General features: G+C 72.2%; 50 protein-coding genes. 33 read left to right on the top strand and 17 right to left on the bottom strand.

Annotation, left to right across the window (positions count from 1 at the left end):
- Window positions 1–90 precede the first annotated feature (90 nt).
- Window positions 91–3,234, bottom strand: a complete 3,144-nt coding sequence (gene ileS, locus AC3EQ1_RS25535) for an isoleucine--tRNA ligase (RefSeq protein WP_432096675.1) — start codon at window positions 3,232–3,234, stop codon at window positions 91–93.
- A 596-nt stretch (window positions 3,235–3,830) separates the two neighbouring features.
- On the opposite strand from ileS, the gene AC3EQ1_RS25530 reads away from it, so the two are divergent.
- The 6 genes from AC3EQ1_RS25530 to AC3EQ1_RS25505 all read left to right on the top strand — a co-directional run bounded on the left by AC3EQ1_RS25530 (window position 3,831) and on the right by AC3EQ1_RS25505 (window position 9,513).
- Window positions 3,831–4,886, top strand: a complete 1,056-nt coding sequence (locus tag AC3EQ1_RS25530; protein WP_432096674.1) for a TraR/DksA family transcriptional regulator — start codon at window positions 3,831–3,833, stop codon at window positions 4,884–4,886.
- Between the two features lie 89 nt (window positions 4,887–4,975).
- On the top strand, window positions 4,976–5,542 hold the full coding sequence (gene lspA / locus AC3EQ1_RS25525; protein ID WP_432096673.1) for a signal peptidase II: 567 nt from the start codon (window positions 4,976–4,978) through the stop codon (window positions 5,540–5,542).
- 95 nt (window positions 5,543–5,637) lie between these two features.
- A complete protein-coding gene (locus AC3EQ1_RS25520; protein ID WP_351512862.1) occupies window positions 5,638–6,579 on the top strand; it encodes an RluA family pseudouridine synthase in 942 nt (313 codons plus the stop codon).
- Complete coding sequence (locus AC3EQ1_RS25515) at window positions 6,576–7,058, top strand: GNAT family N-acetyltransferase (protein ID WP_432096672.1); 483 nt, start codon at window positions 6,576–6,578, stop codon at window positions 7,056–7,058. Before AC3EQ1_RS25520 ends, AC3EQ1_RS25515 begins: the two co-directional genes overlap by 4 nt.
- 72 nt (window positions 7,059–7,130) lie before the next feature.
- Entirely contained in the window at window positions 7,131–8,729 is a 1,599-nt protein-coding gene (locus tag AC3EQ1_RS25510; protein WP_432096671.1) for a Na+/H+ antiporter, read from the top strand.
- A gap of 37 nt (window positions 8,730–8,766) precedes the next feature.
- On the top strand, window positions 8,767–9,513 hold the full coding sequence (locus AC3EQ1_RS25505; RefSeq protein ID WP_432096670.1) for an SDR family NAD(P)-dependent oxidoreductase: 747 nt from the start codon (window positions 8,767–8,769) through the stop codon (window positions 9,511–9,513).
- Here AC3EQ1_RS25505 and AC3EQ1_RS25500 read toward each other — a convergent pair.
- Entirely contained in the window at window positions 9,485–10,606 is a 1,122-nt protein-coding gene (locus AC3EQ1_RS25500) for a mechanosensitive ion channel family protein (RefSeq protein WP_432096678.1), read from the bottom strand. The two genes, AC3EQ1_RS25505 and AC3EQ1_RS25500, sit on opposite strands and share 29 nt — an antisense overlap.
- A 102-nt stretch (window positions 10,607–10,708) precedes the next feature.
- Here AC3EQ1_RS25500 and AC3EQ1_RS25495 point away from each other — a divergent pair, with 102 nt between their 5' ends.
- Entirely contained in the window at window positions 10,709–11,290 is a 582-nt protein-coding gene (locus tag AC3EQ1_RS25495; RefSeq protein WP_432096669.1) for a dienelactone hydrolase family protein, read from the top strand.
- Window positions 11,291–11,401: 111 nt separating this feature from the next.
- Here the strand turns inward: AC3EQ1_RS25495 and AC3EQ1_RS25490 are convergent, their stop codons facing one another.
- The 6 genes from AC3EQ1_RS25490 to AC3EQ1_RS25465 all read right to left on the bottom strand — a co-directional run bounded on the left by AC3EQ1_RS25490 (window position 11,402) and on the right by AC3EQ1_RS25465 (window position 18,602).
- On the bottom strand, window positions 11,402–12,421 hold the full coding sequence (locus AC3EQ1_RS25490; protein ID WP_432096668.1) for a zinc metalloprotease: 1,020 nt from the start codon (window positions 12,419–12,421) through the stop codon (window positions 11,402–11,404).
- Window positions 12,422–12,709: 288 nt separating this feature from the next.
- Window positions 12,710–14,350 (bottom strand): alkaline phosphatase D family protein, encoded by a 1,641-nt coding sequence (locus AC3EQ1_RS25485; RefSeq protein WP_432096667.1) that lies wholly within the window; start codon window positions 14,348–14,350, stop codon window positions 12,710–12,712.
- 340 nt (window positions 14,351–14,690) lie between these two features.
- Window positions 14,691–15,539 carry a thioredoxin domain-containing protein gene (locus AC3EQ1_RS25480; protein ID WP_432096666.1) on the bottom strand — a complete coding sequence of 283 codons (849 nt, stop codon included), beginning with the start codon at window positions 15,537–15,539 and terminating at the stop codon, window positions 14,691–14,693.
- A 59-nt stretch (window positions 15,540–15,598) separates the two neighbouring features.
- Complete coding sequence (locus AC3EQ1_RS25475; protein ID WP_432096665.1) at window positions 15,599–16,282, bottom strand: hypothetical protein; 684 nt, start codon at window positions 16,280–16,282, stop codon at window positions 15,599–15,601.
- 277 nt (window positions 16,283–16,559) lie between these two features.
- Entirely contained in the window at window positions 16,560–16,934 is a 375-nt protein-coding gene (locus AC3EQ1_RS25470; RefSeq protein ID WP_432096664.1) for a hypothetical protein, read from the bottom strand.
- 336 nt (window positions 16,935–17,270) lie between these two features.
- On the bottom strand, window positions 17,271–18,602 hold the full coding sequence (locus AC3EQ1_RS25465) for a DUF2252 domain-containing protein (protein ID WP_432096663.1): 1,332 nt from the start codon (window positions 18,600–18,602) through the stop codon (window positions 17,271–17,273).
- Window positions 18,603–18,825: 223 nt separating this feature from the next.
- Between AC3EQ1_RS25465 and dnaE the strand changes: the two genes are divergently transcribed.
- Window positions 18,826–22,368 (top strand): DNA polymerase III subunit alpha, encoded by a 3,543-nt coding sequence (dnaE, locus tag AC3EQ1_RS25460; protein WP_432096662.1) that lies wholly within the window; start codon window positions 18,826–18,828, stop codon window positions 22,366–22,368.
- Window positions 22,369–22,642: 274 nt separating this feature from the next.
- On the opposite strand, the gene AC3EQ1_RS25455 is transcribed toward dnaE, so the two are convergent.
- Window positions 22,643–22,813: a hypothetical protein gene (locus AC3EQ1_RS25455; protein ID WP_432096661.1), complete on the bottom strand. Its 171-nt coding sequence runs from the start codon at window positions 22,811–22,813 to the stop codon at window positions 22,643–22,645.
- Between the two features lie 327 nt (window positions 22,814–23,140).
- On the opposite strand from AC3EQ1_RS25455, the gene AC3EQ1_RS25450 reads away from it, so the two are divergent.
- The 4 genes from AC3EQ1_RS25450 to AC3EQ1_RS25435 all read left to right on the top strand — a co-directional run bounded on the left by AC3EQ1_RS25450 (window position 23,141) and on the right by AC3EQ1_RS25435 (window position 27,047).
- On the top strand, window positions 23,141–24,391 hold the full coding sequence (locus AC3EQ1_RS25450) for an NYN domain-containing protein (protein WP_432096660.1): 1,251 nt from the start codon (window positions 23,141–23,143) through the stop codon (window positions 24,389–24,391).
- Between the two features lie 70 nt (window positions 24,392–24,461).
- Window positions 24,462–25,496 carry an ABC transporter ATP-binding protein gene (locus tag AC3EQ1_RS25445; RefSeq protein ID WP_432096659.1) on the top strand — a complete coding sequence of 345 codons (1,035 nt, stop codon included), beginning with the start codon at window positions 24,462–24,464 and terminating at the stop codon, window positions 25,494–25,496.
- 55 nt (window positions 25,497–25,551) lie between these two features.
- Complete coding sequence (locus AC3EQ1_RS25440) at window positions 25,552–26,379, top strand: ABC transporter permease (protein WP_432096658.1); 828 nt, start codon at window positions 25,552–25,554, stop codon at window positions 26,377–26,379.
- 59 nt (window positions 26,380–26,438) lie between these two features.
- Window positions 26,439–27,047, top strand: a complete 609-nt coding sequence (locus AC3EQ1_RS25435; protein ID WP_432096657.1) for a hypothetical protein — start codon at window positions 26,439–26,441, stop codon at window positions 27,045–27,047.
- A gap of 296 nt (window positions 27,048–27,343) precedes the next feature.
- On the opposite strand, the gene ybaK is transcribed toward AC3EQ1_RS25435, so the two are convergent.
- The 4 genes from ybaK to AC3EQ1_RS25415 form a co-directional block, all read right to left on the bottom strand.
- Window positions 27,344–27,841 (bottom strand): Cys-tRNA(Pro) deacylase, encoded by a 498-nt coding sequence (ybaK, locus tag AC3EQ1_RS25430; protein WP_432096656.1) that lies wholly within the window; start codon window positions 27,839–27,841, stop codon window positions 27,344–27,346.
- Window positions 27,842–28,022: 181 nt separating this feature from the next.
- Window positions 28,023–28,763, bottom strand: coding sequence for an LON peptidase substrate-binding domain-containing protein (locus AC3EQ1_RS25425; protein WP_432096655.1), 741 nt, complete (start codon window positions 28,761–28,763; stop codon window positions 28,023–28,025).
- 176 nt (window positions 28,764–28,939) lie between these two features.
- On the bottom strand, window positions 28,940–30,298 hold the full coding sequence (locus AC3EQ1_RS25420) for a hypothetical protein (protein ID WP_432096654.1): 1,359 nt from the start codon (window positions 30,296–30,298) through the stop codon (window positions 28,940–28,942).
- A 273-nt stretch (window positions 30,299–30,571) separates the two neighbouring features.
- The gene (locus AC3EQ1_RS25415; protein ID WP_432096653.1) at window positions 30,572–32,173 is read right to left on the bottom strand and encodes an oxidoreductase; all 1,602 of its coding nucleotides are present in this window, start codon (window positions 32,171–32,173) and stop codon (window positions 30,572–30,574) included.
- Window positions 32,174–32,366: 193 nt separating this feature from the next.
- Here AC3EQ1_RS25415 and hisD point away from each other — a divergent pair, with 193 nt between their 5' ends.
- The 8 genes from hisD (at window position 32,367) to hisF (ending at window position 38,248) form a co-directional block, all read left to right on the top strand.
- Entirely contained in the window at window positions 32,367–33,728 is a 1,362-nt protein-coding gene (gene hisD / locus AC3EQ1_RS25410; RefSeq protein WP_432096677.1) for a histidinol dehydrogenase, read from the top strand.
- A complete protein-coding gene (locus tag AC3EQ1_RS25405) occupies window positions 33,725–34,843 on the top strand; it encodes a histidinol-phosphate transaminase (RefSeq protein WP_432096652.1) in 1,119 nt (372 codons plus the stop codon). The genes hisD and AC3EQ1_RS25405 overlap by 4 nt, the downstream gene beginning before the upstream one ends.
- Window positions 34,840–35,433 (top strand): imidazoleglycerol-phosphate dehydratase HisB, encoded by a 594-nt coding sequence (hisB, locus tag AC3EQ1_RS25400; protein ID WP_351512823.1) that lies wholly within the window; start codon window positions 34,840–34,842, stop codon window positions 35,431–35,433. The genes AC3EQ1_RS25405 and hisB overlap by 4 nt, the downstream gene beginning before the upstream one ends.
- A complete protein-coding gene (locus tag AC3EQ1_RS25395) occupies window positions 35,430–35,597 on the top strand; it encodes a hypothetical protein (RefSeq protein ID WP_351512821.1) in 168 nt (55 codons plus the stop codon). Before hisB ends, AC3EQ1_RS25395 begins: the two co-directional genes overlap by 4 nt.
- On the top strand, window positions 35,594–36,238 hold the full coding sequence (gene hisH / locus AC3EQ1_RS25390) for an imidazole glycerol phosphate synthase subunit HisH (RefSeq protein ID WP_432096651.1): 645 nt from the start codon (window positions 35,594–35,596) through the stop codon (window positions 36,236–36,238). The genes AC3EQ1_RS25395 and hisH overlap by 4 nt, the downstream gene beginning before the upstream one ends.
- A 113-nt stretch (window positions 36,239–36,351) precedes the next feature.
- Entirely contained in the window at window positions 36,352–37,083 is a 732-nt protein-coding gene (gene priA / locus AC3EQ1_RS25385; RefSeq protein ID WP_432096650.1) for a bifunctional 1-(5-phosphoribosyl)-5-((5-phosphoribosylamino)methylideneamino)imidazole-4-carboxamide isomerase/phosphoribosylanthranilate isomerase PriA, read from the top strand.
- Complete coding sequence (locus AC3EQ1_RS25380; RefSeq protein WP_432096649.1) at window positions 37,080–37,481, top strand: RidA family protein; 402 nt, start codon at window positions 37,080–37,082, stop codon at window positions 37,479–37,481. The genes priA and AC3EQ1_RS25380 overlap by 4 nt, the downstream gene beginning before the upstream one ends.
- Complete coding sequence (hisF, locus tag AC3EQ1_RS25375) at window positions 37,478–38,248, top strand: imidazole glycerol phosphate synthase subunit HisF (RefSeq protein WP_432096648.1); 771 nt, start codon at window positions 37,478–37,480, stop codon at window positions 38,246–38,248. Before AC3EQ1_RS25380 ends, hisF begins: the two co-directional genes overlap by 4 nt.
- A 137-nt stretch (window positions 38,249–38,385) precedes the next feature.
- Here the strand turns inward: hisF and AC3EQ1_RS25370 are convergent, their stop codons facing one another.
- From AC3EQ1_RS25370 to AC3EQ1_RS25355, 4 genes are all read right to left on the bottom strand, one after another.
- Window positions 38,386–38,862 carry a hypothetical protein gene (locus AC3EQ1_RS25370; protein WP_432096647.1) on the bottom strand — a complete coding sequence of 159 codons (477 nt, stop codon included), beginning with the start codon at window positions 38,860–38,862 and terminating at the stop codon, window positions 38,386–38,388.
- A 73-nt stretch (window positions 38,863–38,935) separates the two neighbouring features.
- A complete protein-coding gene (locus tag AC3EQ1_RS25365; RefSeq protein ID WP_432096646.1) occupies window positions 38,936–39,445 on the bottom strand; it encodes an NUDIX domain-containing protein in 510 nt (169 codons plus the stop codon).
- A gap of 254 nt (window positions 39,446–39,699) precedes the next feature.
- Window positions 39,700–40,338 carry a TIGR03085 family metal-binding protein gene (locus AC3EQ1_RS25360; RefSeq protein ID WP_432096645.1) on the bottom strand — a complete coding sequence of 213 codons (639 nt, stop codon included), beginning with the start codon at window positions 40,336–40,338 and terminating at the stop codon, window positions 39,700–39,702.
- A gap of 97 nt (window positions 40,339–40,435) precedes the next feature.
- Entirely contained in the window at window positions 40,436–41,311 is an 876-nt protein-coding gene (locus tag AC3EQ1_RS25355) for a hypothetical protein (RefSeq protein ID WP_432096644.1), read from the bottom strand.
- A 344-nt stretch (window positions 41,312–41,655) separates the two neighbouring features.
- Here AC3EQ1_RS25355 and hisI point away from each other — a divergent pair, with 344 nt between their 5' ends.
- From hisI to gltB, 13 genes are all read left to right on the top strand, one after another.
- On the top strand, window positions 41,656–42,027 hold the full coding sequence (gene hisI, locus AC3EQ1_RS25350; RefSeq protein WP_432096643.1) for a phosphoribosyl-AMP cyclohydrolase: 372 nt from the start codon (window positions 41,656–41,658) through the stop codon (window positions 42,025–42,027).
- Between the two features lie 80 nt (window positions 42,028–42,107).
- On the top strand, window positions 42,108–43,649 hold the full coding sequence (locus AC3EQ1_RS25345) for an anthranilate synthase component I (protein WP_432096642.1): 1,542 nt from the start codon (window positions 42,108–42,110) through the stop codon (window positions 43,647–43,649).
- Between the two features lie 124 nt (window positions 43,650–43,773).
- On the top strand, window positions 43,774–44,448 hold the full coding sequence (locus tag AC3EQ1_RS25340) for a TIGR02234 family membrane protein (RefSeq protein WP_432096641.1): 675 nt from the start codon (window positions 43,774–43,776) through the stop codon (window positions 44,446–44,448).
- A 511-nt stretch (window positions 44,449–44,959) separates the two neighbouring features.
- Window positions 44,960–45,196, top strand: coding sequence for an HGxxPAAW family protein (locus AC3EQ1_RS25335; RefSeq protein WP_432096640.1), 237 nt, complete (start codon window positions 44,960–44,962; stop codon window positions 45,194–45,196).
- A 301-nt stretch (window positions 45,197–45,497) separates the two neighbouring features.
- Window positions 45,498–45,965 carry a DUF2752 domain-containing protein gene (locus AC3EQ1_RS25330; RefSeq protein WP_432096676.1) on the top strand — a complete coding sequence of 156 codons (468 nt, stop codon included), beginning with the start codon at window positions 45,498–45,500 and terminating at the stop codon, window positions 45,963–45,965.
- A gap of 190 nt (window positions 45,966–46,155) precedes the next feature.
- Window positions 46,156–46,965: an indole-3-glycerol phosphate synthase TrpC gene (gene trpC / locus AC3EQ1_RS25325; protein ID WP_432096639.1), complete on the top strand. Its 810-nt coding sequence runs from the start codon at window positions 46,156–46,158 to the stop codon at window positions 46,963–46,965.
- Between the two features lie 7 nt (window positions 46,966–46,972).
- Entirely contained in the window at window positions 46,973–47,125 is a 153-nt protein-coding gene (trpM, locus tag AC3EQ1_RS25320; protein ID WP_432096638.1) for a tryptophan biosynthesis modulator TrpM, read from the top strand.
- A gap of 500 nt (window positions 47,126–47,625) precedes the next feature.
- The gene (gene trpB, locus AC3EQ1_RS25315; protein ID WP_432096637.1) at window positions 47,626–48,891 is read left to right on the top strand and encodes a tryptophan synthase subunit beta; all 1,266 of its coding nucleotides are present in this window, start codon (window positions 47,626–47,628) and stop codon (window positions 48,889–48,891) included.
- Window positions 48,891–49,706: a tryptophan synthase subunit alpha gene (gene trpA, locus AC3EQ1_RS25310; RefSeq protein WP_432096636.1), complete on the top strand. Its 816-nt coding sequence runs from the start codon at window positions 48,891–48,893 to the stop codon at window positions 49,704–49,706. The genes trpB and trpA overlap by 1 nt, the downstream gene beginning before the upstream one ends.
- Window positions 49,707–49,775: 69 nt before the next feature.
- Window positions 49,776–50,570 (top strand): DsbA family protein, encoded by a 795-nt coding sequence (locus AC3EQ1_RS25305; RefSeq protein WP_432096635.1) that lies wholly within the window; start codon window positions 49,776–49,778, stop codon window positions 50,568–50,570.
- Between the two features lie 82 nt (window positions 50,571–50,652).
- Window positions 50,653–51,708 carry a prolipoprotein diacylglyceryl transferase gene (gene lgt, locus AC3EQ1_RS25300; RefSeq protein ID WP_432096634.1) on the top strand — a complete coding sequence of 352 codons (1,056 nt, stop codon included), beginning with the start codon at window positions 50,653–50,655 and terminating at the stop codon, window positions 51,706–51,708.
- A 243-nt stretch (window positions 51,709–51,951) separates the two neighbouring features.
- Window positions 51,952–52,683 (top strand): VIT1/CCC1 transporter family protein, encoded by a 732-nt coding sequence (locus tag AC3EQ1_RS25295; RefSeq protein WP_432096633.1) that lies wholly within the window; start codon window positions 51,952–51,954, stop codon window positions 52,681–52,683.
- A gap of 314 nt (window positions 52,684–52,997) precedes the next feature.
- The coding region (gene gltB, locus AC3EQ1_RS25290; protein WP_432096632.1) for a glutamate synthase large subunit at window positions 52,998–57,405 on the top strand (4,408 nt) is incomplete at its 3' end.

Genomic DNA, 57,405 nt, shown 5'->3' with positions numbered 1-57,405 from the left:
CCGCGTGGTGCGTTGCTGTGGGGTGAGGGGGATGTTGGGGGTGGGTACGGCGAAGGCCCCGCCGGGGGCGGGGCCTTCGGGGTGGGTGGGTCAGGAGTGCTTGCGGAGGCGGAAGGTGAGGCCGAGGGGCTCGTCCGTGAAGGGGTCGCCGTAGGTGTCGTCGGCCTCGCCCGGGGCGAAGTCCGTGGCCAGTACCTCGTCGGAGATCAGCGACCGGTGGTCGGTGAGGGCCTGGCGGACCTCGTCGTCCGCCGTCTCCCAGCGCAGGGCGATGCGGTCCGCGACGTCCAGGCCGCTGTTCTTGCGGGCCTCCTGGATCAGCCGGATCGCGTCGCGGGCCAGGCCCGCGCGGCGCAGTTCCGGGGTGATCTCCAGGTCGAGGGCGACGGTCGCGCCCGAGTCCGAGGCCACCGACCAGCCCTCGCGCGGGGTCTCGGTGATGATGACCTCCTCCGGGGAGAGGGACACCGTTTCGCCGTCGACCTCGACCGAGGCGGTGCCCTCGCGGAGGGCGACCGAGAGGGCGGCGGCGTCCGCGCCGGCGATGGCCTTGGCGACGGGCTGGGTGCCCTTGCCGAAGCGCTTGCCGAGGGCACGGAAGTTGGCCTTGGCGGTGGTGTCCACCAGGGAGCCGCCGACCTCGGAGAGCGCCGCCAGGCCGCTGACGTTGAGCTCCTCGGCGATCTGGGCGCGGAGTTCGGCGTCCAGGGCCTCGAAGCCCGACGCGGCGACGAGGGCGCGGGAGAGCGGCTGGCGGGTCTTCACACCCGACTCGGCACGCGTCGCACGCCCCAGCTCCACCAGGCGGCGCACCAGCACCATGTGCGAGGAGAGCGCCGGGTCGATCAGCGAGGTGTCCGCCGTCGGCCAGGTCGTGAGGTGGACGGAGTCGGGGGCGTCCGGGGTCACCGGGACGACCAGGTCCTGCCAGACGCGTTCGGTGATGAACGGCACCATCGGGGCCATCAGGCGGGTGATCGTCTCGATCGACTCGTGCAGCGTGCGGAGCGCGGCCGCGTCGCCCTGCCAGAAGCGGCGGCGGGACCGGCGCACGTACCAGTTCGACAGGTCGTCGACGAAGGCCGAGAGCAGCTTGCCCGCGCGCTGGGTGTCGTAGGACTCCAGGGCCTGGGTGACCTGCTCGGTGAGGGTGTTGAGCTCGCTCAGCAGCCAGCGGTCGAGCAGCGGACGGTCCGCGGGGGCCGGGTCCGCGGCGGACGGGGCCCAGCCGGAGGTGCGGGCGTACAGGGCCTGGAAGGCGACGGTGTTCCAGTAGGTGAGCAGCGTCTTGCGCACGACCTCCTGGATGGTGCCGTGGCCCACCCGGCGGGCGGCCCACGGGGAGCCGCCGGCCGCCATGAACCAGCGGACCGCGTCGGCGCCGTGCTCGTCCATCAGCGGGATCGGCTGGAGGATGTTGCCCAGGTGCTTGGACATCTTCCGGCCGTCCTCGGCGAGGATGTGGCCCAGGCAGACCACGTTCTCGTAGGACGACTTGTCGAAGACCAGGGTGCCGACCGCCATCAGCGTGTAGAACCAGCCGCGGGTCTGGTCGATGGCCTCGGAGATGAACTGCGCCGGGTACCGCTTCTCGAAGATCTCCTTGTTGCGGTACGGGTAGCCCCACTGCGCGAAGGGCATCGAGCCCGAGTCGTACCAGGCGTCGATGACCTCCGGGACCCGGGTCGCCTCCAGCGCGCAGCCGTCGGCGGAGCAGGTGAAGGTGATCTCGTCGATGTACGGACGGTGCGGGTCGAGCTCCGACTGGTCCGTGCCGGTGAGCTCGGAGAGCTCGGTGAGGGAGCCGACGCAGGTGAGGTGGTTCTCCTCGCAGCGCCAGATGGGCAGCGGGGTGCCCCAGTAGCGGTTCCGGGACAGCGCCCAGTCGATGTTGTTGTTGAGCCAGTCGCCGAACCGGCCGTGCTTCACGGCCTCCGGGTGCCAGTTGGTGCGCTCGTTCTCGCGCAGCAGGGCGTCCTTGACGGCCGTGGTGCGGATGTACCAGGACGGCTGGGCGTAGTAGAGCAGCGCGGTGTGGCAGCGCCAGCAGTGCGGGTAGCTGTGCTCGTACGGCAGGTGCCGGAAGAGCAGGCCGCGCTCGTCGAGGTCCTTGACCAGCGCTTCGTCGGCCTTCTTGAAGAACCGGCCGCCGACCAGCGGCACGCTCTCCTCGAAGGTGCCGTCCGGGAGGACCGGGTTGACCACCGGGAGGCCGTAGGAGCGGCAGACCTTGAGGTCGTCCTCACCGAAGGCGGGGGACTGGTGGACCAGGCCGGTGCCGTCGTCGGTGGTGACGTAGTCGGCGTTGACGACGAAGTGCGCGTTCTCGATCTCGACCAGGGCGAACGGGCGCTCGTAGGACCAGCGCTCCATCTCGGCGCCGGTGAAGCGCTGCCCGGTGGCCTCCCAGCCTTCGCCGAGGGCCTTCTCCAGCAGCGGCTCCGCGACGACCAGCTTCTCCTCGCCGTTCGTGGCGACGACGTAGGTCACCTCGGGGTGCGCGGCGACGGCGGTGTTGGAGACCAGGGTCCACGGGGTGGTCGTCCAGACCAGCAGTGCCGCCTCGCCCGCCAGCGGGCCCGAGGTGAGGGGGAAGCGGACGTAGACGGACGGGTCGACGACCGTCTCGTAGCCCTGCGCCAGCTCGTGGTCGGACAGGCCGGTGCCGCAGCGCGGGCACCAGGGGGCGACGCGGTGGTCCTGGACCAGCAGGCCCTTGCCGAAGATCTCCTTCAGCGACCACCAGACGCTCTCCACGTACTGCGGGTCCATGGTGCGGTAGGCGTCGTCCAGGTCGACCCAGTAGCCCATGCGCGTGGTGAGCTCGGCGAAGGCGTCGGTGTGCCGGGTCACCGACTCGCGGCACTTGGCGTTGAAGGCGGCGATGCCGTACGCCTCGATGTCCTTCTTGCCGTTGAAGCCGAGCTCCTTCTCCACGGCGAGCTCCACGGGCAGGCCGTGGCAGTCCCAGCCGGCCTTGCGGCCCACGTGGTAGCCCTGCATGGTGCGGAACCGGGGGAAGACGTCCTTGAAGACGCGGGCCTCGATGTGGTGGGCGCCGGGCATGCCGTTGGCGGTCGGCGGGCCCTCGTAGAACACCCACTCCGGGCGGCCCTCGGACTGTTCGAGGCTGCGGGCGAAGACCTTGTTCTCGCGCCAGAGGTCGAGCACGGCGTGCTCGAGGGCGGGCAGGTCGACCTGGGCGGGTACCTGGCGGTACTGCGGCGTCGTCATCGGGGGGTCTCTTCCTCCGGCGGACATGTCGGTTCCGTCGGAGGGACGAGAGCCCGGGGCTCCCGCGGTACCACCCTCCTTGGCCGTGGGCGGTGCCCCCGGCCCCCTCATTGGGACCGCGATGCCGGGTCTACTCGCTCCGCTGGGGAGCTTTCTTCCGGCGGCTCGGGGGTGATCTTCACGTCGCGCAGGCCCCCGGGCTCGCACCGTCCCCGGGTCGCTCATGGCTGCGTACGGCGCTACTCGTCCCCTTCCACGCCTTTCGCTGCGCCCAGTGTACGGGGAGTCGTCGACCGGGGCCGCCCCGTTTTCGGCCCGCCCGGGCCCGGCCGGGTGCGGGTGCGGTGTGACCCGGACGGCTCAGCGGGGACGCCGGTGCCTGCCGGGGCGGAGCGGGTGCGCGGGGCGGCGGGCGATTACCGGGCCGGGAGCGGGGCACAACGGTTGCAGGTCCGCCCTGTCCGCGCGGTTCGGCAGGTGCCGGGCCTCCCGAGGGCCCCGACCGGCGGCGTGCCCCGTTGCCGCGGGTCCGGAGTCGATTTATCGTCCCAGCACGATTCGCGTGCGAAATCACAGAATGTGAAGGGGCCGCGGCCATGGTGGCGAAGAAGACCGCCGTGAAGAAGACGGCGTCCGCCAGATCCGCCGGCGGTGCGTCCCGAAATTCACCGCCGAAGAAGAGCACCGTGAAGAAGTCCACCGTCCAGAAGACCGTGACGCCGCCGCAGGACGGGAAACCGGCCGCGGCGAAGAAGCGCACGGCCGGCTCGGTGAAACCGGCGCCGGACGAGAAGGCCCCGGCTCGGAAGGCCGCGGCCCGGAAGACGGCTGCCGGGAAGGCCGCGTCCGGCACGGCACCGGCGAGCAAGGCACCGGCGAGCAAGGCGGCGGCGGGCAGGACGGCCGGCAAGGCCGCGGCGGGCAAGCCCCCGGCCCGGAAGGCGCCGGCGAAAAAGGCGGCCACGGAAAAGGCCGCGGCGAAGAAGCCGGCGGCGAAGAAGTCGACGGCCGTAAAGACCGCCGCGGAGAAGGCCCCCGCGGCCCGCACGAGCCGGGCCACGAAGGCCGTACCGGCGAAGAAGGCCGGAAAGGCGGCGACCGCCGCCCGGAAACCCGCTGACACGACGGGAGCCAGGACGGTGGTTGCGAAGAAGGCACGGGGCGGGGCTTCGTCCGCCAAGTCCGCCAAGAAGGTCCCGGCCGCCGCGGCTGCCGCGGCGACGGCCGTGTCCCCGGCCCGCGCCGGAGCCGCCGGGCCCGGCGAGCTGCCGGTCCGGCCGGAGGAGGAGCCCTGGTCCGAGGAGGAGGTCGCGGAGGCCCGCGCCGAGCTCCAGAACGAGGCCCTTCGCCTCGGTGCCGAGATCATCGCTTCCGAGGAGGCGATCACCGGCCTGATGCGCGACTCCGGGGACGGCGCGGGCGACGACCAGGCCGACACCGGCACGAAGAACATCACCCGGGAACACGAGCTGGCTCTCGCCGCCAACGCCCGGGAGATGCTGGAGCAGACCGAGCGGGCCCTGGAACGCCTCGACGCGGGGACCTACGGGCTCTGCGAGTCCTGCGGGAACCCCATCGGCAAGGCGCGGATGCAGGCGTTCCCCCGCGCCACGCTCTGTGTCGAGTGCAAGCAGAAGCAGGAGCGCCACTGAACCGTCCGCGGGGGTGTGCCGTACTCTCGTCCTCAGCTCTACTCGGGCGGGGGACGTACCCCCGCACGGACAGATACTGAGGGACATACGTGGCAGAGGCGGAGCGGATCATCGGTACTCCAGGTTCCCAGGAGCCGGCGCCGGAGCAGGCCGAGGAGTCCGCACCCAGGGGGAAGCGGCGGATCGCGGTGCTGCTGGCGGTCGCCGCGACCGCCTACGCCCTGGATCTGTTCAGCAAGATGCTGGTGGTCGCGAAGCTGGAGCACCACGCGCCGGTGGAGATCGCGGGCGATCTGCTGCGGCTCGTGGCGATCCGCAACCCGGGTGCCGCCTTCGGTATCGGCCAGGCCCTCACCATCGTCTTCACCCTCATCGCGGCGACGGTGATCGTGGTGATCGCCCGGATCGCCCGGAAGCTGTACAGCGCCCCCTGGGCCATCGCGCTCGGCCTGCTGCTCGGCGGCGCCCTCGGGAACCTCACGGACCGGATCTTCCGGTCCCCGGGCTTCCTCCAGGGCGCTGTGGTGGACTTCATCGCGCCCGCGCACTTCGCGGTCTTCAACCTCGCCGACTCCGCGATCGTCTGCGGCGGGGCCCTGATCGTGATCCTCTCCTTCCGCGGCCTGGACCCGGACGGCACGGTCCACAAGGACTGACCAATCGGTTCACAAGGACTGACCGACGGTCCACGAGGACTGAGCAGGAGGACGGGCGTACGAACCGTCTCCGCCGGTCCGGCATACTCGTCCGGGTGAGTACCCTTCCCGAGATCCGCACGCTGCCCGTACCCGACGGCCTGGAGGGCGAGCGCGTCGACGCCGCGATCGCCCGGATGTTCGGCTTCTCCCGGACCAAGGCCGCCGAGCTCGCCGCCTCCGGGAAGGTCCAGATCGACGGCAGCCCGGCCGGCAAGTCCGACCGGGTGAGCGGTGGCGCCTGGCTGGAGGTGGAGCTGCCGCAGGCCGCCCCGCCGGTGCAGATCGTGGCCGAGCCCGTCGAGGGCATGGAGATCGTCCACGACGACGACGACATCGTCGTGATCATGAAGCCGGTCGGCGTCGCCGCCCACCCCAGCCCCGGCTGGACCGGCACGACCGTCATCGGCGGACTGGCCGCTGCCGGCTACCGGATCTCCACCTCCGGCGCGGCCGAGCGCCAGGGCATCGTGCACCGCCTCGACGTGGGCACCTCCGGGCTGATGGTCGTCGCCAAGTCCGAGCGTGCCTACAGCCTGCTCAAGCAGCAGTTCCGCGAGCGCACGGTCGACAAGCGCTACCAGGCCCTCGTCCAGGGCCACCCCGACCCGCTGAGCGGCACCATCGACGCCCCCATCGGCCGGCACCCGAACCACGACTACAAGTGGGCCGTCACCGCCGACGGCAAGCCGAGCGTCACCCACTACGACCTCATCGAGGCGTTCCGCGCCGCCAGCCTGCTCGACATCAAGCTGGAGACCGGCCGCACCCACCAGATCCGGGTGCACATGGCCGCCCACCGGCACCCCTGCGTCGGCGACCTCACCTACGGCGCGGACCCCACCCTCGCCAAGCGGCTGAAGCTCACCCGCCAGTGGCTGCACGCGGTCCGGCTCGGCTTCGAGCACCCCGCCGACGGGCGCTGGGTCGAGTTCGAGAGCGACTACCCCGAGGACCTGCGCAACGCCCTGGAGACCGTCCGCGCGGAGAGCGGATGACCTCGCCGCGCCCCTATGTGATCCGCGTCGCGGGCGAGGCCGACCGCGAGCGCTGCTTCGCCGTGCGCCGGGAGGTCTTCGTCCGCGAGCAGGGGGTCCCCGAGGAGGTGGAGCTGGACGCGTACGACGCGGACGCCGTCCATCTGCTCGCCGAGGGCCCCGACGGTCCGCTGGGCACCGCGCGCGTGCTGCACGGCCCGGCGGTGGACCGGAAGTACGGCGCCTCGGGTGTCGACGGGTCGGCCACCGCCGCCCTCGGCCGGCTCGCCGTGCGCGGCGCCGCCCGGGGCACGGGACTGGGCGCGGCGCTGGTCCGGGCCGTGGAGGAGCAGGCCCGGCTGCTCGGGCTCGGCGGCGTCCACCTGGAGGCCCAGACCTCCGCACTCGCCTTCTACGAGAAGCTCGGCTACACCGCCCACGGGCCGGTGTTCGACGAGGGCAGCGGCATACCCCACCAGGCGATGCACAAGCTGCTCTGACGACCCGATGGTGCAGGTCGTGGCAGGCTGGAGGCTCTGCCCGGCCGCCCGAACGACTGGAGCGACACCACCGTGGACCAGCTGGCCCTGCTGTTCGCCCTGCTGCTCGGGGCCGTGGTCACGGTGCCGCTCGGCGACCGGCTGGGGCTGCCGTCGCCGGTGCTGATGACGCTGGGCGGGATCGTCCTCGCCCTGCTGCCGTTCGTGCCGAACGTCGACATTCCGCCCGAGTTCATCCTGCCGCTCGTCCTGCCGCCGCTGCTCTACGCCTCGGTGCAGCGCACCTCCTGGCGACAGTTCACGGCCAACAAGCGGGCGATCTTCCTGCTCGCGGTGGCCCTGGTGTTCGTCACCACCGCGGCGGTCGCCGCGGTCGCGCAGGCCGTCGTCCCCGGGCTGCCGCTGGCCGCCGCCGTCGTGCTGGGCGCGCTGGTCGCCCCGCCCGACCCGATCGCGGCGACCGCCGTCGCCGGTTCGCTCGGGCTGCCCCGGCGCATGGTGTCGATCCTGGAGGGCGAGGGGCTGTTCAACGACGTCACCGCGATCGTGATCTACCACGCGGCGCTGGCGGCGGCCGTCGGCGGCAGCTTCTCGGCGCCGCGGGCCGCCGGCTCGCTGGTGCTCTCCGCGGTCGTGGCGGTGGCGGTCGGCCTCGCGCTGGGCTGGGTCGCCAACCACCTGATCGGGCTGCTCGGCGACGCGACCCTGCAGATCGGGCTCAGCCTGCTGGTGCCGTTCGTCTCCTACGTCCTGGCCGAGGAGCTCCACGGGTCCGGGGTGCTGGCCGTGCTCACCACCGCGCTGTTCCTCGCCGAGCGCACCGCCGACGCCGACGACGTCCTGGGACGGCTGGCCGGCAACACCTTCTGGGGCGTCGTCGACACCCTGGTCACCGGTGTCGCCTTCGGACTCATCGGCCTGGAGCTGCACAACCTGTTCGGTACCGCCTCCGGCCGCTGGGGCCAGCTGCTGGGTGCCAGCGCCGTCGTCGTCGGCGTCGTGGTGGGCGTCCGGCTGCTCTGGCTGCTGCCCGCCGCCTGGCTGGCCCGCCGGATGCACCGCCGCCGGGACATCGCCGAGGACATCCCGCTGACCTGGCGGGAGACCGTCGTCATGTGGTGGGCCGGGATGCGTGGGGTCGCCTCGGTCGCCCTGGCGCTCGCCATCCCGCTGACCGTCGACGGCGGCGCCCCGTTCCCCGCCCGCGAGGAGATCCTCTTCATCGCGTTCGCCGTGGTCATGGCCACCCTGGTGCTGCAGGGGCTGACCCTGCCGTGGCTGGTCAGACGGCTCGGTGTGCGGGCCGACACCGACGCCGAACGCGAGCACGAGCGCGTCCTCGCGCTGCGCGTCGCCAAGGCCGCCAAACGCCGGCTCCGGGAGATCGAGCAGGTGGAGGAGCTGCCGGAGGAGCTGTCCGAGCTGCTGCTGCGCCGGGCCCACGAGATCGGGGTGCGCATCTCCCCGGACATCATCGACGACGAGCGGCGGGAGACCCAGGAGAAGCGGATCGCGCGCGTCCGGCGGGTGCAGCGGATCCAGGCGGAGATGCTGTCCGCGGCCCGCCACGAGGTGCTGGCGGCGCGCAGCGAGCCGGGGGCGGACCCCGAGGTGGTGGACCGGGTGCTGCACGAACTCGATGTCCGCAGTCTCCGGGGGACGCCGCCGTAGACTGCGATTCGATCTTCCGAAGGAGGGGGCCGGTCGCATGGCGCGCACGGTGGTGATCAGCGGGGGCGGTACGGGCATCGGGCTGGCCACGGCGAGAGCGTTCGCCCGGGACGGCGACCGGGTGGTGCTGCTCGGGCGGCGGGCCGAGGTCCTCGAACAGGCCGCGGCCGCGGTGCCCGGTGCGGTCGCCCGCGCCGTGGACCTGACCGACCCGGGACAGACGCAGGAGGCGGCGCGGTTCATCTGCGAGCGCTTCGGCGCCGTGGACGTCCTGGTCAACAACGCGGGCGGGAACGGCGGCCTGGAGCCGCCGCCGGACACCGCCGATCCGCTGGCCGCCGTCGCCCACGACTGGACCGTCAACTTCCGGCTGAACGTGCACACCGCGGTGCTGCTGACCGAGGCGCTCCGCGACCACCTGGCCTCGCCGGGCGGGCGGGTGCTGTTCCTGAGCTCCATCGCCGCGCTCCGCGGCTCGGGCTCCCACCCCTACGCCTCCGCCAAGGCGGCCCTGCACCCGTACGCCCAGGCCCTCGCCCGGTCGCTGGGGCCGCGCGGCGTCACGGTGAACCTGGTCGCCCCCGGCTATGTCGAGGAGACGGGCTTCTTCGGCGGGGCCCTGCCCGACGAGCGGCACGACGCGCTGGTCGCCGAGACGCTCACCGGACGGGCCGGAACCCCCGGGGACGTGGCGGAGACGCTGCACTGGCTCGCCTCGGCGGCGGCCGGCCACATCACCGCCCAGGTGATTCAGGTCAACGGCGGCGCCGAGCGCGGCCGTTAGGGCCGGGGGACTCGAACAGCACGTCGTCCTGGGGTTCGCCGTCCCGAGGGGCGTCCTGGGGCGGCAGCACCGCCGGGGCGGTCGAGACCCGCGGCAGCGCGTACGGGTGCTCGTCCCGCAGCCAGGCGATCATCCGCTCCCGGACCTCGCAGCGCACCGTCCACAGCGAATCCGCGTCCCGCGCGGTGACCAGCGCCCGGACCTCCATCGTGGTCGGGCCGGTGTCGGTGACCACGAGCGTCCAGTCCCGCCCGTCCCAGGCCGGGCAGTCCTGCACGATCTCGTGCGCCTTCTCCCGCATGGCCTCCACCGGAGCGGTGTGGTCGAGCTGGAAGAAGACCGTGCCGGTCATCTGCGGCCCGCCGCGCGACCAGTTCTCGAACGGCTGGCTCGTGAAGTACGACACCGGCATGGTGATCCGGCGCTCGTCCCAGGTCTTCACGGTCAGGAAGGTCAGCGTGATCTCCTCGACCGTTCCCCACTCGTCGTCCACCACGACCGTGTCGCCTATCCGCACCATGTCGCCGAAGGCGATCTGCAGCCCGGCGAAGAGATTGCCCAGCGTGGACTGCGCGGCGATACCGGCGACGATGCCCAGCAGACCGGCCGACGCCAGCATCGAGGTCCCGACCGCACGCATCTCGGGGAAGGTCAGCAGCATCGCGGCCGCCGCCACCACACCGACGATCGCGGTGACCACCCGCTGGATCAGCGTGACCTGGGTGCGCACCCGGCGCACCCGGGCGGGGTCGCGGGTCGCCGTGGCGTAGCGGGAGTAGGTGGACTCCACGATCGCGGTGGCGATCCGTATCACCAGCCAGGCCGTCGCTCCGATCAGCACCAGGGTGAGCAGCTGCCCGATCGCGGCGGTGTGGTCCCGGGCCAGGTGGGCCTGGTCGTACGAACCGCGCAGCAGCGCCGCGCAGAGCACGAACTGGAAGGGGATGCGGCAACGGCGCAGCAGACCCCACAGCGGGGTCTCGGGGTGGCGGGCGTCGCTCCGGCGCAGGCCTTGGTCGACGAGCCAGCCGATCACCAGGGTGATCGCGATTGAGCCGCCGATCACGAGCAGCGGACGCAGCACGTCCTCCATGGACACCTCAGCTCCTTTCAACGCTTACGGCAGTCCGCGTACCCACGACCGTAGCTGGCACGATGTGAGAAGTGCGATACACCGAGAGCTAAGGGAAACCAGGTGCCGTCCTCCTCGACGATTGTTCTGTTCCACTCGGCCCATGGCCTGCGTCCGGCCGTCGGGGCGGCTGCCGACCGGCTCCGCGCCGCCGGGCACGAGGTCCATGTGCCCGACCTCTACGACGGGCGCACGGCCGACACGGTCGAGGAAGGCATGGCGATCAAGGACGAGATCGGCCAGGAGGAGCTGCTGCGGCGCGCCGTCACCGCCGTGGCGCCGCTCTCCGACCGCGGGCTGGTCTACGCGGGCTTCTCGCTCGGCGGCTCCATCGCCCAGAATCTCGCCCTGGCCGACGAGAAGGCCCGCGGCCTGCTGCTCCTGCACGGCACCTCCGACCTCGCCGACGACGCCGCGACCGACGAGCTGCCGGTCCAGCTGCACGTCGCCGACCCCGACCCGTTCGAGCCGCAGGACTGGCTGAACGCCTGGTACCTGCGGATGCGGCGGGCCGGGGCGGACGTGGAGGTCTACCGCTACCCGGGTGCCGGGCACATCTTCACCGATCCCGAGCTGCCGGACTACGACGCCGAGGCGGCGGAGTCGCTCTGGCCGGTGGCGCTGGCCTTCCTGGCGGAGCTCTGACCCGGAGCCCCGGGCGATACGGGCCGCCCCCGGCGGGCCGGCACGCGGAACGCCCCGCCGCACTGGGGGTGCGACGGGGCGTTCCCGGCTGCGTGCCGCGCGGGCGCTGGATCAGCTGGCGCGGTAGGCGTACCAGGACTGGGTCATCCGCTCGACCTGACCCGGGGTGAAGAGGGTCATGCACGAGTCGTACGTGTAGTCCATGAAGTTGCGGATCGGGTCGAGGCCCTCCGCGGCACAGGTGTCACGGCCGACCGGGCACGCGAACGCCGGGCTCGCCTCGGGGGCGGTGTCGGCGACGTAGTCGTTCGGCTCCGAGCAGCCGTCCTGGAAGGTGTGGTACAGGCCCATCCAGTGACCGACCTCGTGGGTGGCGGTGTCGCCCTCGTTGTAGTCCGCGGCCGAGCCGCCGGGCAGCGACTCGTCCAGGACGACGACGCCGTCCATCTTCGGGTCGTCCGGGTACCACTCGGGGAAGGTGGCCCAGCCGAGCAGACCGCCGCCGAGGCCCGCGGTGTAGATGTTGAGCGCGCTGGAGCCGCCCTTGCGGAGCTTGGTCTTCATGTCACGCTCGGCGGAGCCGTCCGGCTCCATGCCGTTGTACCACTCGGCGCTCTGGGTGTAGTCGGTCTTGACCAGCTTGAACTTGAACTGGCTGCCGGTGTTGCCGTCGCCCTTGCCGGCGAAGGCCTCGTTGAGGACCTTCATCTGGCCCTCGACGTCCGCGGCGCCGAGCTTGCCCTTGTCACCGTCGTGCACCACGTGGAAGTACACCGGGATCGTGGTCGACGCGGCCGCCTTGGCCGCCAGCAGCTTGCCCTGGGGCGACTTGCGGAGCTGGCCGACTCTTCGCTGCAGGTCTCTGTCCATGGCCTCGGCCTCGGAGGCGGAGACGTCGTTCGGCTCGTGTGCGGTGGCGCTGCCCAGCCCGCTCGCCGGGTCCGCCTTCCGCGCCGTCGCGCTCGGGGCGCTGCCGTCGGGGCACTTCTCGGCCTTGGTTCCGGAGGGGGCCTTGGCGTTCACGGCGCCGGCTGTGGGGGTCAGCGGGGTGAAGGCCAGGGCACCCGCCAGCAGGGCGGTGCCGATGAGACGTTGGCGAAGACGCGGGGATATTCGGGCCGTTGCGCGCATCTGGGCTCCTCGCGGACACGGTGTCAGGTGGGATTTCCGCCTGCCGTGCCGGGAGATTACGAGGCGGCGTGAGAGCTTCAGCAGGTCCTAACTGGCCCAATCAAACGTCTGGGGCAATTGGGGCGTTGGGGAGAGATCTACCGACACTCTGGGCACTGTGAGACACGTCCGTAACGCCCGAGGTGGCGGGAGAGAGTGGTGTGTCCCCAATCGTTCCGCGGAACACACCACTCCCAGCGACGGAGTCACGGTCCGGTATACGGAACGGGACTGGCCGGAAAACGGCGTTCAGCGAACGGGTTCGTGTACGCGCTCCACTTTCTGGGTGCCGGAGAGGGTGCGGTAGGAGCGCGTCCACTCCGACGTGGCGTTCCGGTCGGACTTGTCGGAGATCACGTAGTAGTCCATCTGGGTCCGCTCGGCGGTGACGTCGAGGACGCCGTAGCCGTGCGAGTCCATGTCCACCCACTTCACATGGCGGTTCGCGGCCCGGATGGCCGTCGCGGCGGCCAGCGACAGGGTGTGCGGGGCGACATGGAGGATCTCGTCGAGGTTGTCGGAGGTCACCGACGTCACCACGAACTCGGTCGCGGCGGAGGCGGACACCGGGTACGTCGCGGCCTTGACCGGCACATCGGTGGCCCAGGCCATGTGGATGTCACCGGTGAGGAAGACCGTATTGCTGATCGACCGGTCGCGCAGATGGGCGAGCAGTTCACGCCGGTCGTCGGTGTAGCCGTCCCACTGGTCGACGTTGATCGCCAGCCCCTCCTTGGGCAGCCCCATCAGCTCGGCGAGCGGCCCGAGCAGGTGCGCCGGGAGGGAGCCGAAGGCCACCGGGGAGATCATCACCGAGGTGCCGACGAGCTTCCAGGGGGCGTCGGAGGAGGCCAGGCCCGCCTTCAGCCAGTCGAGCTGGGCGCGGCCGGTGATCGTCCGGTTGGGGTCGTCCACCCCGCCGTTGCCGATCTTCGACGGCTCCGAGCGGAACGAGCGCAGGTCGAGCAGGTGCAGATCGGCGAGCTTGCCGAAGCGCAGCCGCCGGTAGGTGGTGCCGGAGGTCGAGGTCCGCACCGGCATCCACTCGAAGTAGGCCTGCTTGGCGGCGGCCACGCGCTGGGCCCAGTCGCCCTCGGCGCCCGGGGTGTGGTTCTCCGCGCCGCCGGACCAGGCGTCGTTGGCGAACTCGTGGTCGTCCCAGATCGCCACGACCGGGTGGGCGGCCTGGAGCTGCTGGAGGTCGGGGTCGGTCTTGTACGCGCCGTGCCGGATGCGGTAGTCGGCCAGGGTGGTGATCTCGTGGGTGGGGGAGTGCGGGCGCACCACGTACTTGGGCTCCGGGTAGATCCCGGTCGCGTACTCGTAGATGTAGTCGCCGAGATGGAGGACCGCGTCGAGGTCGGTGCGCGCGGCGAGGTGGCGGTACGCGGAGAAGTAGCCGGACTCCCAGTTGGCGCAGGAGACCACGCCGAACCGCGGGGCGTGCGAGGCGTCGTCGTGCGCGGGGGTGGTGCGGGTCCGGCCCACGGCGGAGTGCACCCCGTCGACGGTGAAGCGGAACCAGTACGGGGTGGCGGGGCGCAGCCCGCGCACATCGGCCTTGACGGTGTGGTCGGAGGCGGCCTTCGCGGTCGTGGTGCCGTTCGCCACGACCTTGCTGAACCCCTTGTCCTCGGCGACCTCCCAGCGCACCGCGACATCCGGGCCCTTGCCGGAGCCGGGCACGGCGTCGGGGGTGGGGGTCACCCGGGTCCACAGGAGGACGCCGTCGGGCAGCGGGTCACCGGAGGCGACACCGTGCAGGAAGGCGGGGGCCGCCCCGGCTGCCGTCGCCTGGGGGGCGGTGGCCAGCGGTATGAGGGCGGCGGAGACGGCCGCGGCTTTGACGACCGTGCGGCGTGAGGTGGTGTCAGGAAGAAGATCGGTCACGGCCGATCACATTACTGGCTAGTACTGCAAACAGGTGGGTAGAAATCATAAGTTTGCCCACCTGTCACCGAACGGTCGGACGGTGGCCGGGCGGTGGGGGCGGGGCGCTCGTCCGCGCCTCGGGCGGCAGGCCATTCCGGGGGCCGGCCGCGGGAGATTTCCGGGGGTCCGGAGGGCCGCGGTGCCGGCGGGCGGCCCGCCAAAGCCGCGGCCCCGTCCGGCGGTTGCCGGAACATCCCGGGCAACCGCCGGACGGGGCCGGCGAGTCATGTGCGGCATCCGGTGGGCGGTACCGCGGGGAGACCTCCCCGCCGGCCGGTGCCCGCCGGATGCCGTTCCGCTACTTCTTGTCCGCCTTCTTGTAGGCGTAGTCGAACTGCTCCGGCGTCGTGATGGGGGTCCTCGGGTCGCCGCCAGGGGCCAGCATCTTCGTCCCGTTGAGCTTGAAGCTCGGGGTGCCGGAGATGTCCTTCACGCCCTTGAACTTGGCCGACATCTTCAGTGCCCACGGGTCGTAGGTCCCGTTCTTGAGGGCCTTCTTGAAGGACGCGTTGTCCTTCAGCGCCGGCACCTCCTGGGCGATCTTGATCAGACGGCTGTCCTTGCCGAAGGCGTCGTCCTGCTCCGACGGGTGGTTGTCCGGGGAGAAGAGCGCCTTCTTGTAGTCCAGGAACGCTTCCGGGCTGACGTTCACGGCCGCCCCCAGCGCGCTGAGCGCGTTCTTGGAGCCGGTGCCGGGGATGCCGTCGTCGATGAAGGTGCCGATGGTGAACGACAGCTTGTACTTGCCGTCCTCCATCTCCTTGCGGACCTTCTCGCCCGTGCTCTGCTCGAAGGTCGCGCAGACGGGGCACCGCGGGTCCTCGAACACCTCCACCGTCTTCTTGGCGTCCTTCTTGCCGATGATGATGTCGGTGCCGTTCTTGCCCGAGGTGTTGGCGGGGGCGACGAACTTCTTCTTCTTGGGGCCCGACTGCCAGCCGGCGGCGCTCGCGCTGTCGCTGCCGTTGCTGCTGTTCATCTTGGTGACGGCCACGCCGATCCCGGCGGCTATGCCCAGCACGGCGACGATCGAGGTGCCGACGATCAGCTGTCGGCGGATCTTGTCCTTCTTCGCCTGGCGCTCGCGCTCCGCGCGCATGCGCTCGCGGGCCGCCTGCTTGTTGGCCTGGCTGTTGCGGTTGCTCATCGTGGTGTTCCTGCTCCGTCGTCGGAATGAAAAGAGGGACTGCTGTGCCGGGTGAGGCTTCAGGGAGCCACCGGGCACGGCGGTCCGCGCCGTCCGACGGAGTGGGCGAGCATCGGGTGCGTACGGGCCGTGGGCAGCGGCGCGACCGGCCGGAGCCGGGCACGGGCCGGTACGTCGCCCGCCAGCACCGAGGCGACCGCGATCAGCAGCGGCCGGAAGGTGAGCGTGGCGACGGCCCGCAGCAGCCGGGCGAGAGCGGCCTCGCCGCGCCGGAGCCAGGCCGCCGCGACGAGACCCACCGCGACATGGACGGCCAGCAGCAGCCAGGGCAGCGCCGGATCGACGGCGACGTGCGGCATCCCCGCGCCGGCGTCGCGGCCCGTCATCCGGGCCAGCGGGGTGCCGAAGTCGCCGCCGCTGCACAGCAGATCCACCCCGACCGAACGCAGCGGCCCGGCGACCGGGCCGCCCGCCCGGCCGTAACAGGCGTGCTGGCCGGTGGTGAACACGGTGTCCGCGGCGAGCTCCAGGGGGATCAGCAGTGCGGCGATCCGTACGAAGCCGCGCTCCCGGCCGGCCAGGGCGTACGCGATCGCGTACACGCCGGCGGTGAGCGCGGCGACGGTCGTCACCGGCAGTGGCACACCGGACAGCAGGACGTGCGAGGCAGCGGACAGGGTCACGCAGAGCGCTGTGAACAGCGCCGCGCGCAGTGCCCTGAGCCGTGCCCCTGATATGTCCATCGCCGGAGAGTGTGCCATGAGCGCGGCTAAGCGGTGCCTAAAGGATCGCACTTCGTCCGGCGCTCCGGCTCCCACCGGCCTCCGAGCACGGGACGGTGCCGTCCGTTTGCGGCAGATCTTGTGGCCTGTCGCATTCAAGGTCCTCGCCCGCCTCGAGGTGGAGGAGCCGTGCCGGCGGGCCCAACGAGACTCGGGTGGGCGCACCACGAGGGGCGCCCACCCGATATCGATCACCGGTGAACCGATCGGCCGGGGTGACCGAGTCGGTTACTGCCGGTTACGACTTGCCGTACTTGGTGGCGCAGTAGCGGTCACCCTGGAGGCAGATCTTGATGCCCACCCGCAGGCCGTTGGGGATGTTCAGCTTCTTGCGCACGCACGCATTGCCGGAGCTCTTGTCCGTGACCGGAATCCAGTAGGACCCGGCCCTGCTGCTCCAGCCGATGTGGCCGCTGGCGGTCAGGCCGTCCGCCCTGTTGTCGCAGACGGTGAAGGTGTCGTTGCTCGCGTGGTAGCCCGCGGCTCCCCCGTTGAACGGGTCGGTTGTCTTGACGAAGGCGTTGGTGCCGGCCGAAGCGGGGCTGCTGACCAGCAGGACTGCGGCAGCGGCTGCGCCGAACGACGCCGCCAGGCCTTTGGTGCTCAGTTTCATGCTTCCCCCAGTTTTGTTGTGTCAATTGGTCGCATATGCGAGGAAGTTCAGAGCCTCCTCGCGGCGCTCTGCGATCTTTCTTCATCTAAATGCGCGATGTCAAGCGTTAGCGGGTTGGGGGTGACCGCAACTCGAGGACGCATTACGTATGGGTGCTTTGTGTTGGTGTGGGGGGGGCTAGATGCAAGGAGGGCCGACGACCTTTGTGGTCGCCGGCCCTCGTGTCATGCCTGGACGGAACTCCGGTCCGTGGGAGATCGACTGTTCATGACCCCCCTTGCCTGCCCGTGCCGGGTTGCCGCGCGTTCGGTCCCGGCGCCCCGGGGTCGAATCGCCTCACACCCCCGGAATCCGGCCGTTGCGGAACAGGTCGACGAAGGTCTGGTGGTCGGCCCGGGCCTGCGCGCCGTAGGAGTGCGCGAAGTCCGTCAGCAGCCGCACGAAGCCCTCCTCGTCGGCCGCGATCGCCGCGTCGATGGCGCGCTCCGTGGAGAACGGGACCAGCGAGTGGCCGCTCTCGTCGTCCGCCGCCGCGTGCATGGTGGCGGTGGCCCGCCCCAGGTCGGCCACGACCTCGGCGATCTCGGCCGGATCGTCGATGTCGGACCAGTCCAGGTCGACGGCGTACGGCGAGACCTCGGCGACCAGCTGCCCCGCCCCGTCCAGCTCGGTCCAGCCCAGCCACGGGTCGGCGTGGTCCTGCAGGGCGCGCTGCGAGATGACCGTGCGGTGCCCCTCGTGCCGGAAGTAGGAGCGCACCGCCTCGTCGGTGATGTGCCGGGACACCGCCGGGGTCTGCGCCTGCTTCATGTAGATCACGACGTCGTTCTCCAGGGCGTCGCTGTTGCCCTCGAGAAGGATGTTGTACGAGGGCAGGCCCGCGCTGCCGATCCCGATGCCGCGGCGGCCGACGACGTCCTTGACCCGGTAGGAGTCCGGGCGGGTCAGGCTGGACTCCGGGAGGGTCTCCAGGTAGCCGTCGAAGGCGGCGAGCACCTTGTAGCGGGTGGCCGCGTCCAGCTCGATCGTGCCCCCGCCGGGGGTGAAGCGGCGCTCGAAGTCCCGGATCTCGGTCATCGAGTCCAGCAGCCCGAAACGGGTGACGGAGCGCGCCACCCGCAGTGCGTCGAGCAGCGGGCCCTCGGCGGTGTCGAGGGTGAAGGGCGGCACCTCGTCGTCCTTGGCGCCGGTGGCCAGGGCGTGGATCCGCTCGCGGTAGGCGGTGGCGTAGGTGCGGACCAGGTCGGTGATCATCTCGTCGCTGAGGGCCTTGGTGTAGCCGATCAGGGCGACGGAGGCGGCGAAGCGCTTCAGGTCCCAGGTGAAGGGGCCGACGTACGCCTCGTCGAAGTCGTTGACGTTGAAGACCAGCCGGCCGTTGGCATCCATGTAGGTGCCGAAGTTCTCGGCGTGGAGATCACCGTGGATCCAGACGCGGGAGGTCCGGTCGTCGAGGAACGGACCGCCCTCGCCGTCCTTCAGATCGTTGTAGAACAGGCAGGCCGTGCCGCGGTAGAACGCGAAGGCCGAGGCCGCCATCTTCCGGAACTTGACCCGGAAGGCGGCCGGGTCGGCGGCGAGCAGCTGCCCGAAGGCGGTGTCGAAGACGGCGAGGATCTCCTCGCCGCGCTGCTCGGCCTGGGCGGCCGGGGCCTGCTGGGACGACATCGCGGTACGCCTCCTGGTGCGTGGCGGGTGGGACGGACGGTCCGCCGCCGGGCGCTGCGGCACGGCACACGGACCATCAACAGGTGCAACGGGCGAGGCTACCGCCGAGTGCCCGCTCCGGGGGTGAGACCGGCGCTGTGTCCCCTTCGCTGTCGGTGCGGAGTCGTAGACTTCCTAGCCGTCGCCCGTCCTGTTCTCCGACCCTCGCTGGAGGTCCTCCGCCGTGGCCAAGCCGCCTTTCACGCACCTGCACGTCCACACCCAGTACTCGCTGCTGGACGGTGCCGCGCGGCTCAAGGACATGTTCAAGGCGTGCAACGAAATGGACATGACCCATATCGCGATGACGGACCACGGAAACCTGCACGGAGCGTACGACTTCTTCCAGCAGGCGACCGCGGCCGGCGTCACGCCGATCATCGGGATCGAGGCGTACGTCGCCCCCGAGTCCCGGCGGAACAAGCGGCGCATCCAGTGGGGCCAGCCGTACCAGAAGCGGGACGATGTGTCCGGTTCCGGTGGATACACGCACAAGACCATCTGGGCGGCGAACAGCACCGGACTGCACAACCTCTTCCGGCTCTCCTCCGACGCCTACAAGGAGGGCTGGCTGACGAAGTGGCCCCGGATGGACAAAGAGGTCATCGCCGAGCACGCCGAGGGCCTGATCGCGTCCACCGGCTGCCCGTCCGGCGAGGTGCAGACCAGGCTCCGGCTCGGCCAGGACGAGGAGGCCCTGAAGGCCGCCGCCGAGTACCAGGAGATCTTCGGCAAGGAGCGGTACTTCCTGGAGCTGATGGACCACGGCATCGAGATCGAGCGCCGGGTCCGGGACGGTCTGCTGGAGATCGGCAAGAAGCTCGGCATCCCGCCGCTGGTCACCAATGACTCGCACTACACCTACTCGCACGAGTCGAGCGCCCACGACGCGCTGCTGTGCATCCAGACCGGTAAGAACCTCTCCGACCCGGACCGCTTCCGGTTCGACGGCACCGGTTACTACCTCAAGTCCACCGACGAGATGTACGCCGTCGACTCCTCCGACGCCTGGCAGGAGGGCTGCGCCAACACCCTGCTGGTGGCGCAGCAGATCGACACCGACGGCTGGTTCGACAAGCGCGACCTGATGCCGCGCTTCGACGTACCCGAGGGCTACACCGAGGTCACCTGGTTCCGCGAGGAGGTCAAGCGGGGCATGGCCCGCCGCTTCCCCGGCGGGGTGCCCGAGGACCGGCAGTCGCTGGTCGAGTACGAGATGGACATCATCATCCAGATGGGGTTCCCCGGGTACTTCCTCGTCGTCGCCGACTTCATCATGTGGGCGAAGAACAACGGGATCGCGGTGGGCCCGGGCCGTGGCTCCGCGGCCGGTTCGATCGTCTCGTACGCCATGGGCATCACCGACCTCGACCCGATCGAGCACGGGCTGATCTTCGAGCGGTTCCTCAACCCCGAGCGCGTCTCCATGCCCGATGTCGACATCGACTTCGACGAGCGCCGGCGCTCCGAGGTGATCCGGTACGTCACCGAGAAGTACGGCGCCGACAAGGTCTGCATGATCGGTACCTACGGCACCATCAAGGCCAAGAACGCGATCAAGGACTCCGCGCGGGTGCTGGGGTACCCGTACGCGATGGGCGACCGGCTCACCAAGGCCATGCCCGCGGACGTCCTCGGCAAGGGCATCTCGCTCTCCGGCATCACCGACTCCTCGCATCCCCGCTACAGCGAGGCGGGCGAGATCCGGGGGATGTACGAGAACGAGCCGGACGTCAAGAAGGTCATCGACACCGCGCGCGGCGTGGAGGGCCTGGTCCGGCAGATGGGTGTGCACGCCGCGGGCGTGATCATGTCCAGCGAGACGCTCACCGACCACATCCCGGTCTGGGTGCGGCACTCCGACGGCGTCACCATCACCCAGTGGGACTACCCCACCTGTGAGTCGCTCGGCCTGCTCAAGATGGACTTCCTGGGCCTGCGGAACCTCACCATCATGGACGACGCGGTCAAGATGGTCCGCGCCAACAAGGGCATCGACCTCAAACTGCTCGACCTGCCGCTGGACGACCCCACGACCTACGAACTGCTCTGCCGTGGTGACACCCTCGGCGTCTTCCAGTTCGACGGCGGCCCCATGCGCTCCCTGCTGCGCATGATGAAGCCCGACAACTTCGAGGACATTTCCGCGGTCTCGGCCCTGTACCGGCCGGGCCCGATGGGCATGAACTCGCACATCAACTACGCCCTGCGGAAGAACGGCCAGCAGGAGATCACCCCGATCCACCCCGAGCTCGAGGAGCCCCTGAAGGAGGTCCTCGACATCACCCACGGCCTCATCGTGTACCAGGAGCAGGTGCAGAAGGCCGCCCAGGTGCTCGCGGGCTACTCGCTCGGCCAGGCCGACCTGCTGCGCCGGGCGATGGGCAAGAAGAAGAAGGAAGTCCTCGACGCCGAGTTCGTCAACTTCCAGAAGGGCGCGCGGGACAAGGGCTTCTCGGACGAGGCCATCCAGGCCGTGTGGGACGTGCTGGTCCCGTTCGCCGGATACGCGTTCAACAAGGCGCACTCCTCGGCGTACGGGCTGGTCACCTACTGGACCGCCTACCTCAAGGCCAACTACCCGGCCGAGTACATGTCGGCGCTGCTCACCTCGGTGCGCGACGACAAGGACAAGTCGGCGATCTACCTCAACGAGTGCCGCCGCATGGGCATCAAGGTGCTCCCGCCCAACGTCAACGAGTCCGAGGCGAACTTCGCCGCCCAGGGCGACGACGTCATCCTGTTCGGTCTGACCGCGGTGCGGAACGTCGGTCAGAACGTGGTCGACTCGATCATCCGCTGCCGCAAGTCGAAGGGGAAGTACACCTCGTTCCCCGACTTCCTGGACAAGGTCGAGGCCGTCGTCTGCAACAAGCGGACCGTCGAATCGCTGATCAAGGCGGGCGCCTTCGACGAGATGGGCCACACCCGCAAGGGGCTCACCGCGCACTACGAGCCGATGATCGACAACGTGGTCCAGGTCAAGCGCAAGGAGGCCGAGGGCCAGTTCGACCTCTTCGGCGGCATGGGCGACGACTCGGCGGACGACGGCCCCGGCTTCGGGCTCGACGTCGAGTTCTCCGACATCGAGTGGGACAAGGCGTATCTGCTGGCGCAGGAGCGCGAGATGCTCGGCCTCTACGTCTCCGACCACCCGCTGTTCGGCATCGAGCACGTGCTGAACGACAAGGCCGACGCGGCGATCTCCCAGCTCACCGGAGGTGAGCACTCCGACGGCGCGATCGTGACCATCGGCGGCATCATCTCCGGTCTGCAGCGGAAGATGACCAAGCAGGGCAACGCCTGGGCCATCGCCACCGTCGAGGACCTGGCGGGCTCGATCGACTGCATGTTCTTCCCCGCCACCTACCAGCTGGTGTCGACCCAGCTCGTCGAGGACACGGTCGTCTTCGTCAAGGGGCGCCTGGACAAGCGGGAGGACGTCCCCCGGCTCGTCGCCATGGAGCTGATGGTCCCCGACCTGTCGGAGGCCTCCGCCAACGCGCCGGTGACGATCACTATTCCGACGGTGAAGGTCACCCCGCCGCTGGTGGAGAAGCTCGGTGAGGTCCTCACCCACCACCGGGGCTCCACCGAGGTGCGGATCCGCCTCCAGGGGGCCCGCAAGACCACCGTGCTCCGGCTCGACCGGCACCGGGTCACCGCCGATCCGGCGCTCTTCGGCGATCTCAAGGTGCTGCTCGGACCGGCCTGCCTGGCCGGCTGAGGACCGCGCGGGCATTTCGTTCCCGCCGTCGTCCCCGAGTCGGCCGTGGCCCGTCGTGCTGGGGCCGGTCCGCCGGACGGCGCGTTGTCGGCGACCCGTCCGCCGGGGCCCTGCCGGAAGGGCCCGCCCCGATGCAACGACGCGGATGCAACGGCGCGGAGACAGGGAAGCCGGCCCGGAACTCGACGACGCGGACGCAGACGCTGAGACAACGAAGGGGCGCGCCCGGTATGGGGCGCGCCCCCTTGTGCGTCCTCGCGTCCGGCGCCGGAGGTCAGTTGTGGCCGAAGCGCTTCTGGCTCTTCCGGCTGGGCATGTCCGCCGGGGTCGGCTGCGGCTGCCGGTCCTGGGCGTCGGCGGGGCCGCCCGCCTGCTGCTCGCCGCCCTCCGCGGCACCGCCGCGCTGCGGCTCCCGGCGGCGTTCTCGGTTCTTGTTCCTGGCCATGATCGTGCCTCCTGTCGGGGGATCTCTGGACCTGGCCTGCGGCCCGGCGGGACGCCGGGGGCTGCTGAGGGGGCCTTGCGCCGTGCCCGCCCGGGGCGACGCTCATTGCGCAAGGACCCCTTCGCGCATCCACGCTCGCACGCCCCGACAATGAACGCATGTCGGACAATTACCCTGAGTGAAAAGGGCCGCTGGGCCTGCCGGACCCCGATCCGCCACGCCGATGATCGAGTTCCCACTGATAAGGCCCGCGGGGTCGGGCAGACTCGAAGGAAAACCCAGCATTGCCGTTACCGGGGGCGACGGACTCACGAAAGAGGGTGCAACGTGGACCGCTGCGTCGTCCTGGTGGACGCCGGCTACCTGTTGGGCGCCGCCGCGAGCCTCCTCGCCGGGGAACCCGCCCGGTCCCGGATCACGGTGGACCACGCCGCGCTCATCCAGGGGCTGCGGGAGCGCGCCGAGGCCGACACCGAACGCCCCCTGCTGCGCATCTACTGGTTCGACGGCGCCCCCGACCGCGTGCCGCAGCCGGACCACCGCAGGCTGCGTGTCATGCCTCGGGTGACCGTCCGGCTGGGCGCCCTGACCCGCAGCGACGGCCGCTGGGCGCAGAAGGGCGTCGACGCCGCCATGCACGCCGAACTCACCGAACTCGCCCGCAACCGGGCCTGTTCCGACATCGTGCTGGTCACCGGCGACGGCGATCTGCTGCCCGGGCTGATGGACGCCAAGGAGCACGGCGTCGCCGTCCACCTGTGGGCCGTCCAGGCCGCCGACGGCGACTACAACCAGTCCGAGGACCTCGTCGCCGAGGCCGACGAGCGCCGCGTCCTGGACCGGGAGTGGATCACCCGGGCCGTCCGCGCCAAGGACCTCTACGGCGGCTGCCCCACGCAGCCCGCCCCCGGCCCGGAGATCGCCGCGATCCTCTCCGCGCCGCTGCCCGAGGCCGCCGCCTCCGGCAGCCGGGCCGGCGCCGTCGAGGCGCCCTCCGTCAACGGCTCCTCGGCCGGAGCGCCCTCCGCCGCGCCCCCGTCCCCCGGTCCGCACATGGCCGAGCCCGCCGGAGTACGGGGCGTACCCACCCCCAAGGACCTGGCCGGGCTCGGCCGCGCCCACGCCGGTCAGGCCGCGCACCCGCCCCAGCAGCCCACCGGGGCCACCCTGCGCTGGTCCTCCGACAAGGGCTGGGTCGAACGCGGCGGCCCGGCCGAATCCCCCGAGAGCGCCGCCCTCCCCACCCTCGCCCAGCTCACCAGCGCCGAGCAGCGCTGGGCGGACCGCGAGGAGGACATCACCGCCGTCAGCGGCGACCCCTTCGAGGTGGGGCAGGTCTTCGCCCGGCGCTGGACCGAGCGGCTGTCCACCGGATCCCACCTCCAGCAGGTCTCCCGGGAGTACCCGCGGATCCCGCACCGGATCGACGGCGAGCTGCTCCGCTACGCCGCGCGCTTCGGCCTGCTCGCCCACAAGGACGACCAGATCGACGAGCACGACCGCTACGCGATCCGCGCGGGATTCTGGCGCGAGGTCGACACGCGCACCGCCGCGGACCGCGGCGCGCCCGGGGACTGAAACCCGCACGGGGCGGACGAATCGCCCCCGACGGCCGGAGCGCCGGTCCGGACGCGTACCCTCAATGCTCGTGAGGACGGGCACAGCACAGGCAGGGCACGGCAACGGGGCCGGAGCGGCGGACGCCGCGCCCGCGTGCTCGGTGCGCGGCTTGATCAAGACCTATCCCGCGGCGCGGGCCCGCCGGGGCCGGCCCGCCGCTCCGGCCGTCCGCGCCAGCGACGGCATCACCCTCGACATCCACCGCGGCGAGATCTTCGGTCTGCTCGGTCCGAACGGGGCCGGCAAGTCCACCCTCGTCCGCCAGCTCACCGGACTGATGCGGCCCGACGAGGGCACCGTCCGGGTGCTCGGCCACGACCTGGTCCGGCACCCCGACCGGGCCGCGCGGCTGGTCGGCTACCTCGGGCAGGAGTCCAGCGCCCTCGACGAGCTGACGGTCGCGCTCGCGGCCGAGACCACCGGGCGGCTGCGCGGCCTGGACAGCCGCTCGGCCCGCGCCGAACGGGACGCCGTCCTGGAGGAGCTGGGCCTCACCGAGATCGCCGGCCGTCCGCTCAAGAAGCTCTCCGGCGGTCAGCGGCGGCTCGCGTGCTTCGCCGCTGCCCTGGTGGGCGAACGCCCGGTGCTCGTCCTGGACGAGCCGACGACCGGCATGGACCCCGTCGCCCGGCGGGCCGTCTGGGCCGCCGTGGACCGGCGGCGGGCCGAGCGCGGCGCGACCGTGCTGCTCGTCACCCACAACGTCATCGAGGCGGAGACCGTCCTCGACCGGGTCGCGGTGCTGGAGCGCGGCAAGGTCATCGCCTGCGACACACCGGGCGGGCTCAAGGCCCTCGTCGCCGACGAGGTGCGGCTGGAGCTGGTCTGGCGGGACCGCGCCCCGCTGGAGGTGCCCGAGGTGGCCGCGCTGCGGGCGTCCGCGCGGGAGGCGGGCCGCCGCTGGGTGCTGCGGCTCTCCACCGACGAGGCACGGGCCGCCGTGGCCGCCGTCACCGGGGGTTCGGCGTTCGCGGCACTCGACGATTTCACCCTCGTCACGCCCAGCCTGGAGGATGTCTACCTGGCGCTGGGCGGCCGCACGGAAGGCCTGGTGAAGGGATGACCGGCGCCGTCGCCCGTGCCGTCCGGCAGACCGCAAGGAACAGGAGCAGCGCAACGTGAGTGTCGTGCCTGCGGAGGCCGTGTCCGTCCGGGCGCGGGCGGGGAGGGCGTCGTCCGACGACAGCGGCGCCGTGCCGCTCGGGTCGCGCGCCCGGCTGCTGCCCGCGCTGGCCGCCGTCTACCGGGCCCAGCTGTCCCGGGCCCGGGTGGCCCGGATCCCGCTGCTCTTCGTGGCCACCTTCCAGAGCGTCGGGATCATGGTGCTGATGCGCGGTGTGGTCGACGGCGGCGCCGAGGCCCGGGCGGTCGTCGCCGGGTCCAGCGTGCTGGTGGTGGCCTTCGTCGCGCTCAACCTGCTCGCCCAGTACTTCGGCCAGCTCCGCGCGAGCGGCGGCCTCGACCACTACGCCACCCTCCCGGTGCCGCCCGCCGCGGTGGTGCTCGGCGCGGCGGGCGCGTACGCCTCGTTCACCGTGCCCGGGACGGTCGTCACGGCGGTGGTGGGCAGCGCGCTCTTCCAGCTGCCGCTGACGAACCTCTGGGTGCTGGCCGCGGTGATCCCGCTCGCCGGAGCCGCCCTGGCCGGTCTCGGCGCCGCTCTCGGCCTGCTCGCGCCGCGCCAGGAACTCGCCACGCTGCTTGGGCAGTTGGGGATGTCCGCGGCGCTCCTCCTCGGGGTGCTGCCCGCCACCCACCTGCCCGGCCCGGTGATGTGGGTCCGGGATCTCCTGCCCTCCACCTACGGAGTCGAGGCGCTGGCCCGGGCCTTCGACGCGCAGCCGGACTGGGCGGCCGTCGGCGGCGATCTCGCCGTCTGCGCGGCCGTGGGAGTGGCCTCGCTGGCCGTCGCCACCTGGGCCTACCGCCGGGCGGCCGTCCGGTGACCCGCCCGGACCTCCCTCCTGCGACGCCCGCCACCCCTCCGGCCTGGCACGATGGCGGTGTGAGCGCACCGATGACACCGCATGAACCACCCCCGCCCGGCGGTTGGCACCCGCCGGAGACCGGCGTCGGCGGACCGGACGGTTCCGCGGACGCGGAACCGCTGGGAACCGAGGTGCGGCGGGCCGCGCTCGTCGCCCTGGGCCTCGCCGTCGCCGGCGTCCTGCTGGGGCTGCTCTGGCTCTGGCTGGCGCCCCGCATCCCGCTCTTCACGGACGGCAAGGCCGTCTACGTCAAGAACCCCGAGAGCGAGGAAGCGATCGGCGCGGACGGCACGTTCGTGCTGCTCGGCCTGGGGTTCGGCGCGCTGAGCGCCCTTGTGGTCTTCTGGCTCTTCCGGCGCGGCGGCATCCCGCTCGTGGTGGGGATGGCGGTCGGCGGACTGCTCGGCTCCGTCGTCGCCTGGCAGCTGGGCGCCTGGCTCGGCCCGGCGGACGCCGTCGAACAGGCCCGGGCGCTCGGCAAGGGCGCCGTCTTCGACTCCCCACTGGAGCTGCAGGCGAAGGGCGCGCTGCTGGCGTGGCCGATCGCCGGCGCACTGGTGCACCTGGCGATGACCGCACTGTTCGGGCCGCGTGACCCGGAGCCCACGCACCCGATGGGGTACTGAGCCCGATGGGGTACTGAGGCCCTGCCCTCCGGACCGCCGGGCGGCGCGCACCCGTGCCCGGCCCGGCGGCCGGGCACGGGCATCGTGGGCCGTCCACGGCCCGTTTCCGTCATCGCTGCCGGTGCCCGGCGATGCCCGCGGCCGGCGCGCAGCCCCGGCGAAGTCCGCGGCCCGGGCCCCGCGCCCCGGTGATGCCTGAGGCCCGGGCCCCGCGCCCCGGTGATGCCTGCGGCCCGGCGATGCTGAGGCTCGGCCCCGCCCTTACGCAGGACGGGGTCAGTACAGCTCGGGACGTGTCAGTCGCGGCCGATCGGCGCGGTCACGGCCTCCGTGAGGGCCGCGAGGTCGGCGGGGGAGAGCTCGATCTCCAGGCCCCGGCGGCCCGCCGAGACGCAGACCGTGGCGTGCTCCGCGGCGGAGGCGTCCAGCACCGTCGGCAGCTTCCGCCGCTGCCCCAGGGGCGAGATGCCGCCCCGGACGTAGCCGGTGGCCCGCTCGGCCGCCGCCGGGTCCGCCATCACCGCCCGCTTGCCGCCCGCCGCCGACGCCAGCGCCTTCAGGTCGAGCGACCCGGCGACCGGCACGATCGCCACCGTCAGCGCGCCGTCGACCTCCGCGAGCAGGGTCTTGAACACCCGCGTCGGCTCCACGCCCATCGCCTGTGCCGCCTCCTCGCCGTACGAGGGGGCGGCGGGGTCGTGCTCGTAGGAGTGCACCGTGAACTCCCGGCCCGCCGCGGTCAGGGCGACGGTGGCGGGGGTGCCGCCCGACTGCTTCTGCTTCTTCTTCGCCACGGTGCGGGCGCCTCCGTTCGGTCGGGCCGGTCGTTCGGGTGGGTCGTTCGGGTGGGTCGTTCGGGTCGGGCCGTCGGTCGGCCGGGCCGGTCGCTCAGCCGTCGTTCAGTGGGGGTCCGGCGGTGCGGCCGGGCCGGTGGTGCGGCCGTCGTTCAGTGGGGCCCGGTGGTGCGGCCGCGGTTCAGTTGGGGCTGGTCGGCTTGCGGGTCAGATCCGCCGCGGGCAGTGACGGGATGTTGCGGATCATGGAGCTCTCCGCGCGCAGCATCCGCAGCTCCTTCCGCAGCCGCTCCGCGGTGTCGGGTGCCTCCAGCAGCTCCTGCTTGGCCGGGGTGTCGAGCACCGCCGCCGCGGCGACCAGGTACGACAGCACCGACGGCTCGTCCGGCAGCTCCTGCTCGGTGCTCAGCGACCGCTCGTTCGCCCCGGCCAGCCGCTTCTGGTACGTGCGGAAGGCCCGCAGGACGCCGGAGGCGAGCGCGCCCGCGCCCTCGCCCTGTTCCTCGGGGACCGACTCCAACTCGCCCACCAGATAAGGGCCCGAGGCGTCCACCGACGTCAGCCGGAACCGGGTGGTGCCGGTGGCCAGGACGTCGAAGCCGCCGTCCTCCTTCTCCCGGATGGTGGCCGCGTCCGCGACGCAGCCGATCCGGTGGAAGGCCTGGATCGGGTCCTCCCCGAAGCCTGCCGCCGGGCCGCGCTCCGGCAGCGCGGTGGCGTCCGGCATGCCCGGAGCGCTGGGGGCGACTTCACGGCCGTCGCGGATCGCCACCACCGCGAACCGGCGCGGCGCGTCCTCGTCGAGTTTCAACAGGTCGCGCATCATGGCGCGATACCGCTCCTCGAAGATGTTCAGCGGCAGGACGAGGCCCGGGAACAGCACCGAGTTCAGCGGGAAGAGCGGCAGGCGTGCGATGGTCACAACGGCCAAGCCTAAGGGGTCCTTGCACTGGGCCCGCCCGGGTCGCGCGGTCCGGTGCCGCACCTCGCCGCGTGGCCGAACAGTCCTGGTGGCTCCGCTGCCAGGACGCTCGGGTGCCATGCGACGCACGGCACCGGACCCGCGACCTCATCGGACGCGCACAGCGCAGGGACCCCCTAATGGCCGGGGCCGTCGGCGCTGCCGGGCCGCCGTCGCAGCGGCAGCGTCGTGGCCAGCTGGATCCGGACACCGTCGCGCAGATCGAGGAACTGGCCGAGGGGATCGTTGGAGACATGGCTCCAGGGAAACGCGGTCGCGAACGGGCCGATCCGGCGGAACTCCTCCAGTGCCTCGGCCCAGCGGCCCCGGGCGACGAGGGCGTAGGCGAGCAGGTTGCGGACCTCGGCCGGCCAGGGGTCGCCGGACGCGTAGCGGGCGGACAGCCCGATGGCCCGGTCGGTGGCGGCGTCGATCCAGTCGTCGGTCGAGGCGCCGTCCCACGGCACGTCACCCGGACCGTCCGCTTCCCACGAGCCGTCCGCATCACCCGGACCGCCGGCCCCACCCGGACCGCCGGCGCCACCCGGGCCACCCGGGCCACCCGGGCCCTCCGCGCCACCCGGCCCGGCTGGGTCGCCCGCGCCGGGACCGCCGTCCGTCGGGCCGTCCCTGTCACCGTCGCCGTCGTGCCAGCTCCCCGGCACTCCGCTTCCCGGAACCCCGCCCGTCGGCACTCCGCTCACCGGGTCCGCCCACCGCGCGCCGGCCGGTCCGGGCTCCGGCCGTGCCGCGGTCGCGGACCGGAACCACGCGGAGCGCAGCCACGCTTCACCGTCCCCGCCGGTGTCCGGGCAGCACCCGGCCGCCGTGGTCTCGATCCGGCCGCCCGGCGCGGCCCCCTCCCCGGCCAGCACCGGGAACGCCGCCCGGAGCGGCAGCGCGTGCAGCAGGGAGCCCGGCAGCGCCTGCTCCGCCGCCCGTTCGGCGAACGCGAAGCCGGCCGCCGACGAGCCGGACCACTGGAGCGCCGCGACATGGCAGCCGTAGTGGTGCGGCGACCGCGAGACGGCCTCCTTCCACAGCACCTCGAAGTCCGCGCGCGCCGCGTCGGTGCCGCGGGCGTGGTCCAGCGCGATCCGCCAGGGCACCGGGTCGCGGGGACCGGCCTCGGCGGCGGCGTCGATGAGCGGTGCGGCCTGCCGCAGCTCCGCCGCGCGGCACGGCCGCCGCCACGCCTCCCGGACGGCCAGCTCCGCCCGCAGGAGTAACGCGTCCGGGTCGCGCGGCGCGGCGGCCACCCAGTCCGTCAGCCAGTCGGACCGGGACTGGGCGAACACCGCCAGCCGGCCCGCGTAGCGGTCGCGGGACTCCCACTCACCGGCCTCCCGGGTGGCGGCGAGCAGGGCGGCGGCCGCCCGGTGGTCGCCGCGGGCGGCGTCGGCGACGGCAGGGGCGAGCCGTTCGTCGGGCGCGTCGAGCAGCACCTCGTCGTCCGGCGTCAGACCGGCGGCCAGCGCCGGTGTGTGGCGGATCATGCGCGCAGTACTGATCAGGGCGCGGAGGAAGACCATGGAGCCTCCGGCTGTAGGCGGCAGGACTCACGCCGCTCATTTATTGAAACCGCAGGTCGGAGCCGTGTCAGCGCGATTGGGTGACGCTTCGATATCAGCAGAAAGGTTGCCCGCGGAATGGCCAAGGCCGGGTAAAAGTCACCCGAACGTGGCCGCCTCCCACCGGCAGGGGTGAAGCCTTCTCCCGGTAGGAGTGAAAGGGGCCGTGATCCGCAACCGGACCGGGCACCCCCGCCCTCAACTGCGCCGCAGCAGCCGCGACGCCCCCGCCGCCACCGTCGTGGCCAGGATCCAGCCGAGCACGATCAGCATCGCCGCCGCCCACTGGTACCGCCCCTCCGGCTTCCAGTAGCTGTCCTGCCCGAGGTCGATCACCGGCAGCAGCAGGTCCAGGGCGTACAGCGCGGCGTTCCAGTGCGGCGACTCGCCGTGCTTGAGCTCCCCGGGCGGATGCCGCGCGAACAGCAGCGCCCCGCAGGCCCAGAGCACCGCCATCCAGACCGTCGCCCGCCCCGGCTTGTAGCCGTAGGCCACCGTCCAGTCCTGGAGGTATCCCCACGCCTTCCCGGCCGGCGGGAGGGTCTCCCGGCGCCTGCGCTGCTTGGCCAGCAGCACCTGCCGCGCCTCGGCGTCCTCTCCGCAGGCCCGCAGCGCGTTCGACAGCTGCTCGTACGGCTCGGGGGCGTACTCCGGGGTCGCCGCCGCCACCCACTCCAGCCGCCGGGCCAGCGGGAAGTGGCCGCGCGGGATCAGGGTCTCGTAGGAGAACCCGGCCATCGACAGCCCGCCCGGACCCGGCCAACTGGTCGACTTGTCGACCAGGTTGACGATCCGGGCGCCGGAGAGCACCACCCGGCCGCGCGCCGGCCGCTCGCCCAGGAACCGCAGTTCCGGCGTCTGGATGCGGCGCAGCGACACCTCCTGGTCGGCCTCCAGGACGAACCGCGCCTGATAGAAGTCGACCGCGTCCCCGAACCGCCCGTCGTCCAGCCGGACGCCGCCCTCGCACTCGAAGCGCTGCATCCGGGTCCCGCGCATCGGGGTGTTGGTGATCCCGTACGGCGGTGTCGAGCCGGTGGTGAACGGCGAGCTGCTCAGCCCCGCCGCCGTCATGTACAGGGTGCGCTCCACCGTCAGCTGCGGGGCGTTCAGCGCCCACCGCCCGTACGGATTGCGCAGCCGGCTGCCGCGCAGGCTCAGCGACACGCCGATCTGCGCCCCGCGCATGCTGATCTCGCCGAAGGCCTCGATCATCTCGGCCTGGAGGTCCTGGGCGATGGTCAGCCCGTCGGCCGCCAGCGCGCGCCCTTTGCGGTCCTTGTGCACCGTGAGCTGGTTGAGCAGCAGATCGGTCCCGATGTGCGCGTCGGTGAGCCGGATGCCGTTGCGGACGGTGCAGCGCGGCAGATGGAGATCGCCCTCGGTGGCCAGCCGGGCCCCCTCCAGCCGGGGTATGGAACAGCTGACCAGGCGCAGCGTCGAGAAGCGGCACTCCGGCAGCAGCACCTGCCGCTCGAAGCGGCAGCCCTGCAGCTCGACGTAGGGCTCCACGGTGCCGCCGGACAGGTCCAGGGTCCCGGTGATGTACGCGCCGGTCAGCTTGAGCGAGGCCACCCGGCCGGGCTGGGCGGCCGGGCCGGAGAGCAGCAGCAGCGCGATCACCCGGGCCCGGACGCTGCGGTCGGGCCCCCAGGGGTGCCCGCCGTTCGGATCGTCGTAGAGGGGATTGCGGGTGCGAAGATCGTGTGTGCTGCCGTTGCGGAACGCCTGCCACATGCCCCACTCCGCAGTGGTCAGCTCAAGTCCCGCCGGTGGCTCGCCGTTGTCTGGCACGGACACCTCCGCACCCCTTCCTGCGCCGCACGGCCGGTCCGGCTCGTACAAGCTCCCTATTCCCATTCCGTAACGGGCTGAACGCTAGCGGTCAGGAGTTACGGGACGATCAAGACCTGCCTCGTATCAGCCACTGATACGGGCGGCCGGGCCGCGGACCGCGTCTGAGACAATTGACCGCGTGCTGCAATCACTCCCCATGGCCCGAATCGATCTGCGCGGCGACGCCCTCCCCGACGGCGCCGCTCTGCGCGATCTCCTGCCCCGCGCCGAGTTCGACGTCGAGGCGGCGCTGGAGAAGGTGCGCCCGATCTGCGACGACGTGCGCCATCGCGGCACCGCGGCACTGATCGACTACGCGCAGCGGTTCGACGGCGTGGCGATCGAGCGGGTGCGGGTTCCGGCCGAGGCGCTCACCCGCGCCCTGGCGGAGCTGGACCCGCAGGTCCGCGCGGCCCTGGAGGAGTCCATCCGGCGGGCCCGGCTGGTCCACCGCGAGCAGCGGCGCACCGACCACACCACCCGGGTCGTCCCCGGCGGCACTGTCACCGAGCGCTGGGTGCCGGTGGAGCGGGTCGGCCTGTACGTCCCGGGCGGCCTCGCCGTCTACCCGTCGTCCGTGGTGATGAACGTGGTCCCGGCCCAGGAGGCCGGCGTCGAGGGCATCGCGGTGACCTCCCCGCCGCAGCGGGAGTTCGGCGGCCTGCCGCACCCCACGATCCTCGCCGCCTGCGCCCTGCTCGGCGTCGACGAGGTGTACGCCGCGGGCGGCGCCCAGGCGATCGCGATGTTCGCCTACGGCACTGAGGAGTGCCGGCCGGTCAACCTGGTCACCGGCCCCGGCAACATCTATGTCGCCGCCGCGAAGCGCCTGCTCAAGGGCCGGATCGGCATCGACGCCGAGGCCGGGCCGACCGAGATCGCCGTCCTCGCCGACGCCACCGCCGACCCGGTGCACGTCGCCGCCGACCTGATCAGCCAGGCCGAGCACGACACGATGGCCGCCGCCGTCCTGGTCACCGACTCCGTCGCGCTGGCCGAAGCCGTCGAGACCGAGCTGCGGACCCAGGTCGCCGCCACGAAGCACCGCGAGCGGATCGCCGAGGCCCTGGCGGGCCGGCAGTCCGCGATCGTGCTGGTCGACGGGGTGGACGAGGGGCTGCGGGTGGTCGACGCCTACGCCGCCGAGCACCTGGAGATCCAGACCGCAGACGCCGCCGCGGTCGCCGCCCGGGTGCGCAACGCCGGCGCGATCTTCGTCGGCCCCTACGCCCCGGTGTCGCTCGGCGACTACTGCGCCGGCAGCAACCACGTGCTGCCCACCGGCGGCTGCGCCTGCCACTCCTCCGGCCTGTCCGTGCAGTCCTTCCTGCGCGGCATCCACGTCGTGGACTACACCCGCGACGCCCTCGCCGAGATCACCCCGCTCGTGGTGACCCTCGCCGAGGCCGAGGACCTGCCCGCGCACGGCGCGGCCCTCAAGGCACGTTTCACCGACAAGCCCGGTGCCGGGGGCGAGCCCGGCACCGCCCGTGACGGAGAGGTTCCGCAAGCCAAGTGACCGGGATCGACGACCTGCCCATCCGGGACGAGCTGCGCGGCAAGTCCCCGTACGGAGCGCCGCAGCTCGACGTACCCGTACGCCTGAACACCAACGAGAACCCCTACCCGCTCCCCGAGCCGCTGGTGCGGCGCATCGGCGAGCGGGTCACCGAGGCCGCCCGGCACCTCAACCGCTACCCCGACCGGGACGCGGTCGAGCTGCGCACGGCGCTCGCCGCCTACCTCACCCGCACCGCGGGGCACCCAGTGGAAGCCGCCAACGTCTGGGCCGCCAACGGCTCCAACGAGGTGCTCCAGCAGCTGCTCCAGACCTTCGGCGGCCCCGGCCGCACGGCGATCGGCTTCGAGCCCTCGTACTCGATGCACGCGCTGATCTCCCGCGGCACCGGCACCGGCTGGATCTCCGGGCCCCGGAACGACGACTTCACCATCGACGTCGACGCCGCGGTCCGGACCATCGGCGAGCAGCGGCCCGACGTGGTCTTCATCTGCTCCCCGAACAACCCGACCGGCACCGCCGTCGACGCCCGGACCGTGCTCGCCCTGTACGAGGCGGCGCAGGCCGCGAAGCCCTCGCTGGTCGTGGTGGACGAGGCCTACGGCGAATTCAGCCACGGCGAATCGCTGCTGCCGCTGATCGAGGGCCGCCCGAACCTCGTCGTCAGCCGCACCATGTCCAAGGCCTTCGGCGCCGCCGGACTGCGGCTCGGCTACCTCGCCGCCCACCCGGCGGTCGTCGACGCCGTGCAGCTGGTCCGGCTGCCGTACCACCTGTCGGCCGTCACCCAGGCCACCGCGCTCGCGGCGCTCGAACACACCGATACCCTGCTGGGGTACGTCGAGCAGCTCAAGACCGAGCGTGACCGGCTGGTCACCGAGCTCCGGGCGATGGGCTGCGAGGTCACCGACTCGGACGCGAACTTCGTCCAGTTCGGCGCATTCGACGACGCACACGCCGCCTGGCAGGCCCTGCTCGACCACGGTGTGCTGGTCCGTGACAACGGAGTCCCCGGACGGCTGAGGGTCACCGCGGGCACCCCCGCCGAGAACGACGCGTTCCTCGACGCCGTACGCGCGGTGATCAAGGAACGCAGCACGAAGGAGAACCGATGAGCCGTGTCGGCCGCGTGGAGCGCGCCACCAAGGAGACCTCCGTCCTCGTCGAGGTCGATCTCGACGGCACCGGAAAGGTCGATGTGTCGACCGGTGTCGGCTTCTACGACCACATGCTCGACCAGCTCGGCCGCCACGGCCTCTTCGACCTCACCGTGAAGACCGACGGCGACCTGCACATCGACAGCCACCACACCATCGAGGACACCGCCCTCGCCCTCGGCGCCGCCTTCAAGCAGGCCCTCGGCGACAAGGCCGGCATCTACCGGTTCGGCAACTGCACCGTCCCGCTGGACGAGTCCCTCGCCCAGGTCACCGTCGACCTCTCCGGCCGCCCCTACCTGGTGCACACCGAGCCGGAGAAGATGGCGCCGATGATCGGTGAGTACGACACCACCATGACCCGGCACATCCTGGAGTCGTTCGTCGCGCAGGCGCAGATCGCCCTGCACGTCCACGTGCCGTACGGGCGCAACGCCCACCACATCGTCGAGTGCCAGTTCAAGGCCCTCGCCCGCGCGCTCCGCTACGCCTGCGAGCGGGACCCGCGCGCCGCCGGAATCATCCCCTCGACCAAGGGCGCTCTGTGAACACCCTCTCGACCGTCCTCATCATCGTCGGTCTGTTCCTGCTCGGCGGCGTCTACTCCTTCGCCAAGCAGAAGCTGCCCAAGGGCGTCATCGTGCTCCTCGGCCTCGCCTCGGCGATGTGCCTGGTCGCCGGTGTGATGCGGCTCCAGGGGGTGTGGGCATGACCGGGACCGCGAAGAGCGTCGTCGTCTTCGACTACGGCTTCGGCAACGTCCGCTCCGCCGAGCGCGCCCTCGCCCGGGCCGGCGCCGACGTCGAGATCACCCGCGACTACGACAAGGCCATGGCCGCCGACGGACTGCTCGTCCCCGGCGTCGGAGCCTTCGCCGCCTGCATGGCGGGCCTCAAGGAGGCCCGCGGGGACTGGGTCATCGGCCGGCGTCTTGCCGGCGGCCGCCCCGTGATGGGCATCTGCGTCGGCATGCAGATCCTCTTCGCCCGCGGCATCGAGCACGGCATCGAGACCGACGGGCTGGACGAGTGGCCCGGCACCGTCGAGCCGCTGCGCGCCCCCGTCGTCCCGCACATGGGCTGGAACACCGTGAAGCCCGCCGAGGGCTCCCGGCTCTTCGCCGGCCTCGACGCCGAGAGCCGCTACTACTTCGTGCACTCCTACGCCGTGCGCGACTGGGACTTCGAGACGGGGAACGCCGCCCTGCGCGCCCCCCGGGTCACCTGGTCCACCCATGGCGAACCGTTCGTCGCGGCCGTCGAGAACGGCCCGCTGTGCGCCACCCAGTTCCACCCCGAGAAGTCCGGCGACGCCGGCGCGCAGCTCCTGCGCAACTGGCTCGACACGCTATGACCTCCGGCGCCCGCAGCGGATCCGCCGGCCCCCACGGCGCACCAGCCGGGGCCGGCCGGGCCGTGGCGGGCCGCCTCCGCCGGCCGCAACCTCCCTCACCGTAAGGTCCCGTCATGAGCACCCACCGCCTCGAACTCCTCCCCGCCGTCGACGTCCGCGACGGCCAGGCCGTCCGCCTCGTGCACGGCGAGTCCGGCTCCGAGACGTCCTACGGCGACCCGCTGGAGGCCGCCCTCGCCTGGCAGCGGGCGGGTGCCGAGTGGCTGCACCTGGTCGACCTCGACGCGGCGTTCGGCACCGGCGACAACCGGGCGCGGATCGCCGCGGTCGCCCAGTCCATGGACATCAAGGTGGAACTCTCCGGCGGCATCCGCGACGACAACACCCTGGCCGCCGCCCTGGCCACCGGCTGCACCCGGGTCAACCTCGGCACCGCCGCCCTGGAGACCCCCGAGTGGGTCGCCAAGGTCATCGCCGAGTACGGCGACCGGATCGCCGTGGGCCTGGACGTCCGCGGCACCACGCTCCGCGGCCGCGGCTGGACCCGCGACGGCGGCGACCTCTACGAGACGCTCGCCCGCCTCGACTCCGAGGGCTGCGCCCGGTACGTCGTCACCGACATCGCCAAGGACGGCACCCTCCAGGGCCCCAACCTGGAACTCCTGAAGAACGTCTGCGCCGCCACCGACAAGCCGGTGGTCGCCTCCGGCGGCGTCTCCTCCCTCGACGACCTGCGGGCCATCGCCGGTCTGGTGCCCGAGGGTGTGGAAGGCGCCATCGTGGGCAAGGCCCTCTACGCCAAGGCATTCACCCTCGAAGAGGCGTTGGAGGCAGTGTCCGGATGAGCGATGCCGTGCAGCGAGTACAGTCCGACAGCCCGTGGGAGGAGACGATCGGCTTCGCCCGCGCGGTCGCGGCCGGGGACCGGGTCCTCGTCTCCGGCACCATGCCGTTCACCGGCAGAGTGCTGCACGGCGAGGGCGACCCGTACGAGCAGGCGAAGGCCGCGTTCCGCAACGCGCTGACCGCGCTGGAGAAGTTCGGCCTCGGCGCCGAGAGCGTCATCCGCACCCGTATGTACCTCACCCACGCCCGTGACGTGGACGCGGTCGGCCGCGCCCACCAGGAGCTCTTCGACGCCGTACGCCCGGCCGCGACCCTCGTCGTGGTCTCCGGCTTCGTGGACTCGCGGGTGCTGGTCGAGGTCGAAGTAGAAGCATTCAGAGGAGCCAGCAGCTCATGACCCTCGCGGTCCGAGTCATTCCCTGCCTGGACGTCGACGGCGGCCGGGTCGTCAAGGGCGTCAACTTCCAGAACCTGCGCGACGCGGGCGACCCCGTGGAGATGGCGAAGCTGTACGACGCCGAGGGCGCCGACGAGCTCACCTTCCTCGACATCACCGCCTCCTCGGGGGACCGCGAGACCACCTACGACGTGGTGCGGCGCACCGCCGAGCAGGTGTTCATCCCGCTGACCGTCGGCGGCGGCGTCCGCACCACGGACGACGTCGACAAGCTGCTGCGGGCCGGTGCCGACAAGGTCGGCGTCAACACCGCCGCGATCGCCCGCCCCGAACTGATCCAGGAGATCGCCGAGCGGTTCGGCCGGCAGGTCCTCGTCCTGTCGGTGGACGCCCGCCGCTGCCCGGAGGGCACGGTCACCGACTCCGGCTTCGAGGTCACCACCCACGGCGGCCGCCGCGGCACCGGCCTGGACGCCGTCGAGTGGGCGCACCGCGCGGCGGAGCTCGGCGCCGGCGAGATCCTGCTCAACTCGATGGACGCGGACGGCACCAAGGACGGCTACGACACCGCGATGATCGAGGCGGTCCGCGCCCGCGTCACCATCCCGGTCATCGCCTCGGGCGGCGCCGGCAAGCTGGACGACTTCGCCCCGGCGGTCACCGCGGGCGCGGACGCGGTCCTCGCCGCGTCGGTCTTCCACTTCGGCGACCTGCACATCGGCGAGGTCAAGAACACCCTGCGGGCGGCGGGGCACCCGGTGCGCTGACGGGGCTTTCGCCGTGGCGTCTTCCACGGCACGCCTGGGGCGGCGTTGAGCCCGACCGACGGGACAGCGGCTCGGACAGTGTCCGGGGCGGCTGTCCCGTCGGCGTCATGCGGGGAGGTGGCCGCGGCTCCCGGGCATCAGTCCCGTGCAGCGCCCTCGGGCCACAACACCCGCACCGGCACACCGTGACGTTCGGCATGGGCCACCACATCCGCCGTACCACCGTGGCCGCGGGCGGGCTTGCCGTCCCACACGGCCAGGAGTTCGTCCGCGAGGCCGACCATGAGTTCGCTCCCGGCCATGTGAGCCGCGGAGTCGGACGTGGTCATTCCGGTGCTGTGCACAACCGACGCCCGGTTCGTCAGGGCGTCGTAGAGCGGCCAGTGGGACTCGGGCAACCCTTCCCGGTACTCCTCGGCGGGAAGGACGATTTCGAGTCGTCCACCGTGCTCCAGCACCGCTTCGGCGAGCCACGAGTCCGGCCCGTCCGCGATGCACGACACCGCGGTCAGACCGGAGGCGTCGTATTCGCGGACGGCCGTGGCGAGGAACCGTCGCACCTGTCGTTCGACGTCGCTGCTCAGCCCTCGGTGACCGGTGATCCCGACATACATGGAAGGTTCCCTCCTACAAGTGGACACCATGAAGGCGCTCATCGCCCTCACCCCGGGCGGTCATCGAACGGTGCTACCAGGCCGGGCCGCTGTCGTGCAGGTAGATCGGTCCGCCACTCAAGGCTTGTAGAGCGGAGTCCAGCCGATTACGCAGCCGTTCCGGAAGCAGCTCCCGTGCCCTGACCGGGGAGACGAATGCGATTTCGCTCAGTTCTTCGTCGTGCGGCACCAGGCTCTGTGTCCGGTGGCCGACGAGGGTGCCGCCGTCGAAAACGAAAGCGAGTTGGTCGTCCCACGGCCCGTGCGGCGGCACCCAGTCGACCACCAGCAGCCCGCGTAGTACGACATCGAGCCCCAGTTCCTCGGCAAGCTCTCGCACCGCTGCGCTCTCCGGGGGTTCATTCGCCTCCGCCATGCCACCCGGCAGATCCCAGCCTGGCTTGTACGTGGGATTCACCAGCAGCACACGCCCCGTCGCATCACGCAGCAGCACGTCCGCCGCGACCCGCTTGCGCGCCTGGGTGGCGTTGCCCTCGGAGAGATAGGCGTTCCACGCCTCGGGGTCGGCAGGTGTGGGCCTCATGCGGGGGCGCCTCCCGGAGGGGTGATGATGTCCGCCAACAAGAGCATTCTGGCTCTCTTCGCGTCCTCGACTCTCACCAGATAGTCCCGCACCAGGTGGTTTCTGCGGTGCTGTTCGAGCAGTCGGCGCAAGCCCTCCACCGCGAGCCGATCCCGCCTTCCGGAGGTGAACCGGCCCGGCGCCGAGCCGGGCGGTCACGCGCAGGGCCGGTCGGCGCTTCCGCCGACCGGCCCGCTCGCGCCGGGGGCTTTCCCCTAGAGCGCCACGCCCAGCTTCGCCTCGTACGCCCGGGCCACCGCTTCCTTGTCGCCCTCCAGTTCCACCCGGGCCACCCCCTGGCGGCCGAAGGCGAACAGCAGCAGCTCGCCCGGCTCCCCGGTGACCGTCACCACGGGGGTGCCGCGGTGGGCGACCGCCGTCCGGCCGTCGGGGCGGCGGAGCACGAGGCCGACCGGGGACCTGCGGCCCAGCAGCCGTGCCACCTTCTCCAGGCGGGACCACAGCGCGTCCGAGAACACCGGGTCCAGCTCCCGCGGGCTCCAGTCCGGCTGCGCGCGGCGTACGTCCTCGGCGTGGATGAAGAACTCCACGGTGTTGGCGGCCTCGTCGATCTGCTTCAGGCCGTACGGCGAGAGGGCGGGCGGCCCGGTCCGGATCAGGTGGAGGAGCTCCTCGTACGGCTTGGCGGCGAACTCCGCCTGCACCCGCTCCAGTCGCAGGGCGAGGGGCTTCAGCAGTATCCCCACCGCGGCGTCACCACGGCGCTCGCGCACCACCACGTGGGCGGCCAGATCGCGGGTGTTCCAGCCCTCGCAGAGCGTCGGGGCGACCGGGCCCGCGGACTCCAACAGTTCAGCGAGGAGCAGACGTTCACGCTTCGCATGGGTCGACATACGGCCAGCGTACGACCGGCACCCCGGCCCCGCCATGGCGCCGCGCGGGCACTCCCGGGGGGCGTGTCGAGGTGCCGGTGCCCGGAGGGGGCGCGGCTCAGCTCGCCAGCGGGCCGGTCATCTTCTTCCCGTCGGGCCCGTCGCTCAGGGTCAGAGCACAGGAGATCCGCTTCTCGTCGCGTATGCGGTAGGTCTGCAGCGACGGGTAGAGCGCGTAGCTGTAGTACTGCCGGCCGTCCTCCGGCACGGTCTTCATCCGGGAGGTCACCGCCTTCTCGCACAGCTTCAGGGACTTCTCCTGGAGCCCGCGCTCGGAGGAGAAGTCGCCGCTCAGCGTGGCGTTGGCGACGACCTCGCCGTCGTGCGCCGTGCGGCACGAGCGGGTCTCGATCCCGGAGACGGACGGGTCGAGCGCCGGGTGGTCGAAGCACTGGCCCGGGGAGAGCGCGACGAACGGGACCAGATCGCCCGCGGACGGCGCGGCGCTGGACGGAGCGGCCGAGGGCGAGGCCTGACCGTCGGCGCCGGGGGCGCCCGGCCGCCGGTCCGTATCCGCCGTGCGGCGGCTGTCCGGCTTGGCGTCGGCGGCGGCGCCGCGGTCGCCCGAGCCCAGGAAGAGCAGAAAGCCGCCCACGGCCAGCCCTGCCGCCAGCACGCCCGCGATGAAGATCGCAGCGATCTTCGGCCCGTTGGGACCGCCCGGGCCGGACGGACCGGTGCCTCCGGGAACGGGCGGAGGGTAGGCGCCGTAGTCGCTCCGATGCGGGCCGTACGCCTGCGGCGGGCCGAAGCTGCCACCTTGCGCCGGGCCGTAAACGGGGCCCTGGCCGCTCCCCTGGGCCGGGCCGTATCCCGGACCCTGGCCGGCCCCCTGGGCCGGGCGGTGCCCCGGGGCGGATCCGAGGCCCTGCGGCGGCCCGAAGCCACCCGCGGCGGGGTGCGGAGCGTCGTGCGGCGGGGGCGGAGTGGTCATGCCGGAAGCATGCCGCACCGCACTGACATCCGGCTCATCGGGTCGTGGAATCCAGCCGAGTTGACGGTGAACGGGAGGTGTCCGGCAGACGGAACCGGCCGGTCCGGGGCGCCGCACCGCGAGAGCGGCACCCGGCCCCGTCCCCGCACTCCGGGAGCCGGACGGGCCGGAGGGGCAGAACGGGCCGAACAGGCCGGAGGGGCAGAACAGGCCGAACAGGCAGGAGGGGCCGAACAGGTCGGACGGGGCCCGAACACGCCGGGCAGGGGTGAACAGGCCAGGGAGGGGCCGGGCGGACCGGCCGGCGGCGCAGCCCGGCCGCCCGACGCGGCACAATGGACCGCATGTCCAGCACCGCACGCCCCTCCGATCTCGACCCCGCCATCGTCGCCCGCCTCAAGCGGACCGACGACGGGCTCTTCCCCGCCGTCGCCCAGCAGTACGACACCGGCGAAGTGCTGATGCTCGGCTGGATGGACGACGAGGCGCTGCACCGCACGCTCACCACCGGTCGCTGCACCTACTGGAGCCGCAGCCGCGGGGAGTACTGGGTCAAGGGCGACACCTCCGGCCACTTCCAGCACGTGAAGTCCGTGGCCCTGGACTGCGACGCCGACACCGTGCTGGTCAAGGTCGACCAGGTCGGCGCCGCCTGCCACACCGGCGACCGCACCTGCTTCGACGCCGGGGACCTCCCCCTGGGGCCCCGCGTCTGACAGGGCCTCCGCTCAACGGTCCGGCCGTCGGCCACGGTCCGGCCGTCGGCCACGATCCGGGCCAACTAGGATCCAGGATCATGAGCACGGGCGCTGTCACGATGGACCTCGAGACCTTCCGCAAGCTGGCGGCCGACCGCCGCGTCATCCCCGTCAGCCGCAGGCTGCTCGCGGACGGTGACACCCCGGTCGGCCTCTACCGCAAACTCGCGGCGGAGCGCCCCGGCACGTTTCTGCTCGAATCCGCCGAGAACGGCCGCTCCTGGTCCCGCTACTCCTTCGTCGGCGTCCACAGCGCCGCCACGCTCACCGTCCGGGACGGGCAGGCGCACTGGCTGGGCAGCCCGCCCGTCGGCGTCCCCACCGGCGGCGACCCGCTGGACGCCCTGCGCGCCACCGTCGAGGCCCTGCACACCCCCCGCGACCTGATGGCCGACGGCGGCGACGGGCACCTGCCGCCCTTCACCGGCGGCATGGTCGGCTACCTCGGCTACGACATCGTGCGCCGCCTCGAACGCATCGGGGACAGCACCCGGGACGACCTCGGGCTGCCCGAGCTGACCATGCTCCTGACCTCGGACCTCGCCGTCCTCGACCACTGGGACGGCACCGTCCTGCTGATCGCCAACGCGATCAACCACAACGCCCTGGACTCCGGCGTGGACGAGGCCTACGCGGACGCGGTCGCCCGCCTCGACGCGATGACCGCCGACCTGTCGCGGCCCGCGCCCGCGAGCGCCGCGCCGCTGCCGCCCTCGCAGCTGCCCCCGTTCTCCGCGCTCTGGGGCGGGCCCGCCTACCAGGAGGCGGTCGAGGACATCAAGGAGCGCATCCGGGCGGGCGAGGCGTTCCAGGTGGTGCCCTCGCAGCGGTTCGAGACGCCGTGCCCCGCGTCCGCCCTCGACGTCTACCGGGTGCTGCGCGCCACCAACCCCAGCCCGTACATGTACCTCTTCCGCTTCCCCGGCGTCGACGGGGCCGAGGGCTTCGACGTCGTCGGGTCCAGCCCCGAGGCGCTGGTGAAGGTCGAGGACGGCCGCGCGATGGTGCATCCCATCGCGGGCACCCGGCCGCGCGGCGCCACCCCGCAGGAGGACGCCGCCCTCGCCGAGGAGCTGCTCGCCGACCCCAAGGAGCGCGCCGAGCACCTGATGCTCGTCGACCTCGGCCGCAACGACCTGGGGCGGGTCTGCGAGCCCGGCAGCGTCGAGGTCGTCGACTTCATGTCCATCGAGCGCTACAGCCACGTCATGCACATCGTGTCGACCGTCGTCGGCCGGGTGGGGGAGGGGCGGACCGCCTTCGACGTGCTCACCGCCTGCTTCCCGGCCGGAACCCTCTCCGGCGCGCCCAAGCCCCGGGCGATGCAGATCATCGAGGAGCTGGAGCCGACCCGCCGCGGGCTGTACGGCGGCTGCGTCGGCTACCTCGACTTCGCCGGGGACTCCGACACCGCGATCGCCATCCGTACCGCCGTGCTGCGCGAGGGGACGGCGTACGTCCAGGCGGGAGCGGGCGTGGTCGCGGACTCCGACCCCGTCGCGGAGGACACCGAGTGCCGCAACAAGGCCGCGGCCGTGCTCCGCGCCATCGCGATGGCCGGCGGCCTGGAGGCGCGGTAGCGGTCCGGAAGCACCCGTGCGGGCTGCCCCGGGCCGTGCCCTCCGACGTGCTGCGGAGGGGGCTGCCCGGCGCCCGCCGGGGGCCGCGTGACGGGGAGCCGTCCGGACGCGGGATAGTGGTGGGGTGAGCGCCGTACCCCAGCCCCGCACCGAAGCCGCCGAGAACCCGCCCGCCGAGCCCGCCGCCCGCGCCGGCGCCGGGCGGCGCAGTCTCGCCGTCGCCCTGCTGATCGGCGCCCTGGGCGCCGCGCTGGTGCTCCTCACGGGGGCCCAGACCTGGGGAGAGGGCAGGACCGGCGCCGGGCAGGGCGCGCTCCCGGTCTCCGCCGACGGCCGTGACGTCACCGGTCTGCCGGCCGCGCTCGCCGTGGTCGGCCTCGCCGCGCTCGTCGCGGTCCTCGCCGTGCGCCGCCTCGGCCGGACCGCCGTCGCCGCCCTGCTCACGCTCTGCGGCGCCGCGATCGTCCTCACCTCCGTCCTCGGGGCGACCGACACCGACGCGCTGCGCGCCGAGGCCGCGAAGGCCACCGGACTCGCCGACGCCGGGGTCGCACACGTCAGCCACACCGCCTGGCCCTGGCTCTCCGCCGTCGGCGGGGTCCTGCTGCTGCTCGCGGGGCTGCTCGCGCTCCGGTACGGCCGCGGGTGGCCCGCCATGTCGGGCCGGTACGAGCGGGCGGAGCGCCCCGCCCGGGGCCGTACGCCGGCCGCCGTCGACCCCGACCGGCCCGAGGAGCTGTGGAAGGCCCTCGACCGCGGCGAGGACCCGACCGGCGAGGACCCGACCCGCGGGGACTGATCACCGCCTGGATGCCCGCGGGGCTGACCATCGGCTGGACGCCCGGGGGGCGGGCCGCCGCCTGGATGCGGGCGGTCGGCAGGCGGCCGGAGAGGACCCGAGTCGCTGGGACTGGCCACCGGCTGGATGCCCACGGAGACTGATCATCGCCTGGATGCGGGCAGTCGGCATGCGGTCGGCGAGGCCCCGACTCGCGGGGGACTGACCCCCTCGGGTGGTTCCCGGCCGGCCCGCCCGCCGTTCCCCGGCCGGCACCCCGGCCCCTTCGCCGTCAGGGCGCACGACCGGTCCCCGGGCGACCGGGGACCCGACAGCCGACCGGCGGCGGGGACACGACCCACCGGCAGCGGGTCGCCGGCCGATGCACCACTGATCCGGTTGGGCCGACCCCCGCTCACACCCGCCCCATGCGTCGGGGAGAATGAGCCTGAGCTTTCACCGCACCCCGACCCGGGGGGCCGCTCCCCGTGGACTTCAGCCCCGGGGAGCGACACTGCAACGAGGAGTACTCATGGCGGGCAACAGCCACGGACACACCCCGGCCGCCTGGACCGGCGTCACCATCGCCTTCATCGGCTTCTGCATCTCCGGTGCCTGCACGGTCGCGGCCCAGCCCCTCGGCTTCGTGGCGGGCCTCGTCGTCGTCGCCATCGGTGGTGTCGTGGGCCTGGCGATGCGTGCCGCGGGCATGGGGCAGCCCAAGTCCACCGCCGTCCAGCGCCCGCAGGCCGCCCAGCCGCAGAGCTGACCGCGAGCGAGGACCCGAACCGCCACGTCCCGGCCGGAGCCGCCGCCCCGGCCGGGACGCGGCGGTTCCGGGCGAGGGTGCCCGGGGGACCCCGCTCCGCCGGTGGGCGGGCCCGTACCGTTCGCGGCTCGTACCGCCCGCAGGCCGTGCTGAGCTGCGCCGTCCGCCGTCTGCGAGGACACTCGGCGGTGTGAGCGACGAATCCGTGGAGCAGCCCCCCAGCGCAGCGCCCGGCACCGCGGCGCCCGGCACCGCGGCGCCCGGCACCGTAGCGCCCCGCACGGCAGCGCCCCGCACGGCACTGCCCCCGAGCGGCGGCACGGCAGTGCCCCCGAGCGGCCCGACGGCCGGTGCTCCCGGTCCGGCGCGGACCGGCCGGGGAGCCGCCGTGGTGCCCCCGCTCGCCGTCCTCGCCGGGGTGGTCGCGGCCTTCGGCTGGGTCGCCGCGGTGGATCCGAACGAGCCCGGCCACTACCCCGCCTGCCCGCTGCTCCGCTGGACCGGGGTCTACTGCCCCGGCTGCGGGGGCCTGCGCAGCGCCCACGCCGTCGCCCACGGCGATCTGGCCACCGCGCTCCATGCCAATGCCCTGGCGGTCCTGGCGTACGCAGGGTTCGCCGCATTCTGGGCCGTCTGGCTCGTCCGGGCGACGACCGGACGCCCCCTGGAGCTGCGGCCGCGCCCCGTCCACGGGTGGTCGCTCGCGGCGCTGGCCCTGATCTTCACCGCTGTCCGGAATACGCCCCTGGGAAGGGGGCTGGTGCCATGAGGTCGACCCCGCCGAGCGCTGCGGAAGTTCCGCTGGTCCAGCGGAATGTCCAGGTCGTGGGACCGCGGTCCACCGGATGCGGGACCTCCGCCTTCGGCCGGATACCATCGCAGTGCCCCAGGAAGCACCGGATGGGGCAGCGCCTTCAGGGCGCCGACCGATTGCTCAGGACCGGAAGGGGGCCTCTCGCGTGAGTGTGCTCGACGAGATCATCGACGGAGTCCGCGCCGACCTCGCCGAGCGGCAGGCGCGCGTCAGCCTCGACGAGCTCAAGGAGCGGGCCGCGAAGGCTCCCCAGGCCAAGGACGGCGCCGCCGCGCTCCGCGGTGACAGCGTCAAGGTGATCTGCGAGGTCAAGCGCTCCAGCCCGTCCAAGGGCGCACTCGCCGCGATCGCCGACCCGGCCGGGCTCGCCGCCGACTACGAAGCGGGCGGCGCGGCCGTCATCAGCGTCCTCACCGAGCAGCGCAAGTTCGGCGGCTCGCTGGCCGACCTCGAGGCCGTCCGGGCCAAGGTCGACATCCCGGTGCTGCGCAAGGACTTCATCGTCACCGCCTACCAGCTGTGGGAGGCCCGGGCGTACGGCGCGGACCTCGCCCTGCTGATCGTGGCCGCCCTCGACCAGGAAGCCCTGGTGTCGCTGATCGAGCGGGCCGAGTCCATCGGGCTCACCCCGCTCGTCGAGGCGCACGACGAGGAGGAGGCCGAGCGGGCGGTGGCCGCGGGAGCGCGGATCATCGGCATCAACGCCCGCAACCTCAAGACCCTCGAGGTGGACCGCGGCAACTTCGCGCGCATCGCGCCGGAGATCCCGGACCACATCGTGAAGATCGCGGAATCGGGTGTGCGCGGGCCGCACGACCTGATCGCCTACGCGAACGAGGGCGCCGACGCCGTGCTGGTGGGCGAGTCGCTCGTGACCGGACGGGACCCGAAGGCGGCCGTGGCCGACCTGGTGGCCGCCGGTGCGCACCCGGCGCTGCGGCACGGGCGGGGCTGAGACCGTCATGCACGCCTACGCCCGGTTGGCTCGCGGCTGCAGGCCGCGGGGCTGTCGCGCGCCTGCGCGGCGGGTGCGGGGGCGTCGGGTGCGGTATGTGATCGGCTGTGAGCCGGGGCAGGTCAACGGGATGCGATGGCGTCGGGCGACTGCGCTTTAGCCGTCCGGCTCGGGCTGCGGGTCTTGTGCCTGCGGGGTCGTGTTCCCGGGGGCGCGTTCTCCGGGTTGTGTCCTCGGGCCCCCGTCTGTACGGGGTCGTGCCCCGGGATTCGCGTCTGCGGGCTTCGGTGAGGTCGTTCGGGGCGTTCGTGGTTGCTGGCGTTGTGGTGCCGGTCGTCACGTAAGTGACGGCGCCGGGGCCTCCGGGGTGGGGGTTCCGGGAACGTATATTTACGGGCCCTGGGGGCCCACAAATACACGGCAGCTTCCCGGAACCCCCACCCCTCCGGCCCCGTCACCACCCGTCGGTGGCCGCCCGGTCCCCCCGGCAGCTTCCGTCGGTGGCCCGCCTCGCGTTCGTCTCCCGGTTCGGGTTTCTGGTGGGTCGCGTCGCGGCCTTTCCTGGCCGTGCCCGGACGGGCGATAGCGCAGTTGCCTTCGCGTAGCGTTGTTCCCATGCCGAGATATATGGGGCACTGCCCCTTTTGAGGAGTACGTCGGATGTCGTCTGACTTCTTCATTCCGGACCCCGAGGGCCGCATTCCCAGTGCCGAGGGGTACTTCGGTGCCTTCGGTGGCAAGTTCATTCCCGAGGCGCTGGTCGCCGCGGTGGACGAGGTGGCCGCCGAGTACGAGAAGGCGAAGGCCGACCCGGCCTTCGCGGCCGAGCTGGAGGACCTGCTCGTCAACTACACGGGCCGGCCGAGCGCCCTCACCGAGGTGACCCGGTTCGCCGAGCACGCCGGGGGAGCGCGGATCTTCCTCAAGCGGGAGGACCTCAACCACACCGGGTCCCACAAGATCAACAATGTGCTGGGGCAGGCCCTGCTGACCAAGCGCATGGGCAAGACCCGGGTCATCGCCGAGACCGGTGCCGGCCAGCACGGCGTCGCCACCGCGACGGCCTGTGCGCTGTTCGGTCTCGAGTGCGTGATCTACATGGGCGAGATCGACACCGAGCGGCAGGCCCTCAACGTGGCCCGGATGCGGATGCTCGGGGCCGAGGTCGTCGCCGTGAAGTCGGGCAGCCGGACCCTGAAGGACGCGATCAACGAGGCGTTCCGCGACTGGGTCGCCAACGTCGACCGGACGCACTACCTGTTCGGCACGGTCGCGGGGCCGCACCCGTTCCCGGCCATGGTGCGGGACTTCCACCGGGTGATCGGCGTCGAGGCGCGACGGCAGCTCCTGGAGCGCGCCGGGCGGCTGCCGGACGCCGTCGCCGCGTGCGTCGGCGGCGGTTCGAACGCCATCGGCCTGTTCCACGCCTTCATCCCCGACGAGAGCGTGCGGCTGGTCGGCCTGGAGGCCGCCGGCCACGGCGTCGAGTCCGGTGAGCACGCCGCCACCCTGAGCGTCGGCGAGCCGGGCATCCTGCACGGCTCCCGCAGCTACGTCCTCCAGGACGACGAGGGGCAGATCACCGAGCCGTACTCGATCTCGGCCGGTCTGGACTACCCGGGCATCGGCCCCGAGCACTCGTACCTGAAGGACGCCGGCCGCGCCGAGTACCGGCCGGTCACGGACGACCAGGCGATGCAGGCGCTGCGGCTGCTCTCGGAGACCGAGGGCATCATCCCGGCGATCGAGAGCGCCCACGCCCTGCACGGGGCGCTGGAGCTGGGCCGGGAGCTGGGGCCGGACGGGCTGGTGCTCGTCAATCTCTCCGGCCGCGGCGACAAGGACATGGACACCGCTGCCCGGTACTTCGGGCTGTACGACCCGACGGACGCCGTCGAGGCCGACGAGACCGAGGGGACCGAGTGATGGCGGGAAACGTGGAGCTGCTGGGTTCCGTGCTGGCCCGGGCGAAGGAGGAGGGCCGGTCCGCGCTCGTCGGCTATCTGCCGGCCGGATTCCCGACCGTCGACGCCGGTGTCCGGGCCGTCACCGCGATGATCGAGGGCGGCTGCGACATCGTCGAGGTCGGCCTGCCGCACAGCGACCCGGTCCTGGACGGCCCGGTCATCCAGACCGCCGACGACATCGCCCTCCGGGGCGGGGTGCGGATCGCCGACGTCGTGCGGACGGTCCGCGAGGCGCACGCCGCGACCGGGGCGCCGGTGCTGTGCATGACGTACTGGAACCCCGTCGACCGCTACGGCGCCGAGCGGTTCGCCGCCGAGCTGGCCGAGGCCGGGGGAGCGGGCTGCATCCTGCCCGACCTGCCGGTCGAGGAGTCCGAGGTGTGGCGGAAGGCCGCCGAGCAGCACGGTCTGGCGACGGTCTTCGTGGTCGCGCCCAGCAGCCGTGACGAGCGGCTCGCCAGGATCACCGCGGCGGGTACCGGCTTCGTCTACGCGGCCTCGCTCATGGGCGTCACCGGCACCCGGGAGTCGGTCGGGGAGCAGGCCCAGGACCTGGTGCGGCGCACCAAGGCGACCACCGCGCTCCCGGTCTGCGTCGGCCTCGGAGTGTCCGACGCGGACCAGGCCGCGCAGGTCGCCCAGTTCGCGGACGGGGTGATCGTCGGATCCGCCTTCGTCAAGCGGCTGCTCGACGCCCCGGACCTGGAGACCGGCCTCGCCGGGGTCCGGACGCTCGCGGGCGAGCTGGCGGAGGGCGTCCGCCGCCGCGGCTGACTCGCCCATAAGGGTGGATCTGCGACCGGGGAGGCCGCTTCCGGCCTCCCCGGTTCGTTCCTTCAGGGTGTGAGTGACAAGAACCGAGAGGGAAAGCGCAGCGCCCGCGAGCGGCTGCAGGAAGAGCGCGAGCGGGAGAGGTCCCGGGACAAGCGCAAGCGGGCGCTGATCGTCGGCGCCGCCGGAGTGGCGGTGCTCGGCATCGCCGCGGCCATCGGCGTCGCGGTCAGCAGCACCGGGAGCGACGACGAGGCCGAGGGGCCCGTGGTCGCGCCGACCGGGGCGAACGGCGAGGACAGCCTGGCGATCCCGGTGGGCAAGCCCGCCGCGCCGTCGGTGCTCACGGTCTACGAGGACTTCCGCTGCCCGGCCTGTGCCCAGTTCGAGCGCGGCTTCCGCAGCACCGTCCACGATCTGGAGCGCGCCGGCCGGCTCCGGGCCCAGTACCACCTGGTCACCATCATCGACGGCAATCTGGGCGGCCGGGGCTCGCTGAACGCGGCCAACGCGGCGGCCTGCGCCCAGGACGCCGGCAAGTTCCAGCCGTACCACGACGTGCTCTACGACAATCAGCCGCCGGAGCAGAACGACGCCTTCGCCAACAAGGACTATCTGATCGAGCTGGCGGGCAAGGTGCCCGGCCTGGTCACCGACACCTTCCGCACCTGCGTCGAGGACGGGTCCCACGACGCCTGGGTGCAGAAGGCCAACGAGGCCTTCACCAGCTCCAACCGCCAGGGCACCCCGACCGTGCTGCTCAACGGCAAGGACGTCTACAGCAACCAGCAGGATCCGCTGACCCCGCAGAAGCTGAAGAAGGCCGTGGAGGACGCCGCGAAGTCCGCTTCGCCCACGGGACAGTAGGGGCGCAAGGGGCTGACGTTACGCAGCCGTTGCCGGGCGGATTGCCGCACTTCCCGTCCGGCACGGTAGCGTCGGTGTCGCCATGGACCTCGCATACATTCCCAGCCCGTCGACCGGCGTGATCCACCTCGGACCGATCCCGCTGCGCGGCTACGCGTTCTGCATCATCCTCGGCGTCTTCGTCGCCGTCTGGCTCGGCAACCGCCGCTGGGTCGCGCGCGGCGGCCTGGCCGGGACCGTCGCCGACATCGCCGTCTGGGCGGTGCCCTTCGGCCTCGTCGGCGGCCGCCTCTACCACGTGATCACCACGTACGAGCCGTACTTCGGCAAGAACGGGAACCCGGTCGACGCCTTCAAGATCTGGGAGGGCGGCCTCGGCATCTGGGGCGCCATCGCCCTCGGCGCGGTCGGCGCCTGGATCGGCTGCCGGCGCCGGGGCATCCCGCTCCCCGCGTACGCGGACGCGGTCGCGCCCGGTATCGCGCTCGCCCAGGCGCTCGGCCGCTGGGGCAACTGGTTCAACCAGGAGCTCTACGGCAAGCCGACCGATGTGCCCTGGGCCCTGAAGATCGACGCCAACCCCGCCGCGGGCAAGATCGCGGGCACCTACCACCCGACGTTCCTGTACGAGTCGCTGTGGTGCGTGGGCGTGGCCCTGCTGGTCATCTGGGCGGACCGCCGCTTCAAGCTCGGCCACGGCCGGGCGTTCGCGCTGTACGTCGCCGGCTACACGGTGGGCCGCGGCTGGATCGAGTACATGCGGATCGACGAGGCCCACCACATCCTGGGTGTCCGTCTCAATGTGTGGACCTCGATCCTGGTGTTCCTGGCCGCTGTCGGCTACATGATCGTCGCCGCCCGGAAGTTCCCGGGGCGCGAGGCCGTGGTCGAGCCCGCGGCGGTAGCGGCCCTCGCGGAGGAGGGCGCCGGCGACGGGGATGCCGAGGGCTCTCCCACGGCGAAGGTCGCGAAGGACGCGACGGCCACGAAGGACGTGAAGACCTCGGAGGATGCGGCCGGCGGGAAGGGCGCGAAGCCCGGTGCCGCCGGGGAGAAGGGCGCTGCCGCCGAGGAGAAGGGCAAGGGCACCGGGTCCGAGGCGTCGACGTCCGGGTCCGAGGCCTCGAAGAAGTCCTGACCCTTCACCGCACAACCCTCCGTTCCACCTCGAGACCGCCGGTCCGCACACAGCGGGCCGGCGGTCGTCGTGTGCGGCTGTCATGGCGGGCCGCGCCTCAGACTTTTTCCCTCCCCGCGACGAAACCGCAGGTCACAGCGGTAAGTTCGGCCTTCCTTGCTGGCGGATCACGGTTCTCGTGCGTAGTTTCGAAGCATGGGGGAGGGCGGTAGGCCCTTCCCGGGGAAGGGAGACCCACCGCTCATGTCCGTCATCGACAACGCCGCCGCACTGCACGAGTCCCACCGCGACAACCACACCCACCGGGACGTCAACGGTGGCTGGCTGCGGCCCGCGGTCTTCGGCGCGATGGACGGACTGGTCTCCAACCTCGCCCTGATCACCGGCGTGGCGGGCGGCGACGTCTCGTCGAAGACGCTGGTCATCACCGGTCTGGCCGGTCTGGCCGCCGGGGCCTTCTCGATGGCGGCGGGCGAGTACACCTCGGTCGCCTCCCAGCGCGAGCTGGTCCTGGCCGAGCTGGAGGTGGAGCGGCGCGAGCTGCGCAAGCACCCCAAGGACGAGCAGCAGGAGCTGGCCGAGCTCTACGTCTCGCGCGGGGTCGAGCCGGGCCTCGCCGCCGAGGTCGCCCGGCAGCTGTCCACCGACCCCGAGCAGGCCCTGGAGATCCACGCGCGGGAGGAGCTGGGCATCGACCCGGGAGACCTGCCCTCGCCCGCGGTCGCCGCCGTCTCGTCCTTCGGATCGTTCGCGCTGGGCGCGCTGCTGCCGGTCCTGCCCTACCTGCTCGGCGCCGTCGCCCTGTGGCCCGCGGTGCTGCTGGCGCTGCTGGGGCTCTTCGCCTGCGGCGCCGTCGTGGCCAGGGTCACGGCCCGCTCCTGGTGGTACAGCGGGCTCCGACAGCTGATACTGGGCGGAACCGCTGCCGCGGTCACCTTCGGGCTCGGTGCGCTGTTCGGCACCGCCGTCGGATAGGGAACCGCGCCGGGCGGGCGTGCAGGACCAGGTTGTTTCGGCAGTTGCGTGTTTCTGGACGGTTTCAGTCCGGCAACGAGCGGGAATGAGCCGAAAGCGCTGCGGGCAGAGTCGCTTGCCGCGCCCCGGGGTCCAGGGACGGCGACCCGTCCGTACACGGCCCCTCATCCACCAGTATCCGTGGTGTCCGCATTGTGAAATGAGGTATCCGCTTCTTGGGAAGCGGGCCATCATGTAGCCTGCACGAAAATTTGCGCAGAGGGCCAACGTCGTCCCTCGGCACTGACACTGCCACGACGACGACGGGAGAGCCGATGCGTTCCGCGTCCACGCACTCCGCGACCGGCGACACCACCGCCTGGTCGCCCCTGGACGAGCGCCCCGCTCCGCAGGGCCTTTACGACCCTCGCAATGAGCACGACGCCTGCGGCGTCGGTTTCGTGGCGAACCTCACCGGCGAGGCCGGCCACGAGCTCGTGGAGCAGGCGCTCACTGTGCTGCGCAACCTGGAGCACCGCGGCGCCACCGGCTCCGAGCCGGACTCCGGCGACGGCGCGGGGATCCTGCTCCAGGTTCCGGACGCGTTTCTGCGCGAGAACGTCTCCTTCGAGCTCCCCGAGGCCGGCGCCTACGCCGTCGGCATCGCCTTCCTGCCCGCCGACGAGGCCGAGGGTGCCGCCGCGGCGGCCCGGATCGAGACCATCGCCGGTGAGCAGGGCCTGACCGTCCTCGGCTGGCGCGAGGTCCCCGTCGCCCCCGGGCTGCTCGGCAGCGGCGCCCGCGCCACCATGCCCGCCTTCTCCCAGCTGTTCGTCGCGGACCGGGACGGCGCGGCCACCGGCATCGCGCTGGACCGCAAGGCGTTCCTGCTGCGCAAGCGCGCCGAGCGCGAGGCCGGCGTGTACTTCCCGTCGCTCTCCGCCCGGACCCTGGTCTACAAGGGCATGCTCACCACCGGACAGCTGGAGCCGTTCTTCCCGGACCTGTCCGACCGCCGCTTCGCGACCGCCGTCGCGCTGGTCCACTCGCGGTTCTCCACCAACACCTTCCCGAGCTGGCCGCTCGCCCACCCGTACCGGTTCGTCGCCCACAACGGTGAGATCAACACCGTCCAGGGCAACCGCAACTGGATGCGGGCCCGCGAGTCCCAGCTCGGCAGCGACCTGTTCGGCGGCCTGGCGGAGACCTTCCCGGTCTGCACCCCCGACGCCTCCGACTCCGCCTCCTTCGACGAGGTCCTGGAGCTGCTCCACCTCGGCGGCCGCTCGCTGCCGCACGCGGTGCTGATGATGGTCCCCGAGGCGTGGGAGAACAGCCCCACCATGGACCCGGCCCGCCGCGCCTTCTACCAGTACCACTCCACGATGATGGAGCCCTGGGACGGCCCGGCCTGCGTCACCTTCACCGACGGCGTCCAGGTCGGCGCGGTCCTCGACCGCAACGGGCTGCGCCCCGGCCGCTACTGGGTCACCGACGACGGCCTGGTCGTGCTCTCCTCCGAGGTCGGCGTCCTGGACATCGACCCGGCCAAGGTCGTCCGCAAGGGCCGCCTCCAGCCGGGCCGGATGTTCCTCGTGGACACCGCCGAGGGTCGCATCATCGAGGACGACGAGATCAAGGCCCAGCTCGCCGCCGAGCAGCCGTACGGCGAATGGCTGGAGAGCGGTCTGATCGACCTCGAGGACCTGCCCGAGCGGGAGCACATCGTGCACACCCACGCCTCGGTCACCCGCCGCCAGCAGACCTTCGGCTACACCGAGGAGGAGCTGCGCGTCCTGCTCGCGCCGATGGCCCGCACCGGCGCCGAGCCGATCGGCTCCATGGGCACCGACTCGCCGATCGCCGCCCTCTCCGAGCGCCCCCGGCTGCTGTTCGACTACTTCACCCAGCTGTTCGCGCAGGTCACCAACCCGCCGCTGGACGCCATCCGCGAGGAGCTCGTCACCTCGCTGATCTCCTCGCTCGGCCCGCAGGGCAACCTGCTGGACCCGACCGCCGCGTCCTGTCGCAGCGTCACCCTGCCGTTCCCGGTGATCGACAACGACGAGCTGGCCAAGCTCATCCACATCAACGCCGACGGCGACCTGCCCGGCTTCAAGGCCACCACGCTCTCCGGTCTCTACCGGGTCAGCGGCGGCGGCGAGTCGCTGGCCGCCCGGATCGAGGAGATCTGCGCCGAGGCCGACTCCGCGATCGCCGGCGGCGCCCACCTCATCGTGCTCTCCGACCGGCACTCCGACGCCGAGCACGCGCCGATCCCGTCGCTGCTGCTCACCTCCGCGGTGCACCACCACCTCATCCGCACCAAGCAGCGCACCCGGGTGGGGCTGCTCGTCGAGGCCGGCGACGTCCGCGAGGTGCACCACATCGCGCTGCTCATCGGGTACGGCGCCGCCGCCGTCAACCCGTACCTCGCGATGGAGTCGGTCGAGGACCTGGTCCGCGCCGGGACGTTCCTCCCGGACGCCGACCCCGAGACCGCCATCCGCAACCTCATCAAGGCACTCGGCAAGGGCGTGCTCAAGGTGATGTCCAAGATGGGCATCTCCACCGTCGCCTCCTACCGCGGGGCGCAGGTCTTCGAGGCCGTCGGCCTGGACGAGTCCTTCGTCGACACCTACTTCCACGGCACCACCACCAAGATCGGTGGCGCGGGCCTGGACGTCGTCGCCCGCGAGGTCGCCGAGCGGCACGCCAAGGCCTACCCGGCCTCCGGCATCGCCCCGGCGCACCGCACGCTGGACATCGGCGGCGAGTACCAGTGGCGCCGCGAGGGCGAGCCGCACCTGTTCGACCCGGACACGGTCTTCCGGCTCCAGCACGCCACCCGCGCCCGCCGCTACGACATCTTCAAGCAGTACACGCAGCGGATCGACGAGCAGGCCGAGCGCCTGATGACGCTCCGCGGCCTGTTCGGCTTCAAGAGCGACCGCGAGCCGATCCCCGTCGACGAGGTCGAGCCCGTCAGCGAGATCGTCAAGCGCTTCTCCACCGGCGCCATGTCGTACGGCTCCATCTCGCAGGAGGCGCACGAGACCCTCGCCATCGCCATGAACCAGCTGGGCGGCAAGTCCAACACCGGTGAGGGCGGCGAGGACCCGGACCGCCTGTACGACCCGGCGCGCCGCTCCTCGATCAAGCAGGTCGCCTCCGGCCGCTTCGGCGTGACCAGCGAGTACCTGGTCAACTCCGACGACATCCAGATCAAGATGGCGCAGGGCGCCAAGCCCGGCGAGGGCGGCCAGCTGCCCGGCCACAAGGTGTACCCGTGGGTCGCGAAGACCCGGCACTCGACGCCGGGCGTGGGGCTCATCTCCCCGCCGCCGCACCACGACATCTACTCCATCGAGGACCTGGCCCAGCTGATCCACGACCTGAAGAACGCCAACCCCCAGGCGCGCATTCACGTCAAGCTGGTCTCCGAGGTCGGTGTCGGCACCGTCGCCGCGGGTGTGTCCAAGGCACACGCGGACGTCGTGCTCATCTCCGGCCACGACGGCGGCACCGGCGCCTCGCCGCTCACCTCGCTGAAGCACGCGGGCGGCCCCTGGGAGCTCGGCCTCGCCGAGACCCAGCAGACGCTGCTGCTCAACGGCCTGCGCGACCGCATCGTGGTGCAGACCGACGGCCAGCTGAAGACCGGCCGCGACGTGGTCATCGCCGCGCTGCTCGGCGCCGAGGAGTTCGGCTTCGCGACCGCCCCGCTGGTGGTCTCCGGCTGCATCATGATGCGCGTCTGCCACCTGGACACCTGCCCGGTCGGCATCGCCACCCAGAACCCGGTGCTGCGCGAGCGCTTCAACGGCAAGGCCGAGTTCGTGGTGAACTTCTTCCAGTTCATCGCCGAGGAGGTCCGTGAGCTCCTCGCCGAGCTGGGCTTCCGCACCCTGGAGGAGGCCGTCGGCCACGCCGAACTCCTCGACACCCAGCGGGCCGTGAACCACTGGAAGGCGCAGGGCCTGGACCTGGAGCCGCTGCTCCATGTGCCGGACCTGCCGGCCGGAGCCGTCCGCCACCAGGTGATCGAGCAGGACCACGGTCTGGAGAAGGCGCTCGACAACCAGCTGATCAAGCTGGCGGCCGACGCGCTGACCGCGGACTCGGCCGAGTCGGCGCAGCCCGTCCGCGCCCAGCTCGCCGTCCGCAACATCAACCGGACCGTCGGCACCATGCTGGGCCACGAGGTGACGAAGAAGTTCGGCGGCGCGGGCCTGCCGGACGACACCGTCGACATCACCTTCACCGGCTCCGCGGGCCAGTCGTTCGGCGCCTTCGTGCCGCGCGGTGTCACCCTGCGGCTGGAGGGCGACGCCAACGACTACGTCGGCAAGGGCCTCTCCGGCGGCCGGCTGGTGGTCCGCCCGGACCGCGGCGCCGACCACCTCGCCGAGTACTCGACCATCGCGGGCAACACCATCGCCTACGGCGCGACCGGCGGCGAGATCTACCTCCGCGGCCGGGTCGGCGAGCGCTTCTGCGTCCGCAACTCCGGCGCCACCGTGGTGTCCGAGGGCGTGGGCGACCACGGCTGCGAGTACATGACCGGCGGCAACGCCGTCGTGCTCGGGGACACCGGACGGAACTTCGCGGCCGGCATGTCGGGCGGCTTCGCCTACGTGATCGACCTCGACCCGGCCAACGTCAACAAGGAACTCACCTCGGCCGTCGGCCCGCTGGACGCCGACGACCAGCAGTGGCTGCACGGCGCCGCGCAGCGCCCCC

This window comes from Streptomyces sp. bgisy100, assembly GCF_057709105.1.
The sequence above is the reverse complement of the archived record's forward strand: the minus strand, read 5'-3'. Positions and strand labels throughout refer to the sequence as shown.

Bases quoted from the DNA above. Each gene is read 5' to 3' on its own strand.
- ileS (WP_432096675.1), bottom strand. From the start codon at position 3,234: ATGACGACGCCGCAGTACCGCCAGGTACCCGCCCAGGTCGACCTGCCC.
- AC3EQ1_RS25530 (WP_432096674.1), top strand. From the start codon at position 3,831: ATGGTGGCGAAGAAGACCGCCGTGAAGAAGACGGCGTCCGCCAGATCC.
- AC3EQ1_RS25515 (WP_432096672.1), top strand. From the start codon at position 6,576: ATGACCTCGCCGCGCCCCTATGTGATCCGCGTCGCGGGCGAGGCCGAC.
- AC3EQ1_RS25505 (WP_432096670.1), top strand. From the start codon at position 8,767: ATGGCGCGCACGGTGGTGATCAGCGGGGGCGGTACGGGCATCGGGCTG.
- AC3EQ1_RS25500 (WP_432096678.1), bottom strand. From the start codon at position 10,606: ATGGAGGACGTGCTGCGTCCGCTGCTCGTGATCGGCGGCTCAATCGCG.
- AC3EQ1_RS25490 (WP_432096668.1), bottom strand. From the start codon at position 12,421: ATGCGCGCAACGGCCCGAATATCCCCGCGTCTTCGCCAACGTCTCATC.
- AC3EQ1_RS25480 (WP_432096666.1), bottom strand. From the start codon at position 15,539: ATGAGCAACCGCAACAGCCAGGCCAACAAGCAGGCGGCCCGCGAGCGC.
- AC3EQ1_RS25475 (WP_432096665.1), bottom strand. From the start codon at position 16,282: ATGGACATATCAGGGGCACGGCTCAGGGCACTGCGCGCGGCGCTGTTC.
- AC3EQ1_RS25470 (WP_432096664.1), bottom strand. From the start codon at position 16,934: ATGAAACTGAGCACCAAAGGCCTGGCGGCGTCGTTCGGCGCAGCCGCT.
- AC3EQ1_RS25465 (WP_432096663.1), bottom strand. From the start codon at position 18,602: ATGTCGTCCCAGCAGGCCCCGGCCGCCCAGGCCGAGCAGCGCGGCGAG.
- AC3EQ1_RS25455 (WP_432096661.1), bottom strand. From the start codon at position 22,813: ATGGCCAGGAACAAGAACCGAGAACGCCGCCGGGAGCCGCAGCGCGGC.
- AC3EQ1_RS25420 (WP_432096654.1), bottom strand. From the start codon at position 30,298: ATGATCCGCCACACACCGGCGCTGGCCGCCGGTCTGACGCCGGACGAC.
- hisD (WP_432096677.1), top strand. From the start codon at position 32,367: ATGGCCCGAATCGATCTGCGCGGCGACGCCCTCCCCGACGGCGCCGCT.
- hisB (WP_351512823.1), top strand. From the start codon at position 34,840: ATGAGCCGTGTCGGCCGCGTGGAGCGCGCCACCAAGGAGACCTCCGTC.
- hisH (WP_432096651.1), top strand. From the start codon at position 35,594: ATGACCGGGACCGCGAAGAGCGTCGTCGTCTTCGACTACGGCTTCGGC.
- priA (WP_432096650.1), top strand. From the start codon at position 36,352: ATGAGCACCCACCGCCTCGAACTCCTCCCCGCCGTCGACGTCCGCGAC.
- AC3EQ1_RS25380 (WP_432096649.1), top strand. From the start codon at position 37,080: ATGAGCGATGCCGTGCAGCGAGTACAGTCCGACAGCCCGTGGGAGGAG.
- hisF (WP_432096648.1), top strand. From the start codon at position 37,478: ATGACCCTCGCGGTCCGAGTCATTCCCTGCCTGGACGTCGACGGCGGC.
- AC3EQ1_RS25370 (WP_432096647.1), bottom strand. From the start codon at position 38,862: ATGTATGTCGGGATCACCGGTCACCGAGGGCTGAGCAGCGACGTCGAA.
- AC3EQ1_RS25365 (WP_432096646.1), bottom strand. From the start codon at position 39,445: ATGAGGCCCACACCTGCCGACCCCGAGGCGTGGAACGCCTATCTCTCC.
- AC3EQ1_RS25360 (WP_432096645.1), bottom strand. From the start codon at position 40,338: ATGTCGACCCATGCGAAGCGTGAACGTCTGCTCCTCGCTGAACTGTTG.
- AC3EQ1_RS25355 (WP_432096644.1), bottom strand. From the start codon at position 41,311: ATGACCACTCCGCCCCCGCCGCACGACGCTCCGCACCCCGCCGCGGGT.
- hisI (WP_432096643.1), top strand. From the start codon at position 41,656: ATGTCCAGCACCGCACGCCCCTCCGATCTCGACCCCGCCATCGTCGCC.
- AC3EQ1_RS25345 (WP_432096642.1), top strand. From the start codon at position 42,108: ATGAGCACGGGCGCTGTCACGATGGACCTCGAGACCTTCCGCAAGCTG.
- AC3EQ1_RS25335 (WP_432096640.1), top strand. From the start codon at position 44,960: ATGGCGGGCAACAGCCACGGACACACCCCGGCCGCCTGGACCGGCGTC.
- trpM (WP_432096638.1), top strand. From the start codon at position 46,973: ATGCACGCCTACGCCCGGTTGGCTCGCGGCTGCAGGCCGCGGGGCTGT.
- trpB (WP_432096637.1), top strand. From the start codon at position 47,626: ATGTCGTCTGACTTCTTCATTCCGGACCCCGAGGGCCGCATTCCCAGT.
- trpA (WP_432096636.1), top strand. From the start codon at position 48,891: ATGGCGGGAAACGTGGAGCTGCTGGGTTCCGTGCTGGCCCGGGCGAAG.
- lgt (WP_432096634.1), top strand. From the start codon at position 50,653: ATGGACCTCGCATACATTCCCAGCCCGTCGACCGGCGTGATCCACCTC.
- AC3EQ1_RS25295 (WP_432096633.1), top strand. From the start codon at position 51,952: ATGTCCGTCATCGACAACGCCGCCGCACTGCACGAGTCCCACCGCGAC.